This window comes from Cellulosimicrobium sp. NPDC057862, from assembly GCF_042797035.1.
In the GTDB taxonomy this organism is placed as follows: Bacteria; Actinomycetota; Actinomycetes; order Actinomycetales; family Cellulomonadaceae; genus Cellulosimicrobium.
The window spans coordinates 115,184-172,854 of sequence record NZ_JBHVMH010000004.1; the positions used below are offsets into that span (position 1 = coordinate 115,184).

The 57,671-nt window shown below is 74.8% G+C and carries 45 protein-coding genes and 2 tRNA genes (1 of these 47 cut by a window edge); 19 read left to right on the forward strand and 28 right to left on the reverse strand.

Features of this window, described 5'->3' with window-relative positions:
• Positions 1-294: the beginning of a LacI family DNA-binding transcriptional regulator gene (locus ACFVN3_RS07655; protein WP_378232174.1), read on the reverse strand. It extends 729 nt beyond the left edge of the window; the window shows 294 of its 1,023 coding nt (coding positions 1-294); the start codon lies at positions 292-294; its stop codon lies off the left edge, out of view.
• Between the two features lie 173 nt (positions 295-467).
• Here ACFVN3_RS07655 and ACFVN3_RS07660 point away from each other — a divergent pair, with 173 nt between their 5' ends.
• The 5 genes from ACFVN3_RS07660 to ACFVN3_RS07680 all read left to right on the forward strand — a co-directional run bounded on the left by ACFVN3_RS07660 (position 468) and on the right by ACFVN3_RS07680 (position 5,022).
• A complete protein-coding gene (locus tag ACFVN3_RS07660) occupies positions 468-1,211 on the forward strand; it encodes a glutamine amidotransferase (protein ID WP_378232175.1) in 744 nt (247 codons plus the stop codon).
• Entirely contained in the window at positions 1,211-2,131 is a 921-nt protein-coding gene (locus ACFVN3_RS07665; protein ID WP_378232176.1) for a ribokinase, read from the forward strand. Before ACFVN3_RS07660 ends, ACFVN3_RS07665 begins: the two co-directional genes overlap by 1 nt.
• Positions 2,132-2,167: 36 nt before the next feature.
• Positions 2,168-3,265: a DMT family transporter gene (locus ACFVN3_RS07670; RefSeq protein ID WP_378232178.1), complete on the forward strand. Its 1,098-nt coding sequence runs from the start codon at positions 2,168-2,170 to the stop codon at positions 3,263-3,265.
• Entirely contained in the window at positions 3,262-4,311 is a 1,050-nt protein-coding gene (locus ACFVN3_RS07675; protein ID WP_378232179.1) for a phosphotriesterase, read from the forward strand. The genes ACFVN3_RS07670 and ACFVN3_RS07675 overlap by 4 nt, the downstream gene beginning before the upstream one ends.
• Positions 4,312-4,443: 132 nt before the next feature.
• Positions 4,444-5,022, forward strand: coding sequence for a CueP family metal-binding protein (locus ACFVN3_RS07680; protein WP_378232180.1), 579 nt, complete (start codon positions 4,444-4,446; stop codon positions 5,020-5,022).
• A gap of 16 nt (positions 5,023-5,038) precedes the next feature.
• Here the strand turns inward: ACFVN3_RS07680 and ACFVN3_RS07685 are convergent, their stop codons facing one another.
• On the reverse strand, positions 5,039-6,307 hold the full coding sequence (locus ACFVN3_RS07685) for an enterochelin esterase domain-containing protein (RefSeq protein ID WP_378232181.1): 1,269 nt from the start codon (positions 6,305-6,307) through the stop codon (positions 5,039-5,041).
• Between the two features lie 112 nt (positions 6,308-6,419).
• On the reverse strand, positions 6,420-7,865 hold the full coding sequence (locus ACFVN3_RS07690) for a ThuA domain-containing protein (protein ID WP_378232182.1): 1,446 nt from the start codon (positions 7,863-7,865) through the stop codon (positions 6,420-6,422).
• Positions 7,866-8,150: 285 nt separating this feature from the next.
• Here ACFVN3_RS07690 and ACFVN3_RS07695 point away from each other — a divergent pair, with 285 nt between their 5' ends.
• Genes ACFVN3_RS07695 through ACFVN3_RS07705 form a run of 3 tightly spaced genes read left to right on the forward strand, consistent with a single transcriptional unit; the run spans position 8,151 to position 11,451 of the window.
• Positions 8,151-8,912: a response regulator transcription factor gene (locus ACFVN3_RS07695; RefSeq protein ID WP_053371312.1), complete on the forward strand. Its 762-nt coding sequence runs from the start codon at positions 8,151-8,153 to the stop codon at positions 8,910-8,912.
• Entirely contained in the window at positions 8,909-10,594 is a 1,686-nt protein-coding gene (locus tag ACFVN3_RS07700; RefSeq protein WP_378232183.1) for a sensor histidine kinase, read from the forward strand. Before ACFVN3_RS07695 ends, ACFVN3_RS07700 begins: the two co-directional genes overlap by 4 nt.
• A gap of 41 nt (positions 10,595-10,635) precedes the next feature.
• The gene (locus ACFVN3_RS07705) at positions 10,636-11,451 is read left to right on the forward strand and encodes a hypothetical protein (protein WP_378232184.1); all 816 of its coding nucleotides are present in this window, start codon (positions 10,636-10,638) and stop codon (positions 11,449-11,451) included.
• An 18-nt stretch (positions 11,452-11,469) separates the two neighbouring features.
• Here ACFVN3_RS07705 and ACFVN3_RS07710 read toward each other — a convergent pair.
• From ACFVN3_RS07710 to ACFVN3_RS07720, 3 genes are all read right to left on the reverse strand, one after another.
• A tRNA-Arg gene (locus ACFVN3_RS07710) sits at positions 11,470-11,545 on the reverse strand.
• Positions 11,546-11,589: 44 nt separating this feature from the next.
• A tRNA-Arg gene (locus ACFVN3_RS07715) sits at positions 11,590-11,661 on the reverse strand.
• A 153-nt stretch (positions 11,662-11,814) separates the two neighbouring features.
• Positions 11,815-11,946 (reverse strand): hypothetical protein, encoded by a 132-nt coding sequence (locus tag ACFVN3_RS07720; protein ID WP_255318583.1) that lies wholly within the window; start codon positions 11,944-11,946, stop codon positions 11,815-11,817.
• A 459-nt stretch (positions 11,947-12,405) separates the two neighbouring features.
• On the opposite strand from ACFVN3_RS07720, the gene ACFVN3_RS07725 reads away from it, so the two are divergent.
• The 4 genes from ACFVN3_RS07725 (at position 12,406) to ACFVN3_RS07740 (ending at position 15,896) form a co-directional block, all read left to right on the forward strand.
• Entirely contained in the window at positions 12,406-13,233 is an 828-nt protein-coding gene (locus ACFVN3_RS07725) for a metal-dependent hydrolase (RefSeq protein WP_378232185.1), read from the forward strand.
• Between the two features lie 409 nt (positions 13,234-13,642).
• Positions 13,643-14,446 (forward strand): serine protein kinase RIO, encoded by an 804-nt coding sequence (locus ACFVN3_RS07730; protein WP_378232356.1) that lies wholly within the window; start codon positions 13,643-13,645, stop codon positions 14,444-14,446.
• 48 nt (positions 14,447-14,494) lie between these two features.
• A complete protein-coding gene (locus tag ACFVN3_RS07735; RefSeq protein ID WP_378232186.1) occupies positions 14,495-15,436 on the forward strand; it encodes a Gfo/Idh/MocA family oxidoreductase in 942 nt (313 codons plus the stop codon).
• Between the two features lie 58 nt (positions 15,437-15,494).
• Positions 15,495-15,896, forward strand: coding sequence for a hypothetical protein (locus tag ACFVN3_RS07740; protein ID WP_378232187.1), 402 nt, complete (start codon positions 15,495-15,497; stop codon positions 15,894-15,896).
• 68 nt (positions 15,897-15,964) lie between these two features.
• Here ACFVN3_RS07740 and ACFVN3_RS07745 read toward each other — a convergent pair whose 3' ends face one another.
• The 4 genes from ACFVN3_RS07745 to ACFVN3_RS07760 all read right to left on the reverse strand — a co-directional run bounded on the left by ACFVN3_RS07745 (position 15,965) and on the right by ACFVN3_RS07760 (position 22,739).
• Positions 15,965-16,246 (reverse strand): hypothetical protein, encoded by a 282-nt coding sequence (locus ACFVN3_RS07745; protein ID WP_378232188.1) that lies wholly within the window; start codon positions 16,244-16,246, stop codon positions 15,965-15,967.
• A gap of 106 nt (positions 16,247-16,352) precedes the next feature.
• On the reverse strand, positions 16,353-20,015 hold the full coding sequence (locus tag ACFVN3_RS07750; RefSeq protein WP_378232189.1) for an error-prone DNA polymerase: 3,663 nt from the start codon (positions 20,013-20,015) through the stop codon (positions 16,353-16,355).
• Positions 20,008-21,735 (reverse strand): DNA polymerase Y family protein, encoded by a 1,728-nt coding sequence (locus tag ACFVN3_RS07755; protein ID WP_378232191.1) that lies wholly within the window; start codon positions 21,733-21,735, stop codon positions 20,008-20,010. The genes ACFVN3_RS07750 and ACFVN3_RS07755 overlap by 8 nt, the downstream gene beginning before the upstream one ends.
• Positions 21,732-22,739 (reverse strand): hypothetical protein, encoded by a 1,008-nt coding sequence (locus ACFVN3_RS07760; RefSeq protein WP_378232192.1) that lies wholly within the window; start codon positions 22,737-22,739, stop codon positions 21,732-21,734. The genes ACFVN3_RS07755 and ACFVN3_RS07760 overlap by 4 nt, the downstream gene beginning before the upstream one ends.
• 284 nt (positions 22,740-23,023) lie before the next feature.
• On the opposite strand from ACFVN3_RS07760, the gene ACFVN3_RS07765 reads away from it, so the two are divergent.
• Entirely contained in the window at positions 23,024-23,605 is a 582-nt protein-coding gene (locus tag ACFVN3_RS07765; RefSeq protein WP_378232193.1) for a YbaK/EbsC family protein, read from the forward strand.
• A 79-nt stretch (positions 23,606-23,684) separates the two neighbouring features.
• Here ACFVN3_RS07765 and helR read toward each other — a convergent pair whose 3' ends face one another.
• From helR to ACFVN3_RS07790, 5 genes are all read right to left on the reverse strand, one after another.
• Positions 23,685-25,952, reverse strand: a complete 2,268-nt coding sequence (gene helR, locus ACFVN3_RS07770; protein ID WP_378232194.1) for an RNA polymerase recycling motor ATPase HelR — start codon at positions 25,950-25,952, stop codon at positions 23,685-23,687.
• A 253-nt stretch (positions 25,953-26,205) separates the two neighbouring features.
• The gene (locus tag ACFVN3_RS07775; protein WP_378232195.1) at positions 26,206-27,198 is read right to left on the reverse strand and encodes a siderophore-interacting protein; all 993 of its coding nucleotides are present in this window, start codon (positions 27,196-27,198) and stop codon (positions 26,206-26,208) included.
• A gap of 80 nt (positions 27,199-27,278) precedes the next feature.
• Positions 27,279-29,483, reverse strand: a complete 2,205-nt coding sequence (locus ACFVN3_RS07780; protein WP_378232196.1) for an iron ABC transporter permease — start codon at positions 29,481-29,483, stop codon at positions 27,279-27,281.
• An 82-nt stretch (positions 29,484-29,565) separates the two neighbouring features.
• Entirely contained in the window at positions 29,566-30,567 is a 1,002-nt protein-coding gene (locus ACFVN3_RS07785) for an ABC transporter substrate-binding protein (protein ID WP_378232197.1), read from the reverse strand.
• A gap of 128 nt (positions 30,568-30,695) precedes the next feature.
• Positions 30,696-31,556, reverse strand: a complete 861-nt coding sequence (locus ACFVN3_RS07790; RefSeq protein ID WP_378232199.1) for an ABC transporter ATP-binding protein — start codon at positions 31,554-31,556, stop codon at positions 30,696-30,698.
• Between the two features lie 211 nt (positions 31,557-31,767).
• On the opposite strand from ACFVN3_RS07790, the gene ACFVN3_RS07795 reads away from it, so the two are divergent.
• Positions 31,768-32,472, forward strand: coding sequence for an alpha/beta fold hydrolase (locus tag ACFVN3_RS07795; RefSeq protein ID WP_378232200.1), 705 nt, complete (start codon positions 31,768-31,770; stop codon positions 32,470-32,472).
• Between the two features lie 9 nt (positions 32,473-32,481).
• Here the strand turns inward: ACFVN3_RS07795 and ACFVN3_RS07800 are convergent, their stop codons facing one another.
• From ACFVN3_RS07800 to ACFVN3_RS07810, 3 genes are all read right to left on the reverse strand, one after another.
• Positions 32,482-34,698, reverse strand: a complete 2,217-nt coding sequence (locus ACFVN3_RS07800) for a HelD family protein (RefSeq protein WP_378232201.1) — start codon at positions 34,696-34,698, stop codon at positions 32,482-32,484.
• Positions 34,699-34,800: 102 nt separating this feature from the next.
• Positions 34,801-35,679, reverse strand: coding sequence for a TrmH family RNA methyltransferase (locus ACFVN3_RS07805; protein WP_378232357.1), 879 nt, complete (start codon positions 35,677-35,679; stop codon positions 34,801-34,803).
• Positions 35,680-35,688: 9 nt separating this feature from the next.
• Positions 35,689-39,048 (reverse strand): hypothetical protein, encoded by a 3,360-nt coding sequence (locus ACFVN3_RS07810; protein WP_378232202.1) that lies wholly within the window; start codon positions 39,046-39,048, stop codon positions 35,689-35,691.
• 137 nt (positions 39,049-39,185) lie between these two features.
• On the opposite strand from ACFVN3_RS07810, the gene ACFVN3_RS07815 reads away from it, so the two are divergent.
• Positions 39,186-42,101 carry a cation-translocating P-type ATPase gene (locus ACFVN3_RS07815; RefSeq protein ID WP_378232203.1) on the forward strand — a complete coding sequence of 972 codons (2,916 nt, stop codon included), beginning with the start codon at positions 39,186-39,188 and terminating at the stop codon, positions 42,099-42,101.
• Here ACFVN3_RS07815 and ACFVN3_RS07820 read toward each other — a convergent pair.
• Together ACFVN3_RS07820 and ACFVN3_RS07825 are read right to left on the reverse strand one after the other, a co-directional pair.
• Positions 42,010-43,173: a glycosyltransferase gene (locus ACFVN3_RS07820; protein WP_378232204.1), complete on the reverse strand. Its 1,164-nt coding sequence runs from the start codon at positions 43,171-43,173 to the stop codon at positions 42,010-42,012. The genes ACFVN3_RS07815 and ACFVN3_RS07820 overlap by 92 nt on opposite strands.
• Positions 43,173-44,213 carry a phosphodiester glycosidase family protein gene (locus tag ACFVN3_RS07825; RefSeq protein ID WP_378232205.1) on the reverse strand — a complete coding sequence of 347 codons (1,041 nt, stop codon included), beginning with the start codon at positions 44,211-44,213 and terminating at the stop codon, positions 43,173-43,175. Before ACFVN3_RS07825 ends, ACFVN3_RS07820 begins: the two co-directional genes overlap by 1 nt.
• Before the next feature lie 148 nt (positions 44,214-44,361).
• Here ACFVN3_RS07825 and ACFVN3_RS07830 point away from each other — a divergent pair, with 148 nt between their 5' ends.
• The 3 genes from ACFVN3_RS07830 to ACFVN3_RS07840 all read left to right on the forward strand — a co-directional run bounded on the left by ACFVN3_RS07830 (position 44,362) and on the right by ACFVN3_RS07840 (position 47,079).
• Positions 44,362-46,128 carry an FAD-dependent oxidoreductase gene (locus tag ACFVN3_RS07830; protein WP_378232206.1) on the forward strand — a complete coding sequence of 589 codons (1,767 nt, stop codon included), beginning with the start codon at positions 44,362-44,364 and terminating at the stop codon, positions 46,126-46,128.
• Positions 46,125-46,484 carry a rhodanese-like domain-containing protein gene (locus ACFVN3_RS07835; protein ID WP_378232207.1) on the forward strand — a complete coding sequence of 120 codons (360 nt, stop codon included), beginning with the start codon at positions 46,125-46,127 and terminating at the stop codon, positions 46,482-46,484. Before ACFVN3_RS07830 ends, ACFVN3_RS07835 begins: the two co-directional genes overlap by 4 nt.
• Positions 46,485-46,806: 322 nt before the next feature.
• Positions 46,807-47,079: a metal-sensitive transcriptional regulator gene (locus ACFVN3_RS07840; RefSeq protein WP_047233132.1), complete on the forward strand. Its 273-nt coding sequence runs from the start codon at positions 46,807-46,809 to the stop codon at positions 47,077-47,079.
• 87 nt (positions 47,080-47,166) lie between these two features.
• Here the strand turns inward: ACFVN3_RS07840 and ACFVN3_RS07845 are convergent, their stop codons facing one another.
• From ACFVN3_RS07845 to ACFVN3_RS07870, 6 genes are all read right to left on the reverse strand, one after another.
• Positions 47,167-49,275 carry an ABC transporter ATP-binding protein gene (locus ACFVN3_RS07845; RefSeq protein ID WP_378232208.1) on the reverse strand — a complete coding sequence of 703 codons (2,109 nt, stop codon included), beginning with the start codon at positions 49,273-49,275 and terminating at the stop codon, positions 47,167-47,169.
• Positions 49,272-51,005, reverse strand: coding sequence for an ABC transporter ATP-binding protein (locus ACFVN3_RS07850; RefSeq protein ID WP_378232209.1), 1,734 nt, complete (start codon positions 51,003-51,005; stop codon positions 49,272-49,274). The genes ACFVN3_RS07845 and ACFVN3_RS07850 overlap by 4 nt, the downstream gene beginning before the upstream one ends.
• Before the next feature lie 126 nt (positions 51,006-51,131).
• On the reverse strand, positions 51,132-51,920 hold the full coding sequence (locus ACFVN3_RS07855) for a TetR/AcrR family transcriptional regulator (protein WP_378232211.1): 789 nt from the start codon (positions 51,918-51,920) through the stop codon (positions 51,132-51,134).
• 220 nt (positions 51,921-52,140) lie between these two features.
• A complete protein-coding gene (locus ACFVN3_RS07860; RefSeq protein WP_378232212.1) occupies positions 52,141-53,451 on the reverse strand; it encodes an SPFH domain-containing protein in 1,311 nt (436 codons plus the stop codon).
• Between the two features lie 65 nt (positions 53,452-53,516).
• A complete protein-coding gene (locus tag ACFVN3_RS07865) occupies positions 53,517-53,987 on the reverse strand; it encodes an NfeD family protein (protein ID WP_308202250.1) in 471 nt (156 codons plus the stop codon).
• Between the two features lie 79 nt (positions 53,988-54,066).
• Positions 54,067-54,855, reverse strand: coding sequence for an ABC transporter ATP-binding protein (locus tag ACFVN3_RS07870; protein ID WP_378232213.1), 789 nt, complete (start codon positions 54,853-54,855; stop codon positions 54,067-54,069).
• Positions 54,856-54,882: 27 nt separating this feature from the next.
• Between ACFVN3_RS07870 and ACFVN3_RS07875 the strand changes: the two genes are divergently transcribed.
• Entirely contained in the window at positions 54,883-55,719 is an 837-nt protein-coding gene (locus ACFVN3_RS07875; RefSeq protein ID WP_378232214.1) for a hypothetical protein, read from the forward strand.
• A gap of 297 nt (positions 55,720-56,016) precedes the next feature.
• Here ACFVN3_RS07875 and ACFVN3_RS07880 read toward each other — a convergent pair whose 3' ends face one another.
• Positions 56,017-56,904 carry a hypothetical protein gene (locus tag ACFVN3_RS07880; protein ID WP_378232215.1) on the reverse strand — a complete coding sequence of 296 codons (888 nt, stop codon included), beginning with the start codon at positions 56,902-56,904 and terminating at the stop codon, positions 56,017-56,019.
• Between the two features lie 47 nt (positions 56,905-56,951).
• Positions 56,952-57,560 (reverse strand): DUF6318 family protein, encoded by a 609-nt coding sequence (locus tag ACFVN3_RS07885; RefSeq protein WP_378232216.1) that lies wholly within the window; start codon positions 57,558-57,560, stop codon positions 56,952-56,954.
• Positions 57,561-57,671 lie beyond the last annotated feature (111 nt).

Here is a 57,671-nt window from a genome sequence, read left to right on the forward strand (position 1 = left end):
CGAGAGCGCCACGACGAGCGGGATGCGTCGGTCGCCCGCGAGGCGCGCGACCTCCTCCGCGAGCGCGGTGAAGAACGGGTTGACGAAGTCGGGCACGACGAGCGCGACGACGCCCGCGCGGCGCTCCTCCTCGCGCGGGGCCGGGGCGGGTGCGGGCACGACGTATCCCACCTCGCGCACGGCGGCATCGATGCGCGCTGCCGTCTCCGGCTGCACGTTGAGCTGCCCGCGCAGGTAGCGCGAGGCGGTCGAGGCCGACACGCCGGCTCGTTGCGCAACACGCGTGAGCGTCATGGCTCCCCTCCAGCGGCTCGCGTCCCAGAACCCTTGCACCCTACCGGCACCCCGCCGAGCAGACGGTGTTGACAGGCCGAGCACCTCCACCCTACGGTCTTGCGCAACGTCACACAACGTTGCGCAATGTCGTCACCGACGCCGCGGCGCGACCTGATCGCAAGGAGGCCGGGATGAGCCGGGTTCTGCTCGCCGGGGAGTCGTGGATCAACGCGACCACCGACTACAAGGGGTACGACGCGTTCCCCCACGCCCAGCTCGAGATCGGGTGCGCGCGCCTGCTCGAGGCGCTCGCCGCGCAGGGCCACGAGGTCACGCACCTGCCGTCGCACCTCGTGGCCGAGGACTTCCCCTCCACGCTCGACGAGCTCGACGCCTTCGACGTCGTGATCCTGTCCGACATCGGCGCCAACTCGCTCCTGCTGCCCCCGGTCGTGTTCTCCCAGGGGCGCCCGTTCCCGAACCGGCTCAAGCTCCTCGCCGAGTGGGTCCGCCGCGGCGGCGGCCTCATGATGGCCGGCGGCTACCTCAGCTTCCAGGGGTTCCAGGCCAAGGCGAACTACCACGGCACCGCCGTCGAGGCCGTCCTGCCCGTCGAGATCCTCCCCTACGACGACCGCGAGGAGACCCCCGAGGGCATCGGCGGGACCCGGACCGACGTCGAGCACCCCGTCACCGCCGGCCTCGACCGCGAGTGGCCGATCCTCCTCGGCTACCAGCGCCTCACCGCCAAGCCCGACGCGACCGTCCTCGCGACCATCGAGGGCCGCCCGCTCGTGGCCGTCCGCACCGAGGGCCAGGGGCGCACGCTCGCGTTCGCCTCCGACATCTCCCCCCACTGGGCCCCGCGCGAGTTCATGGAATGGGCGGGCTACGGCCCGCTGTTCGGCCAGGCCGTCACCTGGCTCGCGGGCTGATGACGCCCGACGTGGTGGTCGTCGGCAGCCTGAACATGGACCTCAGACTGACCGTCGACCGCCTGCCCCGCTCGGGCGAGACCGTCTCCGCGACGGGCCTCGTCCGCTCCCCCGGCGGCAAGGGCGCCAACCAGGCCGTCGCGGCCGCGCGGCTGGGGCGGCGCGTCGCGATGGTCGGCGCCGTCGGGGACGACGACGACGGCCGCGCGATCCGGCGCCGCCTCGCCGCCGAGGGCCTCGTCCTCGACGGCCTCGCGACCGCGGACCGGCCGACCGGCGTCGCCGTCGTGCTGTGGGAGCAGCCCGAGTCGACCATCGTCATCGAGCCCGGCGCGAACGCCGTCGTGGACGAGGCCTTCGTCGCCGACCGCGCCGACCTCGTCCGCGACGCGGCGGCCGTGCTGTGCCAGTGCGAGACGCCGCTCGGCGCCCTGCGCGCCGTCGCCGCCACGGCGACGGGCACCACGGTCCTCAACCCCGCGCCCGCCGTCCCGCTGCCCGCCGACGTGCGCGCCGCGTTCCGCGTGCTCGCGCCCAACCGGTTCGAGCTCGCGACCCTCGTCGGCGCGAGCGACGAGCCGGCCGGCGAGGACGAGGTGCTCGCCATGGTGCGCGCGCTCGACCACCCCGGGGACGTCGTCGTCACCCTCGGGGCCGACGGCGCGCTCGTCGTCCCCGCAGGACGCGCACCCGTCACCGTCCCGGCGGAGCGCGTCGACGCCGTCGACACGACCGCCGCCGGCGACTCGTTCTGCGCGGCGCTCGCCGACGGCCTCCTCCACGGCGGCGACCTCGTCGAGTCCGCCCGCTGGGCGGCGCGCGTCGCCGCCTCCACCACCACCCGCCACGGCGCCGTCGACTCCCTGCCGCGCGCCACCGACCTGGCCCCCGAGGGCACCAGGATTCCGCTCCACAGCTAAGTCCGACGTACCGTCGGAGGAAGGCACGGTCACGCAATGAAGCACACCACGCCGGCGACCACCGGTTCCCCGTCCGGCACTCAGGGAGGTGCTCTGAACTCGTCAGCCCGCCGCAGCAGGGTCAAGGACACCGCGACCGCCCTGCTCGTCGTCGCGACCGTCCTCGCGGGGGCCCTCGGTCCCATGCAAGCGGCCGTCAACGGCCAGCTCGGCAAGACGATCGGCGACGGGCACGCCGCCGCGCTCATCTCGTTCGGGACCGGCCTGGTCCTCATGTTCGTCGTCGTGTTCGCCCGCCCGGCCACCCGGCGCGAGGCGCTCGCGATCCCCGGCCTGATCCGCTCGCGCACGATCCCGTGGTGGAACTACCTCGCGGGACTGTGCGGGGCCGTCATCGTCCTCTCGGAGGGCGTGACCGTCGGCGTCCTCGGCGTCGCGACGTTCCAGATCTCGCTCATCTCCGGCCTCGTGATCTCGGGCGTCATCTGCGACCGCCTCGGCGTCACGGCGTCGGTCAAGCAGCCCCTCACCACGACGCGCCTCCTCGGCGCGGCGCTCGCCATCGCGGCGACCGTCGTCGTCATCTCGCCGAGCTTCTCCGTGCCGCACACGATCGTCCTCGCGATCATGCCGTTCGTCGGCGGCCTGCTCGCGGGCTGGCAGCCCGCCGGGAACGCGGCCGTCGCCGACGTCACCGGGTCGATGCTCGTCTCGATCGGCTGGAACTTCCTCGTGGGCTTCACCGCCCTGCTGATCGCGTACCTCGTGCGCGCGGCCGTGGGCGGCGTCGACTTCCAGCTCCCGAGCGAGTGGTGGATGTACCTCGGCGGTCCGCTGGGCCTGCTGTCCATCGCGCTCATGGCGCTCCTCGTGCGCGGCCTCGGGCTGCTCCTGCTCGGCCTCGCCTCGGTCGCGGGCCAGCTCGTCGGCTCGCTCGTCCTGGACGCCGCGATCCCGGCGCTGGGCCACACCGTGCACGTCGCGACCGTGATCGGCACCGTCATCGCGCTCGTGGCCGCCGGGATCGGCATGATCCCGTCGGGCAAGGCGGCCCACCCCGACGAGCCGGGCGACGGCGATCGCGAGGACGCCGTGGCCGCGGCGGTCGCGGGCGGCGAGGCGAGCGGTCGATGAGCGTCACGCCCGCCGGCCATGTGCAGACGGTCACCGGCCGCGCCGCGGCCGCCGACCTCGGCCTCACGCTCCCGCACGAGCACCTGTTCAACGACCTGTCGGGCGTGCTCGACCCGCCGAGCTACCGCTTCTCCGAGGCGGTCGTCGAGGCTCCGGTCTCCGCGTCGGTCGCGTGGGCGCTGCGCCAGGACCCGTACTGCTGCGCGGACAACATCGCCGACAAGCCGGTCGCCGCGGTCGCGGCGGAGCTCGAGAGCTTCGCCGCGCTGGGCGGGCGCACGATCGTCGACGCGACGTCGAGCGCGGCGATCGGGCGCAACCCCGAGCGCCTCGCGGAGGTGGCCCGCCGGACGGGCCTGCACGTCGTCGCGGGCTGCGGCGCGTACCTCGAGAAGTTCGAGGGCGACCGCATCGCCGCCGCGGCGGTCGACGCGCAGGCGGCCGCGATCGTCGCCGAGCTGGTCGACGGCATCGGCGAGACCGGCGTGCGGCCCGGGGTCATCGGCGAGATCGGCGTCTCGCCGTCGTTCACGGCGGGCGAGGCCGCGTCGCTGCGCGCGGCGGCCCTCGCGCAGCGCGAGCACCCGCACGTCGCGCTCCAGGTGCACCTGCCGGGGTGGCAGCGACGCGCGCACGAGGTGCTCGACCTCGTGCTCGACGAGGTGGGCGTGCGGCCCGAGAAGGTCGTGCTGTGCCACATGGACCCGTCCGCGGACGACCCGGACTACCAGCGGTCCGTGGCCGAGCGCGGCGTCTGGCTCGAGTTCGACATGGTCGGCATGGACATCACCTTCCCGAAAGAGGGCGTCTCCCCCGACCCGCACACGACCGCGGCCGCCGTGCAGCGCCTCGTGGAGGATGGGCACGCGGGCCAGGTGCTGCTCAGCCACGACGTGTTCCTCAAGCAGATGTGGGTGCAGCACGGCGGCAACGGGTTCGCGTACGTCCCGACCGTGTTCACCGAGATGCTCGCCGCCCGGGGCGTGCCGCGCGACGTGCTCGCCCGCCTCACGCACGACAACCCGGTGGCGATGCTCACCGCGTGACGGCGGATCCGCCGTCGGCTCGCACACCGCCGCACCCCAGGCCGGGTCCCGACGCTCACGTCGGGGCCCGGCCGTCGCGTCCCCGGGACCTCCGGCCCTGGTCACGGGCCTGCGCTCTGAGAGGATCGGCGCATGAGACGACGACGTGCCCTCCCGACCCTCGTGGCCGCCGTGGCCGCCACCGCGCTCGTGCTCGCCGGTTGCTCCGGCGGCTCCCCCGAACCCTCCGCGCTGGACGCCCTGCTCGGCCGTCACGACCTCGCAGGGCTCAGCGGCCAGGAGGTCGTGGACCGTCTCGAAGGGCTCGAGACGGCCGACCGGCCGACCGACCTCGTCGCCTCGGTCCACGCGGCGGAGCTCGTGCTCGCGGACGAGTCGTACGAGACCACGGTCCCGCTGCCCGAGGACACGTTCTACCTCTCTGTCGCACCCTTCGTGGACAAGACGCACGAGTGCTTCTACCACTCGCTGACGACGTGCCAGGGCGAGCTCGCGGACGAGCCTGTGTCCGTCACGGTCGTCGACGCGGCCACCGGCGAGGTCCTCGTCGAGGAGGACACGACGCTCGGCGCGAACGGGTTCGTCGGCCTCTGGCTCCCTCGCGACGTGGACGCCGAGCTGCGTGTGGAGCACGAGGGGCGGGTCGGCACGACGACCGTCTCGACGGGCGACGACGACCCCACCTGCCTCACGACGCTCCAGCTCGCCTGACACGGGGCGGAGCGGGTCACGCGCGGGGGTGCGCCCAGGCCAGCGCGTCCGCGATCCCGCCGCGCCAGCACGCGTCGTCGTGGCCGCCGTCGTACTCGCGGTACGCGACGTCGCACCCCGCCGCGCGCAGCCGCTCGACGGCGGCCGGGTGGTCCGGCTGCAAGACCCACTCCTGCCGCCCGACCTCGACCCAGGCCCGCGCCCCGGCGAGCGCACCGGGCGCGAGACCGGCGCTCGGGTCGCCCTGCCACAGCGACGCCGACTGGCTGATCGCCGCGCCCACCCGGTCGGGGTGCGCGGCGAGCACGCGCAGGGACGTGAGGGCGCCGAGCGACTGGCCCGCGACGCTCACGGCGCCGCGGCCGGGACGCACCGGGAAGCGCGCGCGGGTCCAGTCCAGGAGATCGTGCGCGAGGTAGGCGTCGACGTCGCCGCCCCCGTCGAGGTCGGCCCAGCGTCGCTCGCGCGACCCGGCGTCGAGCAGGACGGCGCGCAGCGGCCGCACGGCGCCGTCGTGGTGCAGGTTGTCGAGCGTCGTGGCGAGGTCCTGCGGCCCGGTCCACGCGTCGCCGTCGAGCACGAGCACGACGTCGGTCGCGGTGCCCTCCGGCACGGGCGGCTCGTACACCCAGGCGCGCCGGCCCCCGGGCGCCGTGTGCTCGACCACCCGGCCGCGCGCGACCCCGGGTCGCGGCTCGAGGTACGGCTGCGGGGGCGCGTCGGGGAGCTCGACGACGGACTGCACCCGACCCGCGCGGTTGCGGCACGTGCGGGGGTTGCGCGGGTCCGGGCGCCCGGCGACGTCCAGCGCGCGCCGCAGCGCCGCCTGGTCGGGCGCGTCCCACGGCGGCGGACCCTCGTCGTGGTGCGCGAGCACGGCGTACGAGGCGCGCCAGGTGCTCCCCATCCGGTAGGCGAGGTGCCACACGTCCGTCCCGGCCACGCGCGCCATGAGGCTCGCTGCGAGGTCCCGCTCGTCGGTGAGGCGGTTGACGAACAGCAGTACCGCGCGCGCGTCCGCGTCGCGCACGAGGAAGGTCGCCACCGCCTCGCCCGGGCCGGCGACCTCCACGACGGGCGTGGTCGGCGCCACCTGCGCCCAGAGCTGTTCGACGACGGCGTCGCGGTCCTCGGGCAGGGCCGCCGCGAGCGCCGCCTCGAGCCGCTCGACCACGGGCCCGACGACGCGCGGCGCCGGCGCCGGGCGCGGCACCTTGGGCGGGGTGCGGCGAGGCCTCCCGGCGGCCGGGTCGGGTGATGGCGCCGGGTCGGGGTGCGGTGGCACGCGGTCGCTCCTTCGGGCGGTTGCGGGACGCGGCGACTGTACCCGGGCGCACGACGGCGCCCGCCGCACGCGGGGTGCGACGGGCGCCGTCGGGGTGCGACGGGACGAGGCGTCAGGGCGTGCCCGCGTAGGAGAGCACGAGCTCCTCGGTGACGGTCTCGCCGTCGCGCTCGGTCGTCGCCGTGACGGTCACCTCCCCGGACGGGGCCTCGACGAGCCGGGTCGCGAACGCCTGGTAGGCGTTCTTCCCGGGCGCGACGTCGGCGTACTCCTTGCTCCCGTACGACGTCGCCAGCGTGATGTCGACGGGGGTGTCGTCCTCGTTGAGCACGCGCACGGCGACGTACTGCTTGCCGCCCATCGTCCGCAGCTCGGCCTCGGCCGCGAGGTCGATCGCCGGACCCTCGTCGACGAGCGCGCCCTGCCAGACGACGAGGTCGTCGATCTTCGACGCGAGGAGCGCGCGGTCACCCGCGGCCGCGGACAGGTGGTCGACGAGCGACCGCGCGCCGCCGAGGACCTGGACCGCGGTGGCCGGGTCGCCCGCCTCGGCCGCGGTGCGGGCGCTGCCGAGCAGGGACGAGATCGCACCCGCGATGACGCCGTCGCCCACGGCGGACGTGTTCAGACCGGCCACGACGCCGTCGACCTCGGGGAACGTCACGCAGTTGCCGCCGCCCTCGACGACGCCCGCGGTCCACTCGACGCCCGCGAGCACGTGCTCGCGGAACAGCGGGTCGGTCCACGACGCGTCGGTGTGCCCGGCGCCCTCGTACCAGGAGCGTCCGCCCTCGAAGTTCTGGCACCAGGAGATCGGGTGGTCCTCACCCATCGCGCCGTTGCCCGGGGAGTACGTCGACTCGTCGAGGGTGAGGAGCACGTGCACGTCCTCGCGCGGGTTGGTCGAGTAGTTGTACCACTCGTCGAACCGCTCCCAGGCGGCCGGCAGGTGCGCGGTCGAGGGGTGCGCCGGGCTCTCCACGCGCATGGTCGCGGTCTGCTGCTGCGGGTGGGCGACGAAGCGCGCGCCCCCGCCGGTCAGCTCGCTGTACCAGGGGACGGTGTGCATCGTGTCGGTCGCGGCATGCAGCCCGACGAACCCGCCGCCCGCGTGGATGTAGCCCTGGAGGGCCGCGAGCTCGGTGTCGTCGAGCAGGCGGGGTGTCGCGGGGTTCAGCGAGTTCGTGTTGTCCACGGGCGAGACGAAGACCAGGGTCGCGTACTGCGACAGGTCCTCGGCGCTCGTGAACGGCGTCGAGCCCATCGTGAGGTCGGGCTGCCCCGGCGACCCGCTCCCCCACCAGCCCGCGGAGTCGTTCGGCGGGTCCCACACGTCGACCGTGAAGCCGTTGTCCTCACCGAGCTCGATCAGCGCGCGCGTCGTGTCGTCGATGTGCGAGTGCCGGAACCCGAGCGTCTTGCCGACGACGAGGATCTTGTAGTCCTCCTCGTCCGCGGCCGCCGGGCCTGCCGCCACGAGCGTCGCGCCGCCCGCGAGGGGCAGCGCGACCGCCGCCGCCACCGCCCGTCTGATCGTCGTGCCGCTGAACAAATCCATGCGTGCTTCTCCCTCGTCGTCGAGAGCGCGAGCCGGGCGTTCGATCACCGGGCGACCTCCAGGCACTCCCCGGGCCCGGCGGCGCGCGCACTCCTGCGTGCGTGGACGTCGGCTGCTGCCGATGCAGCGAGTTTTGACGGCGACCGATCAAAAGTCAAGGATTCAACGACCTGGCCGAGGCGATCTCACCCGCCCTCCGCGACCACCCCGTGGCCGACGCCCCGCCACAGCGGACGCACAGGGTCACCACAGGCACGACCACGCGAGGAGCGGGACGCTGGGTCCATGACCGCAGCCACCGCCCCCGTCGGCCGCCCCGACCAGCCACGCCTCACGCGCCCGGACGGCTCCCCCGTCCGCGTGCTCGTGGTCGACGACGAGCCCAACCTCGCCGAGCTGCTCACCTCGGCGCTGCGCTACGAGGGCTGGGACGTCTCGACCGCGCTCGACGGGAACTCCGCGATCCGCACCGCCCGTGAGACCGGTCCGGACGTCGTCGTCCTCGACGTCATGCTCCCCGACATGGACGGCCTCACCGTGCTCCGCCGGCTGCGCGAGCGCGACACCGACGTCCCGGTCCTCTTCCTCACCGCGCGCGACGCCGTCGAGGACCGCGTCGCGGGGCTCACCGCCGGCGGCGACGACTACGTGACCAAGCCGTTCAGCCTCGAGGAGGTCGTCGCCCGGCTGCGCGGGCTGCTGCGCCGGGGCGGCGCGACCGCCCAGCGCGAGGACTCCGTGCTCGTCGTCGGCGACCTCGAGCTCGACGAGGACGCGCACGAGGTCCGCCGCGCGGGCGAGGAGGTGCGCCTCACGGCGACCGAGTTCGAGCTGCTGCGCTACCTCATGCGCAACCCGCGCCGCGTGCTGTCCAAGGCACAGATCCTCGACCGCGTCTGGAACTACGACTTCGGCGGTCAGGCCAACATCGTCGAGCTCTACATCTCCTACCTGCGCCGCAAGATCGACAAGGGTCGCGAGCCCATGATCCACACGCTGCGGGGCGTCGGGTACGTGCTCAAGCCCGCGAACGGCGCCGACGCGTGACCGACGCCCGGCGTGAGCGCGTCCCGGCACGTCCCCGGACCGGGGACGGCGCGCCCCGGCGGCGGCCGACGGCGTTGCGCCGTCGTCTCGTGCTCGTGCTCGCGGCGGTCGTGCTCGTCGTGACGCTCGGCATCGCCACCGCGTCGACGGCGCTGCTGCGCTCCCAGCTCGTCGCGCAGGTCGACCACGAGCTCGAGCAGGCGAGCGAACGGCTCGCGCAGGGCTTCGGCGAGAGGCCCGGAGGGCAGGGGCCCGGGCAGCCCTCGGACGGGTCCGGCGAGACGCCCGCCCCCGTGCCGACCGACCTGCCCGACGTCGACGACCCGTCGCGGTTCCCCGCCGGCACAGGACCGGGCAGCGCCGTCCTGCGGTACGACGACGGGGAGGTCGTGCTCGCCGAGTACGTGACGACGTCGCTCGAGCGCGTCACGCTCGACGCCGCCCAGATCGCGGCGCTCGAGGAGGTCCCCGCCGACGGGAGCGCGCACGACGTCGACCTGCCGGACCTCGGGTCGTTCCGTGCCGTGCACCGGACGACGGACGACGGCCAGCCCGTCGTCGTCGCGTCGAGCACGGCGACCGTCGACGCGACGGTCGAGGACTACGTGCTCGTCGAGGTCGCGCTGGGTGCAGCAGGCCTGCTCGCCGCCGTGCTCGTCGGCTGGTGGCTCGTGCGTCGCTCGCTCCGGCCGCTCGACGACGTCGCCGCCGCCGCGGGCCGCGTCTCGGAGCTCGAGCTCGCGCAGGGCGAGATCGACGCCATCCCCCGCGTCCCCGACGACCTCACCGACGAGCGCACCGAGGTCGGGCAGGTCGGCGCCGCGCTCAACCGCATGCTCGAGAACGTCGAGACCTCGCTCCAGGCCCGCCACGACTCCGAGACCCAGGTGCGACGGTTCGTCGCCGACGCGAGCCACGAGCTGCGCACCCCGCTCGCCTCGATCCGCGGCTACGCAGAGCTCGTGCGCCGCTCGCCCGACGACGTCCCGCCCGCCACCGCGCGCTCGCTCGACCGCATCGAGTCCGAGGCCGTGCGCATGACCGGCCTCGTCGAGGACCTGCTGCTCCTCGCCCGGCTCGACGCGGGCCGGCCGCTCGACCGTGCGCCCGTCGACCTCGCGGCGCTCGCCGTCGACGCGGTCATGGACGCCCACGCCGCCGGGCCCGACCACGACTGGGCCCTCGACCTGCCCGGCGAGGACCTCGACGTCGACCTCGCGACCGACCCGCCCGACGGGTTCGACGACGCGACGGACGACCTGGATCACGCCCGCGCGGCGCACGGCCCCCGTGGGCAGGACCCGGACGAGGACGTCGACCTCGAGATCACGGGCGACGAGGCGAGCGTGCGGCAGGTGCTCGCGAACCTCCTCGCGAACGCCCGCACGCACACCCCGCCCGGCACCCACGTCGAGGTGCGGCTCACGACCGACGGCGACGACGTCGTCCTCTCCGTCACCGACGACGGCCCCGGCATCCCCGCGACCCTGCGCCCCACGCTCTTCCGCCGCTTCACGCGCGGCGACGACGCGCGCAACCGCACCGGCGGCTCCACCGGCCTCGGCCTCGCCATCGCCGACGCGATCGTCACCGCCCACGGCGGGACCGTCGCCGTGTCGTCGTCCACCCCCGACGAACCCGGCCCCACGGGCACGACCTTCACGGTCCGCCTCCCCCGCTGATCGCGCCGGAAGTGTGGGTGGCTGCGTGAACGATGTGACGCATGTTCTGGGATGCACGACGACCCGACACCGCCTATATCGTGGGTCTGCTTCAGACCGACGGCAGCCATGACGGCGACCCGAACCACAGGGGACGGATCGCGCTGGAGCTCTCCGCGCGAGACCGTGACGTGCTCGACGCAATCTCGTCGTTGCTCCCGTGCTACTCGTCCGTCCGGCTCAGGCAACGCGCGACGAACTTCAGCGCGGACTACGCCACGGCGGTACTAGGGATCTTCGACCAGACTGCCCGACAGCAACTGGCCTCGCTCGGCGTCACACCAGGACGAAAGAGCTCCACCATCGGTCCACCACCTGCGCCCTTCTCAGCGCCGGACTACGTCCGTGGCGTGCTCGACGGTGACGGGTCTGTGGGGTTCACAGCAACCGGCGTTCCCTTCGTCAGCCTGGTCACCGCGAGTCCGTCGCTCGCTACGTACTTCTGCTCGGTGATTGCAGACGTCTGCGGTGTACGAAGGAGCGCAAAGCCGAACACACGTGACGGTGTCATGAACATCATGGTCGCGAACATCGCCGCCGCCACCCTCGCTCGATGGGCTTGGCACTCGCCAGGCGCTCTCGGCATCGGCCGCAAGCAACGGCTCGCGGAGGCCGTCGCGGCGTGGCGACCGGAACCGGGCCGCGAGAGTCGGTACGGGATCGTGCGCAAGCCCTGGACACCAGCCGAGGATGCGATCGTCCTCAAGCTTCCGCCGGACGAATCCGCCGACGCGCTCGGACGAACAGTACAGAGCATCTCGATGCGACGTTGGCGGCTGCACAAGGCAGAGGCCGCCATCGCTCCACGCCGTCCATGACGATGGATCGTCGCGGTCTGGTGCGCGCGGGAGGACTCGAACCCCCGACGCCCGGCTCCGGAAGCCGGCGCTCTGTCCGCTGAGCTACGCGCGCTGGTGCTCCTTAACGTCGAGCAGACGGGACGCGAGGCGTCCAGGTGCCCTCGGAGGGAGTCGAACCCCCGTCTCCGCTTCCGTAGAGCGGCGTCGTGTCCGTTGGACCACGAAGGCAGTGCTTTTCACCGCAGACGCACGACAAATGCGCGCCGACGGCGATCGAGCAGAATGGCAGCACGACAAATGCACCCTGCTCGGGCGCATTCATGCACAAGAAAAAGGCCGCCCCGGCGATGTCCCGGGACGGCCTGTCGAACGACGCTGTGGTCAGACGACAGGACCGCCGGAGTCGCCGGCGAGGAACGAGGACACGCTGAGATACGCCACGGGCAGCACGACGCGCGGCTGCTCGCAGGGCAGCACGGGACGTCGCCGGTCCTGCTGGACGGGTTCGCGCACGGCACTGCTCCTCTCGGTCATGTCGGGTGGCCCACGCACCGGAATGTCGTCGACCGAGGAAGACCGTACGCGCCTTTCCCGATCGACACAACCCCATTTCCGGAATTCGACAGGAATTCCTTGGCCGGGGCCTCGTGGGCCGGTCGGGGGCCCACCGGCCGCCGCCTTTTCCTGCCCGTCGCCGGGCTCGTGCGCTCCCCGTGCCCGGTGGCACCTCCAGCTCGCTCGTCGCCTCCCGGACGCGACGGCCGGGAGCGTCCCCTCGCCAGGGCTCTGCGGGGCAGGCGCGACCGGAGCAGCCTGCGCTTGGCACACTTTTTAATCGTGACGCGTGTGCCCGACGTTCCGGACGATCGACCGGGTCTGTCGGCGGCACCCGGTAGGGTTCCGGACGTTCCGGACACACCTCCCGACGCCGACGAACCGCGCGGCCGGGCCGACGACAGGAGACCCGCCGCCATGATGGGCGCCCACCACGCCGCGACCGGAGCCGCCGCCTGGGTGGCGGTGACGTCCACCGCCCCGTTCGCGCTCGGGTGGCATCCCGTGTCGTCCGTCGGGGTCATGACGGGCGCGGTCGTCTGCGCCGGGGCCGCGCTCCTCCCCGACGCCGACCACCACAACGGCACGTTCGCGCACTCCCTGCCGCCCGTCAGCGAGTGGGTGTCCGACGCCGTCGAGACGATCTCCGGCGGCCACCGCCAGGGCACGCACTCGTTCCTCGGCATCGCCGTGTTCACCGCGCTCGCGTGGCTCGTGGGTCTGGTCACGGTCGAGACGGAGAGCTTCGGCACGGTCTACGTGGGCGGTGGCGTCCTCGCGGTCCTGCTCGTCGCGCTCGCGCTCAAGGCGCTCAAGCTCACGCGGCGCGGCAAGCTCATGCCGTGGGTCACGTCTCTCACGATCGCCGCCCTCGTCGCGCTCTTCTCGCCCGAGGAGTGGAACTGGCTCCCGGTCGCCGTCGGGATCGGCGTGACCGTGCACATCCTGGGCGACGTGCTCACCACCAACGGCGCGCCGCTGCTCTGGCCGGTGAAGATCCGCTCCCCGCGCTGGGTGCGCCGGTCCCTCGTCGTCGACGACGTGTGGCGGCCCAGCGGCAGCTTCGCCGTCCCCCTGCTCGGCGACACCGGGTCGGTGCGCGAGTGGATCCTCGCGACGGCCGTCGGCCTCTACGCGACGGTCGGGTTCGTGTGGTCGGCGCTCGACCAGATGGGCTACGACACGTACGGGACGTACGAGCGCGTCGTGTCGGCGATCCAGGCGCTGGCGTCGGGCGTCGCCTGAGCCGCCACGGCTACGGTCACCGTGCGACCCCGGCCGAGTAATTCCCTTGCCCCGTCCCGCCCCGGGTGGGACGGTCGCAGGACGTCGCCCGCGCCGTCGGGCACCGGAGGAAGGAGGAACGCCATGAGCTGGACGACCCACGCTCGCGTGTCCACCACCCCCGGGAGCACCGACCGCCGCTAGGCCGGTCGACGACCGTCCGAGACGGTCCGCGCCCGCCGCCCGCGAGGGGCGGCAGCGCCGTGCGCTCCCCGCCCGAAGGAGCCCACCCGTGCCCGAGCACGACCTGCTGTACCCCGACCCGTACCTCCCGCCGACGTTCGCGGGAGACCCCCGCACTCCCCCGCCCCGCCGCCTGCGGCGCAGTAACCACGCTGCCGACCTCGACGACGCCGGTCCGGCCACGGGCGTGCTCGACGCCGCGCTCGGCGACGACCAGCGCTGGTCCACGTGGTCCGCCGTCGAGAAGGGCCAGCGCGGACCCGAGCCACGCCCCGACTGGGTCGTGACCGCCGACGCGGCCGTCGACACCGAGCTGGGCGTGCTCAAGACCGGCAAGGAGGCGGACGTGTTCCTCGTCGAGCGCGCCGTCCCCGGCGACGCCGCCCGGCGATCGCTGCTCGCCGCCAAGCGCTACCGGGACCTCGACCACCGCGCGTTCCGGCGCGACACCGTCTACACCGAGGACCGCCGCGTGCGCCGCACGCGCGACCGGCGCGCGCTCGACCGCAAGTCCCGCTACGGCCGCCAGGTCGCGGCCGGGCAGTGGGCCGCGGCCGAGTTCGCCGCCCTCGGCGAGCTGTGGTCGGCGGGCGCCCCCGTGCCCTACCCGGTGCAGATCGACGGCAACGAGATCCTCATGGAGTTCGTCGGCACGTCGGACGGCGACGGGCACGAGGCCGCGCCCCGGCTCGCGCGCACCCGCCCCGACCCGGACCTGCTCGCGTCGTGGTGGGACCAGCTCCGCGACGGCATGGCCGTGCTGGCCCGGCTCGGCTTCGCGCACGGCGACCTGTCCCCGTTCAACGTCCTCGCGGACGGCGACCGGCTCGTCATCATCGACCTGCCGCAGGTCGTCGACCTCGTGGCCAACCCGTTCGGCACGGAGCTCCTGCTGCGCGACTGTCGCACGATGTCCGCGTGGTTCGCCGCGCGCGGGCTGGACACCGACGCCGACGAGCTCTTCGCGCTGCTGCTCGCCGAGGCGTGGTGACGGCACGACGACCGGAGGACGCGGCGCACGGCGTGGGACGATCGCCGCGTGCTGCGCCTTGCCCTCGTCGGCCTCGACTCGTCCCACGCCGACCACTACGTCCGGCTCGTCGAGGTCGAGCGGCGCTGGCCGGGCCTGCGGGTCGTCGCTCTCGTCGACGGCGAGCCGGCCCGACGCGCGGAGCTCGCCGCGGCGGGCGGGCTGTCCGTCGGCGCGGGTGAGGTCACCGTGCCCGACGTCGTCGGGCGCGTCGACGCGGCGATCGTCGCCCACCGCGCGGGCCGGCTCCACGGCGCCGCGGCCCGCACGCTCCTGCGCGCGGGCGTCCCGGTGCTCGTCGACAAGCCGTTCGCGGCATCGGTCGCCGACGCGCGGGCCACGCTCGCCGTGGCCCGCGCCCACGGCACGGCCGTGACCACGGCGTCCGCGCTGCGGTTCGCGCCCGAGGTCGTGGCCGCGCGCGCCGTCCTCGCGGCCCGCACGGCCGACGCGGCGACGACATCACCCGGGGCGGTCGTGGAGGTGTCCGGGCCCGCCGACCCGGCCGACGAGCGGGACGGTTTGTTCTTCCTCGGCATCCACGTCGTGGAGGCGGCCCGCGCCGTGGTCGGCGGCCCGAGCGGCGCGGGGTGGGCGGCGCCCGTCGTGACGACCTCGGCGGACGGGGTCGTCGCGATCACACGGCTGGGCGGCGTCCCCGTCCGGTTGCGCTTCCTCGACCCGGGTACCCACCCGACCGCGGGGTTCACGGTCGCCGTGCGCACGCCGCGCGGCGTCGAGCGCTCCGAGGTCGTGCTCGACGCCGACTACCTCGCCCCGGTGGTCGAGCACGCCCTCGCGGCCCTCGCGCCGACGGCCGGCACGACCGTCGGCACGACGGTGCGCACGGCGGGCGCCGACGAGGACACCGCCCGGATCGAACCCGAGCACGCGACGATCCTCGCCGACCTCGCGCTCCTCGAGCAGGTCACCGCGGCCCTGCCCGCCTGACGCCGGGCCGGGGGCGCCCGGCCGCGCCGACGCCGGACGGACGGGGTAGAACGGGACCATGGATCCCTCCACCGAGTCCTTCGACGCCGACGACGTCCAGACGTTCCTCACGACCTACGGGGTCGCGCTCTCGACGGGAGACCTCGACACGATCGGCGAGAGCTACGCGTTCCCGGCGCTCGTGGTCGGGTCGACCGGGTCGGTGCTCCTCGCCGACCCGGAGGACGTGCGCGAGTCGACCACCGAGACCGCGCGCGGGTTCCGCGAGCGCGGCCTGGTCGGCGTCGTCGCGCACCTCGAGGACGTCGAGGAGGTCGGCGACACGCTCGTGTGGGCGCGCGTGCGCTGGAGCTACCGCGACGAGTACGCGAACGAGCAGGAGGCGCAGGAGGTCCGGTACCTGCTGCGCCGCGCACGCGACACGTTCGAGGTCTGCGTCGCCGCACCGATCGCCCGGTAGCCCGGCTCCCGAGGAGCTGTCAGCACGCCACGGGCGCCCGGACCGCTCGGACGCTCGCAGGGCGCGGTTCAGGACAGCCGGTTGTCGCGGTCCTCCCACGGCGTCGACGTCGCCGCCTTGTGCGGGGCGCCGTCGTCGGGCCGCAGCGCCCGGACGACGAACGACCCCGCGGCGAGCACGACGCCGCCGGTGAACGCGACCTGCAGCACGGTGAGCAGCAGGCCCACGAGCCACGTGCCGGTGAACGAGTAGGTGAGGTTCGCGAGACCGACGTTCTGGACGAGGGCGCTCCCCACGGTGAGGCCGACGCCGGTCCAGAACATCGTGCGGGCGCTGAGCCGAGGCGGCATCGCGGGTCCTCTCGTCGGTGAGCCGGTGCGGACGCCCGTCGTCGCACGCGCCGGGCCTCGTCCGCTCCGTTCCTACCACGCGTGCCACCGGACGGCGACGAACACGTCAGTGGAAGTCGCGCGACGTCGTCGCGACCTGGAGCGAGAGCGGGGCGAGGTGCTCCGCGACGAGGTTCGTGGCGCCGTCGGCCCGCTCGAGCCGCCCGCGCACGACGAGCGCCGCCGACCCGCGCGCGACCTTCCGGAACCGCTGCCACAGCCCGGGCGAGCACACGACGTTGAGGATGCCCGTCTCGTCCTCGAGCGACAGGAACGTCACGCCCCCGGCCGTCCCGGGGCGCTGGCGGTGCGTGACGACGCCGCCCACCGCGACGCGCGACGACGGGTGCGGGCGCGTCCCCGGCACCTCGCCCGCCGCGCGCTCCGCCTCGTCGACCTGCTCGATCTCGCGCGACACCTCGACCGCCCCGACGACGGTGAGCACGCCCGCCGCGGTCAGGCCGTCGCGCACGTACTGCGTCGGGTAGGAGTCGGCGGACACGCCCGTGGCCCACACGTCGGCGACGGCGGTCTCGACGTCGGTCATGCCGGGCAGCGCCGGGGCCTCGACCCCGACGCTCACGCCCGGCAGCGTCCCCGGACCCTCCTGCGCGAGCGCGCCCGCCGCCCACAGCGCCTCCCGCCGCGTCACGCCGAAGCAGTCCGTCGCCCCGGCGGTCGCGAGCCCCTCGAGCTGGGCCGTGGTGAGGTCGACGCGCCGCACGAGGTCGCGCAGGTCGCTGAACGGTCGCCCCTCCTCCGGCGCCCCGCGCGCCGCGACGACGCGCTCGGCCGCGTCCTTCCCGAGCCCGCGCACGCTCGCGAGCCCGAGCCGCACGGCGAGCGTGAGATCGGGCTCCGGCCCGAACCGGGTGTCGATCCGCACCTCCCCGCCGACCATGCGGTTGCTGCCCGTCCGGAGGCCAGGACGGTCGGTATCCGCAGGGTCGGCGGGCGCAGCCGCATGGTCGGCCGGCAGACGCTCGACCGTCGCCTCGACGTCGGACGCGTTGACGTCGGGGCGCAGCACGGTGACGCCGTGGCGGCGCGCGTCCGCCACGAGCGACTGGGGCGAGTAGAACCCCATGGGCTGCGCCGCGAGCAGGCCCGCGTAGAACGCGGCGGGGTGGTGCACCTTGAGCCACGAGCTCGCGTAGACGAGGAACGCGAACGAGTACGCGTGCGACTCGGGGAACCCGAAGTCGGCGAACGCCTTGAGCTTGTCGTAGATCTCCTCGCGCACGGCCGGGTCGGTGACCCCCTTCTCCCGCATCCCGTCCATGAGCCGCCCGCGCAGCTCCTCCATGCGCTCGACGGACCGCTTGGACCCCATCGCGCGCCGGAGCTGGTCGGACTCCTTGGGCGAGAAGCCCGCGACGTCGATCGCCATCTGCATGAGCTGCTCCTGGAACAGCGGCACGCCGAGCGTCTTGCCGAGCGACTTCTCCAGCAGCGGGTGCAGGAACGTCACCTTCTCCCGCTTGCGCGCCCGGTTGATGTACGGGTGCACGGACCCGCCCTGGATCGGCCCGGGGCGGATGAGCGCGACCTCGATGACGATGTCGTAGAACGTCCTCGGCCGCAGGCGCGGGAGCGTCGCCATCTGCGCGCGCGACTCGACCTGGAACACGCCCACGGTGTCGGCCGCGCACAGCAGGTCGTACACCGCCGGGTCGTCCTCGGGCAGCGTGTGCAGCGCGAGGCGCGGGCCGCCCTCGTGCCGCTCGACCAGGTCGAACCCGATGCGCAGCGCCGTGAGCATCCCGAGACCGAGGAGGTCGAACTTCACGAGCCCCGCGTCCGCGCAGTCCTCCTTGTCCCACTGCAGGACCGTGCGGCCCTCCATGCGCGCCCACTCGACGGGGCACACCTCGATGACGGGGCGGTCGCACATGACCATGCCGCCCGAGTGGATGCCCAGGTGCCGCGGGAGGCGCAGCATCCGGTCGGCGAGGTCGAGCACCGCGTCGGGGATCTCGCCCTCCTGCGCGGCCGACGGCGGCCGGTGCGCCGGCACGACGTCGTGCGTGTCGTCCGCGCGCAGGACCTCGCCCTCGTCCACGGCGAGCGGGTCGACGACGCGCCCGCCCCGGCCGCTCAGGTCGGGCGACCAGTCGCGGCTCCCCCACAGCCGCGCCGTCGCGGCGTCCTTCCGGGCGGTCCGCGTCGTGACCGGCGACGCGGCCGGGCTCGTGGACCCCGGGGTCTTCGCCGCGATCGCCCGCTCCTTCGCCGCCCGGTCCGCCGCGGGCGACGACGGGTCGGGGCCGCGCAGCGAGCCCCAGCGCTCGATGGACTTGCTCCACGCGTCGGCCTGCCCGACGTCGTACCCGAGCGCGCGGGCGGCGTCTCGTACCGCGGACTTGGGCCGGTAGGAGATGACGTTCGCGACCTGCGCGGCGTGCGTGCGCCCGAACTTCGCGTAGACGTGCTGGATGACCTCCTCGCGCCGCCCCGACTCGATGTCGACGTCGATGTCCGGCGGGCCGTCGCGCTCGGGCGCGAGGAAGCGCTCGAACAGCAGCCCGTGCTTCACCGCGTCGACCGCCGTGATGCCGAGCGCGTAGCAGACCGCGGAGTTCGCGGCCGACCCGCGGCCCTGCGCGAGGATCCCGTTCACCCGGCAGAACTCCACGAGGTCGTAGACGACGAGGAAGTACCCCGGGAAGTGCAGGTCCTCGATGACCCGCAGCTCGTGGTCGATCTGCGCCCACGCGCCCGTGATCTTCTCCTGGTCGCGCGGCCCGTACCGGTTCTCGCCGCCGCGGCGCACGAGCTCGCGCAGCCAGGTCGCCTCGGTGTGCCCGTCCGGCACGGGGTACGGCGGGAGGTCGGGCGCGACGAGGTGCAGGTCGAACGCGCACTCGTCCCCGAGCGCGGCTGCCGTCGCGACGGCCTGCGGGTGCCGGTGGTGGCGTGCGAGCATCTCCGCCGCCGAACGCAGGTGCGTCGTCGGGGCCCCGGGGAGCCACCCGTCGAGGTCGTCGAGCGACGAGCGGGCGCGCACCGCGGCGAGCGCCCCCGCGAGGTCGGCGTCGCGCGGGTTGGCGTAGTGCGCGGCGGTCGTCGCGACGAGCGGCAGGCGGGCCTCGGCGGCGAGGTCGGCGAGCGCCGCGTGCAGGTCGGCGTCGCGCGGGTCGTCGGTCGCGGTGATCTCGACCGCCACGTTGTCCGCGCCGAACACGGCGACGAGCCGGTCGAGCTCGCGGCGCGCCGCGGCGCGCCCGGCGGTGACGAGCGCCCGCCGGACGGAGCCCTTGCGGCAGCCGGTGAGCACGAGCCACTCGCCCGCGCCCTGCGCGCCGAGCGCGTCGAGGTCGTAGCGGGCGGCGCCCTTGGTCCCGGTCGCGAGGTGCGCGGTGGCGATCGCGCTCGACAGGTTGCGGTAGCCCTGCGTCCCCCGCGCGAGGACGAGCAGGTGGGTCGAGCGCGGGTCGGGCACGCCGGTGGGCGGGTCGAGCACGGGCGGTCCCGCGGGCGTCCGCCCGTCCTCGACGACGGGCAGGTGCAGCTCGGCGCCGAAGATCGTCGGCAGCCCGACCTTGCGCGCCGCCTCGGCGAAGCGCACGACGCCGTACAGGCCGTCGTGGTCGGTGACCGCGAGCGCCGACAGCCCGAGCCGCGCGCCCTCGGCGGCGAGCTCCTCGGGGTGCGACGCGCCGTCGAGGAAGCTGAACGCGGAGTGGGCGTGCAGCTCGGCGTACCGGGGAGCGGTCGTCCGGTCAGTCATAGAGGCCCTCCACGGTCCAGCGCCCGCGGGCGCTCGCGAGGAGGAGCCCGCGGCCGTCGTCGAGCAGGACCTGGACGTGCACCCGGCGCCGCGGCGCGGGGGTCCACCAGCGCTCGGCGAGCGGCCACGGCCCGGCCCAGTCCACGACGGCGCGCGCGGACCCCGGACCGGGCAACGCCGCCTCGCCCCGGGGTGCCGCCGGGCGGCGCGGACCCTCCTCCGCCGTGGCGGCGGGCCACCGCACGGTCGCGGGCTCGCCGCTCATCGCGAGGCGCGCGTCGACGACGACGGGCCGCTCCGCGGCGTCGAGCACGACGACGTCCTGCGGCTCGACGGGCACGACCGCCGGCGCGGGGCTCGGCAGCGCGCCGGGCCACGGCAGGGCCGGGTCGCGCGGGCGCGCGACGTCCTCCCCGAACGGCACGAGGTGCACGCGGTCGGTCGCGTCGCGCCCGCCCTGGACCTCGACGCGCAGGACGGCGTCGCCGCCGAGGAGCCCTTGCACGCGCCCGAGCGCGCGGTGGGCGCGCGCGTCCTCCCCGCTCGACGCGCCCCACAGGCGCGGCTGCTCCGCCCCCGCCGGGACGACCTCCTCGGCCGTGAGGGACAGGCGGGCCAGCGGCGCGACGTCGGGCACGACGTCGGCGCCGCCGGGCGAGCCGCCGCGCTCGCCACCACGCCTGCCCTGCCGTGCGGCCCGGGCCGCGCGCCCGGCCCGGGCGGACGTGGTGGTGAGCCAGCCCTCGAGCTGCCACCGGACCTTGTCCGTGAGGCGCGCCGGGCTCATCGCGCCCGGCCCGTCGAGCCGCCAGGTCCGCTCGAGGTCGTCGCCCTCGGTGGTCCGTGCGGTGATGCGCAGCCGCCCGGCGACGAGCGAGCGCGCGACGAGCTGGTCGTGCAGGTCCTCGGAGAGCCGGCGCGCGGCGAAGGTCGCGACGTCGACGCGCTCGGCAGGCGGGTCGAGCTCGGCGCTCACCGCGACGTCGGGCTCGACGCGGCGCCGCGCGGGCGGGCGCAGGTCCTCGCCGCGCGCGAGCCGGTGCGCCCACGCGCCGAGGTCGCCGAACCGTCCCTCGACCGTCGCGGGCGGCAGGGCCGCGAGCGCCCCGAGGGTACGGACGCCGAGCCGGCCCAGGAGGTCCACGAGCTCGTCGATCGCGACGGCGGCGTCGGGACGCGTGGCGACGTGCGCGAGGTCGCGCGCGGGCCGCGGCGCGAGGAACGCGGCCGAGCCGCCGGGGACCACGACGTCGGCGTCCCGCGCGGCGAGCACGGCCGCGAGGATGCCGTCGGCGACGCCCACCTGGCTCTCGTGCCCGGTGCGCTCGGCGACGCGCGCGACGAGCGCCTCCGCGAGCGCGGCGTCGGACCCGTGGTACCGGCTCGCCCCGGCGGCGGGCAGGAGCAGCAGGCCGGGCCGGGTGATCTCCAGGCCGGCGACGACGGTCTCGGCCGCGAGCGCGACCGGCTCGAACTCGCGGGCGTCGCGCGCGTCGTCGACGTCGAGCAGCTCGAGCTCGGGGCAGCACTCGCGGGCCCGGCGGCGGCGCATGCCCCGGCGCACGCCCTGGGCGCGCGCGGTCGCGGAGACGGCGACGACGCGGCGGCCGTCGTGCGTCGCGGCGGGGACGTGCGCGGGGACGTCGCGCACCGCCATCGCCGCGAGCACCGGCCAGTCCGGCACCCACAGGGCCGCCGTGCGGGTCGGGCTCGTGCTCATCCGACGAGCCGGAGCCGGGAGGGCCGGTCGGGGTCATCGACGTGGGCGGGGACGGGGCCGGCGTCGGCGGCACCGGTCTCGGCGGCGGGCCGAGTGCCCCGGGCGTCCTCGGCGAGGAACGCAGGCCAGTCCTCGTGGGCGAGCGGGAGCTCGACCTCGACCCGCGTGGGGCGTGCGGCACCCCCGCGGCCCGCGCGCTCGACGACGAGCGAGCGGCGGCGCAGCCAGCCCGCCCCGCGGTCCGCGCCGGACCAGCCGCCACCCGTCACGGTGAGCGCGACGTGCGCGCCCGGCCACGCCCCGGCGGCGACGAGCAGCGCCCCGCGCTCGCGTGCACGGCCGGTGAGGCGGCGCCGGTCGGTGTCGGTGAGGGCGGCGTCGGGCCCGACGACCACGACGTCCAGGCCGTCGACGAGCGCCGCGATCGCGAGCGCCGCGTCAGGGCCGGGCCGCGGGACGAGGACGACGCGGTCGAGGTCCGCGCCGGCGTCGGCGGCCGCGAGCAGCCCGACCGCGGGGAACCCGACGGCGGCGGTCCACGCCCCGGACCGCGACGGCCGCGCGACGAGCGCGAGCAGGAGGCTCGTCGACCCCCGCACCGCGACCACCGTGCCGCGCTGGAGCCCGCCGAGCGGCAGGAGGGGGACGAGCGCGTCGTGCACCGGCCACACCCGCTCGTCCGGGATCACGTCGCGGCTCGCGTCCCGCGTCGTGACGTGGCGGGCGCGCGCCGGGCGCTCGGCCGGCACGACAGGGGTCGGCCGGGCGACCGTCGGCGAGGAGACGTCGACGCGCGGGACGTCGGCGAGCAGGACCGTGTCGGCGCGCGGGGCGGCGGCCGGTGCTGCCGGGACCGCGGGCGCGACGACCGGGCGGTGTCGGCGGACGCCCGTACGCTCCTCCGCACGGCGCAGGACCGCGCGGGCGCGCTCGGCCTTGTCGGAGGCCGCGGCCGTCGGGCCTGGTGTCCCCGCCCGTTCGGCGGGGTCGGCGAGAAGGGTCATCTCGCCTCCCGGGATGCTGCTCGGACGGGACGCGCACCGCGCGTCGACTGCTGGGGGCGTCGTTCTGCACCCACCACTGTTCGAACATGCGTTCGAACACTTCCAGTGAACGACCGCCGCGACGGGGTGTCAACTCCGCAGGTGAGAGCCGTCGGCTTCGTCCGAGATGCCCGTCACAACCCTCGACTCCCGCTCGAGGGTTTGCCACCAACCCTCGACCTCAACCTGAACCTCCTCCCCCGGCTCTCGCCGCACGACGGCCCACCGGATGGCAGGCTGACGCCATGGACGCCCGCACGACCCTGCCCACGCTCGGCTCGCTCACCTGGGAGCCGGCCCTCGACCACCTCGACCTCGTCGCCCCTGCCACCGCCGACGCGCTGCGCCGCTGGGCCGAGGTCGACCCGGACGTCGCGGCGCTCGTCGCCGTGACGGAGATCGACCCCGACCTCGCGGACACCGCGACGCTCAACGCCGCGTTCGACCTGCCCGTCGAGGCGTCGGCGAACTGCGTCGTCGTGGGCGGCGCCCGGGCGGGCGACGAGCGGATCGCCGCCGCGGTCGTGCGCGCGCACACGCGCGCCGACGTCAACACGCGCGTCCGCAAGCTCCTCGACGTGCGCAAGGCGTCGTTCCTGCCGACCGAGCGCGCGACGGCCGAGTCCGGCATGGAGTACGGCGGCATCACGCCCGTCGGGCTGCCGGCGGGGTGGCGCGTGCTCGTCGACTCGCGCGTCGTGACGGACGGCGAGCTCGCGCTCATCGGCAGCGGCGTGCGCGCCTCGAAGCTCCTGCTGCCCGGCGACCTCCTCGGGCGTCTGCCGGGCGTCGAGGTCGTCGAGGACCTGGCGGTCCCGGTCGCCTGACCGCCCCCTCCGCCGAGCACGACATGAAGGTCGCCACAGGCTTCTTGACGACCTCCACATCGTGCTCGGCGGGAGATCGTCAGCGTTCGAGGACGACGAGCCGCTGCGTCGCGCGCGTCATCGCGACGTAGCGGTCCACGGCGCCCTCGACGCCGTCGCCGAACGCCTGCGGGTCCACGAGCACGACGAGGTCGAACTCGAGGCCCTTCGCCGTCTCGGGCGTGAGCACCCGCACGCGCGACGCCCCGTCCTCGTCGAGCCGCGCCGAGATCGACTCGGCCGACGCCGCGACGGTCCCCGCGCCGCCGATCACGCAGGCCGTGCCCTCGGCGTGCTCGGCGAGCCAGCCGTCGAGCACCCCGTCGAGGTCCGCGACCGAGCCGTAGGCGACCGGCACGCCCGTGCTGCGCACCGACGTCGGGACGTTGGCGTCCGGGAGCGCGGCCCGGATGACGGGCTCCGCCGCCGCCATGACCTCCTGCGGCGTGCGGTAGTTGACGCTCAGCGACGCCTCCGCGACCCGGTCGAACCCGACGCGCCCGAGCCGCTCGCTCCACCCCTCCGCGAACCCGTGACGGGCCTGCGCGCGGTCCCCGACGACCGTGACGCTGCGCGACGGGCAGCGGCTCAGGACCATCTGCCACTCCGCGTCGGTGAGCTCCTGCGCCTCGTCGACGACGACGTGCGCGAAAGGACCGGCGAGCCGGTCGGGCGTGGCCGTGACCATCGCCCCCTCGTCGACGAGCGCGTCGCGCAGGTCCTGCCCCTTGAGCATCGTCATGACCATGAGCTCGCTGTCGTCGGACGCGACGAGGTGGTCGACGACGTCGTCCATGCGGGCGCGCTCGGCCGCGGCCGCGGCCGCGTTGCGGCGACGGCGGCGCGACGCCTCCGGGTCGCCCAGGCGCTGCCGGGCAGCGTCGAGCAGCGGCAGGTCCGCCGTCGTCCACGTCTGCGCGTCCGCACGCTGGAGCGCGCGCACCTGCTCGGGCGTGAGCGACGGCGCGCACAGGCGCAGGTAGGCGGGCACGGACCACAGGTCGGCCACGAGGTCCGTCGCCTCGACGAGCGGCCACGCGCGGTCGAACGCGGCGCCGAGCGCACGGTGGCCGCGCAGGGCGCGGCGCACGTCGTCGGCCGACAGGTCCCCGGCGTCCTCCGAGGCTCCCTCGCCCACCGTCTTGTCCACGAGGATCTCGACCAGAGCGGCCCAGACGTCGTCGCGCGCCTCGTTGTGCGGGGTGCCGGGGTCCACGGACTCGAACGCCTCGGCCCAGTCGGCCGTCGAGAGCCAGACGTCTGCCCACGGCGTCTCGACCTCCATCCCCTCCGCGGGCGGGCGCTCCGAGAAGCGCACGGCCGGCTCGATCGCGGCGACCAGCTCGGCGGACGCCTTGAGGCGCGCCACCTCGGGGTCGGTCTCGGGGCGCGCCGCCGCGCCCTCGGGCACGAGGTCCCGCAGCGTGCACGTCTGCACGCCCTCCTCGCCGAGGCCTGGCAGCACGTCCGCCACGTACGCGAGGTAGGGGCGGCTCGGCCCGACGACGAGGACGCCTCCGTGCCCGCCGCCCACCTGGGGATCGGCGTAGAGCAGGTAGGCGGCGCGGTGCAGCGCCACGACGGTCTTGCCCGTGCCCGGGCCGCCGTCGACGACGAGCGCGCCCCGCGAGCCCGCGCGCACGATCGCGTCCTGGTCGGCCTGGATCGTGCCGAGCACGTCCCGCATGCGCGGCGACCGGCTCGCGCCGAGGCTCGCGACGAACGCGGACTGGTCGTCGAGCGCCGCGCCCGACCCCGCGCCGTCGGGCACGAGCTCCTCGTCCCAGTAGTCCGTGACGCGACCGCGCGTCCACCGGTAGCGGCGCCGCGCCGCGAGGCCGAGCGGGTGCGCGGGCGTCGCGGCGAAGTACGGCTCGGCCGCGGGCGAGCGCCAGTCCACGAGCAGCCGCTCCCCCGCCGGGTCCGTGAGGCCCACGCGCCCGACGTAGACCGGGGCGGAGCCGTCGGCGAACGTCATGCGGCCCAGGCACAGGTCGACGCCGTAGCGCTGGAGCAGCCGCAGGCGACCGCTGAGGCGGTGGATCTCCTGGTCGCGCTCGAGCGCCTCGGTCCCGCTCCCGCCGGGTGCGAGGCGCGCCGCATCAAGGCGCTGCGAGAGGTCCGCGACGGAGTGCTCGAGACTCGCCGCGATCGCGGCGAAGTGCCGCTCGTCGGCTGCGACGAGGGCGGGATCGGCCTTCGCGGCGAGCCGCTCGGGAAGATCGAAAGTGTGGGCGGCGCCCGGGGTCGGACGTGCGGTCGGGTCGGTCGTGCGGTCAGCGGTCACAGGGGCGTCGGGCAACGTCATCAGCTCCGGTCCGAGGTCGATCAGGATGGCGCGGACCGACGACGGCCCACGCACGAACGGAGATTCTGCGCCCCCCGGGGGGCCTTGCCGCAAGGCCCCCCGTGCGCTATATCTTGGAAAGGGAGGCCGGTCGGCCTCCCTTTCCCGTTCCCGTCCAGACCAGGGTCGGACCGGCGACCGCGCGCCGAGATGCGAGAAGTGGCCCCTCACCGCGCTCGGTGAGGGGCCACTTCTCTGATCTCGTGAGGGCGTGTCAGCTCTCGGCGCGGCCCTCGCGCCAGTAGCCCATGAACGCGACGGCGCGGCGGTCGACGCCGAGGTCGGCGACGAGGTGGCGGCGCAGCGTCTTGATCACGCTCGCCTCGCCCGCGAGCCACGCGTAGAGGACGGTGTCCTCCTCGAGCAGCCCCGGGACCTCCCAGAGGATCGAGGCGTCGACGTCGACGTCCTCGAGGTCCTCGGCGGTGCGGCACTGGGCCGGCGGGTCCGTCCCGAGGACACCCGCGCCGAGGATGCGCTCGGCCGCCTCCTTGACGGCGGGCACCAGGCGCGCGCCGTGGGCGTCGTGCACCCCGCCGGGGACGTCGTCGCGGGCCAGGAACGTCACGCGGACGCCGGGGGGCGTGACGAGGTCGCGCGCGTCGCCGACGTGCGGCACCTCGACGTAGACCTCGCCCCACGCGTCCGCGGGCAGGTCCTCGCAGATCGCGGCGATCGCGGGCAGCGCGGTCTCGTCGCCCGCGAGCAGGAGCGCGTGCGGGCGCGTCGGCGGCCGGAACTCGATGCCACCGACCGGGCCGTCGAACGTCGCGTCCGGGCCGAGCAGGACGAGCGGCGTGCCGACCTCGGCGGACAGCGCCCAGCGCGAGGCGGGGCCGGCGTCGCCGTGCAGGACGACGTCGACGTCGACCTCGCGCGCCTCGGGACGCACCGCGACGGTCGTGTACGTGCGCAGCGGGTTGCGCCGCTCCTCGGGCTGGTCGCGCCACGCGGCGTACCAGGACTCGGCGTCCCGCACGAGGTGCTCGTAGCCGCCGTCGGGCGCGGGCAGGACGAACTTGATCCGCACGTCGAGGCCGGGGTCGCCGAAGAGGTCGAGCTCCGGGCCGGTGAACGTGAACCGGCGGAAGCTGGGCGAGAGCTGCTCGACCCGCGCGACCTGGACGTCGAAGAAGCGCCACGGCGCGGTCGCCCGGGCGACGGGACGACGAGCGCGGGTGCGGGGTGCGGCGACGGTCTGGCTCACACAGGTGAGGCTAACCTACGCCCCCTCGGCGGGGTCAACCCGTCCGGGACGCGGACCCGGCCCAGGCACCGTGAGACGCGTCACGCCCCCCGGCCGCGGCTGCGCCACAGCAGGTAGACGAAGTACGGCGCGCCGAGGAGGGCCGTGCCGAGACCCGCGGGGATCTGCTCGGGGGCGATGACGACGCGGCCGAGCGTGTCGGCGACGGACACCAGGAGCGCCCCGAGCAGCATCGCGACCGGGACGACGCGACCGTGCCGCGCGCCGACCAGCGCCCGCGCGGCGTGCGGCGCGACGAGGCCCACGAACGCGAGCGCCCCGATGGCGCACACGGCGGCGGCCGTGAGCAGCGCGGCGGCCGCGAGCAGGAGCAGGCGCGTGCGGTCGAGCGCGACGCCGAGGACGCGCGGGGTGTCGTCGTCGAGCGCCAGCACGTCGAGGTCGCGACGGTAGACGGCGGTGAGGGGCGTGAGCACGAGCAGCGCGAGCGCGACCGGGATCAGCTGCTCGAGCGTGCGCCCGTAGGTCGAGCCGGAGAGCCACGTGAGCGCGAGGTTCACGTCCCACGGCGCGACGACGACCACGAGCAGCGTGATGAGCGCCATCACCCCGGCCTGGGCGCCGATGCCGATGAGCACCAGCCGGTCCGAGCTGAGCCCGCCGCGGTAGGAGAGCCCGTAGACGAGCCCGAACACCGCGAACGCCCCGATCGCCGCAGCGGCGGACATGGGCCAGATCCCGACGCCCGGGACGAGCAGGATCATCGTCACGGCACCGAGACCGGCACCCGACGTCACGCCGAGCAGGCTCGGCTCGGCGAGCGGGTTGCGGCACACGGCCTGCACGATCGTGCCCGCGAGCGCGAGCGCGGCGCCGGCGAGGAGGGCGGCGAGCACACGCGGGAAGCGCTGGTCGAGGACGAACGTCACGTGGCGCCCGGCGAGGCCGTTCCACCAGTTCGCCACGTCCCCGAGCAGCACGACCCGGTCGCCGAGCAGCAGGCCCGCGACGGTGGCCGCGGCGACCGCGAGCGACAGGACGACGACGACCACGAGCACGGCCCGCCGCGAGCGCGGGCGGCTGAGCGCGCCGTGCGCGCCGCGCGACGACGCCGGCCCGGAGTCGCGCAGGCGCCGCGCGAGCCAGATGAGCAGGATCGCGCCGAGGACGGTCGTGACGATGCCGGTCGGTACGGCGATGGACAGCATGCCCGGCAGCAGGAGGCGGAGCAGGACGTCGGCACCCAGGACCACGATCACGCCGACGATCGCCGCGAACGGCAGGAGCAGCACGTGCCGGCCGAGCCCCGGCACCCGGCGCGCGACGAGCCGCGCCACGACCGGTGCGGCGAGGCCGACGAACCCGACCGGCCCCGCGACGGTCACCGCGATCGACGCGAGGAGCACCGCGACGAGGACGGACAGGACGCGCGTGCGGCGCACGTCGACGCCGAGGACGGTCGCGGCGTCGTCCCCGAGACCGAGGAGGTCGAGTCGGCGCGAGAGGAGGAGCGCGGCGAGGACGCCGACCACGACGACGGGCGTCGCCATCGAGACCGTGCGCGTGCCGGACTGGACGATGGACCCGCTCCCCCACGCGAAGAGGCCCATCGTCTCCTGCTCGAACAGCACGAGGAGGACCATGGTCAGCGAGTGCAGCGCGAGCATGATCGCCGACCCGGCGAGCACGAGCCGGGTCGGGCCGTCGGCGCCGCCGCGCGCGAGGACGAGCACGAGGCCGGCCGCGGCCAGCCCGCCGAGGAAGGCCAGCCCGCCCTGGAGGTAGAACGGGATCGAGATCCCGAACGCCGCCACCACCACGACCGTGAGGTAGGCGCCCGCGTTCACCGCGAGCGTGTCGGGCGACGCGAGCGGGTTGCGCGCGACCGACTGGAGCACCGCGCCGGCGACGCCGAGCGCGACGCCCAGCAGCAGTCCCGCGAGGAGCCGCGGCACGCGCGAGGCGACGAGGACGGCGACCGTCTGGTCGACGCCGTCGCCGCCCGTGGCCAGGCGCAGGAGGTCGAGAGGCCCGACGTCGGCCGTGCCCTGCGTGAGGTGCACGGCGGCGAGCACCGCGGCGACCACGACCGCGACGACGAACACCCCCGCGATCCCGAGGGGCGACGTCCGCACGCGCGGCGCGGCCGCCGTCGGGTCGGTGGGCGCGCCGTCCCCCGCACCCCCGTCACCGGTCGCGCCCGGCGCCGGGACGACGGCCGGAGCCGGGTCCTCCAGGAGGAGGGTGTCCGGCTCCGCCGTCGTGCGCTGCTCGCGCCGCGTCACGGTGTCCTCGTCAGCACAGTGGTTCTCGTCAGCCTTCTCGTCGCCCGGGCGCGACCGCGCCCGGTGGTGGTGCGGACCGGTCTCAGGCAGCCGTCAGCGCGTCGACGACCGCGTCGGCGTAGGCCGCCGCGGACAGCGGGCCGCCGAACATCCAGATGCCGTCGGGCAGACGGTGCACGTTCCCGGCCGTGACGAACGGGAGCTGCTCCCACACGGCGTTGCCGGCGAGGCCGTCCGTGAACGGGTTCGCCTCCGACTCGCTCGCGACGTAGAGGAACTGCACGTCGCCGAGCTGGGTCAGGCCCTCGACGTCGGTCTGCGCGAGCCCGTAGTCGGGGTCGCCGCCCTCGGTCCAGGCGTTGACGAGGCCGATCTCCTCGCCGATCGCGCCGAAGAACGAGCCCGGCGTGTACATGCGGATCGAGACGGCGCCGTTGGTGACCCAGCCGTCCGCCATCGTGAAGTCGGCACCGGCGAGCCCGGCCTCGTCGAGCGCCGCGGTGGCCTCGGCGATCTTCGCGTCGTAGGTCTCGAGCGCGGCGGCGGCCTCGTCCTCGCGGCCGGTCACGGTGCCGAGCGTCTCGACCGTGGAGCGCATGTAGCCGATCGGGTCCTCGCCGTCGGAGCCGCGCAGCGCGAGCACGGGCGCGACCTCCTCGATCTGCGCGATGACGTTCTCCGGCAGGTCCGTCGTCGTGACGACGAGGTCGGGCTCGAGCGCGGAGATCGCGTCGAGGCTGGGCTCGCCGCGCGTGCCGACGTCGGGCGTGCTCGCGTCGATCGGCGCCACCGTGTCCCACGTGTTGTAGCCCTCGACGTCGGCCTGGCCGACGGGCTCGACGCCGAGCGCGACGAGGTTCTCCGTGAGGCCCCACTCGAGCGAGACGATGTCGGTGGCCGGGGCGTCGAGCGTGACCTCGCCGCGCTCGTCGGTGACGGTGACGGGGCCGGACGCGGCGTCCGTCGTCGCGTCGGCGTCGTTGTCGGCGGCCGCGGGGTCCTCGGTCGTGCCGCACGCGGTGAGCGCGAGCGCCGTGGCGAGCGCGAGGGCGCCCGCGGCGAGGGAACGGGTGGTCGAGCGCATGGGTGTCCTTCGGGTTCGGTCGGTGCCCGGCCGTGCTCCGTCGGGCGGGCCGGTGGGGCGCGCGTCGGGGCCGGGCGGTGGGTCTGTGCGGGTACGTCGTGGGGTGGTACGTCGGGGGTGGTACGAGGTCAGACGAGGACGGCGGCGTCGAGCCGCGCGGCGTGCCGCCCGAGCGGCTCGCAGCACGTGCGCCCCGTGAGGGGGTGCGTGTAGACGTCGACGTGGATGCCGTAGACCTCGGTGAGGAGCTCCGACGTCAGCACGGCGTCGGCCGGGCCCGTGGCGCGCACGACGCCCGAGTGGAGCAGGACGACCTGGTCGGCGACGGCGGCCGCCTGGTTGAGGTCGTGCAGCACGACGCCGACGGCCACGCCGTGCTCCGTCGCGAGGTCGCGCACGAGGTCGAGCAGCTCGACCTGATAGCGCAGGTCGAGGTACGTCGTCGGCTCGTCGAGCAGGAGCACCTGCGTGTCCTGCGCGAGGCACGTCGCGAGCCACACGCGCTGGAGCTCGCCGCCGGAGAGCTCGTCGACGCCGCGGTCGGCCATCGTCGTGATGCCCGTGACGTCCATGGCGTGCGCGATCGCGCGCGGGCCGTCGGGGTCGTTGGCGCGGAACCGGCCGCGGTAGGGGTGGCGCCCGTAGGCGACGACGTCGCGCACGCTCACGCCCGACGGCGTGGGTCGGCTCTGCGACAGGAGCGTCACCCGCCGCGCGAAGTCCTTGGGGTGCAGCGCGAGCGCGTCGGGCGCGTCGTCGAGCGCGACGGTCCCGGCGTCGGGACGGTGCAGGCGAGCGAGCGAGCGCAGGAGCGTCGACTTGCCCGAGCCGTTGGGGCCGATCAGGGCCGTGACCGCCCCCGGTGCGAGCTCGAGCGCGGCGCCGTGCACCACGGTGCGCGCGTCGTAGGACAGCCGCAGGTCGTGCCCGGCGAGCGCCGGGGTACCGGACGCCCCGATCGCGCTCGGGACAACTGAGGTTCCACTCACATAGGTGAGGCTAATCTATGCCGCCCGGTCGGAACCAGCCCCCGGCCGTCATGTGACGGGGTTCACCGGGCGCCGACGACCCACAGCTCGGGGACGACGGTTCGGCGGGCGCCCTCGCACCGTCCCGCCTGGCGCGCCATGCTGGGGCGATGGCCCCGCCCCTCGGTCGAGCCCCGCGCCCGGACTCCCGCCCCGCGACGAGAGGCCGGTCATGACCGACCGGAAGCCCGTCGGCAGGCTCCGCCTGCGCGAGCGCGCGGTGGACTACGCGTACGTCGCCGCGCGTCAGGTCGTGGCGGCCCGGCACCCACGCCGCCCCGTCCCGACCGGGACGGGCGTGCGCGGGACCGCCGTCCTGCTCCCCGGGGTGCTCGAGACGTGGCACCTGCTCGCACCCGTCGCCGAGGCTCTCGCGGCGGCCGGGTACCGCGTCCTCGCGGTGCCCGGCCTCGGGTACAACCGGCGCCCCTTCGTCGAGGGCGCGCGGCTCGCCGCGCGCTTCCTCGAGGAGGCGGACCTGCGCGACGTCGTCCTCGTCGCCCACAGCAAGGGCGGTCTCGTCGGCAAGAGCGTCATGCTCTCCCCCGCCGGCCCGCGGGTCGCCGGGATGGTCGCGGTCGCGACCCCCTTCAGCGGGTCGCGGTACGCCCGCTACCTCGTCGGCCGCACGCTGCGCGCGTTCTCGCCCCGGGACGCGGCGCTGCTCGCGCTCGCCGCGGAGCGCGGCGTGGACGCGCGCATCACGGCCGTGTACCCGCGCTTCGACCCGCACATCCCCGAGACGGGCCGGATCGAGGGCGGACGGAACGTCGAGCTGCCTCTCGCGGGGCACTTCCTGCCCCTCGGCGACCCGACGCTCGTCGAGGTCGTCGCGCGGGAGGTCGACCGGTTCGCCCGGTCGCCCTCCCGCGGCTGAGCGAGAGCGTCAGCCGAGCCCGGACGGCGCGCCGACGACGATCCGCGCGAGCTCCTGCGTGCAGCGCGTCATCGCGACGTACAGCCCGTTCCAGCCGCGCGGCTCCGCCGCGATGCCGTCGGGGTCGACGACGACGACCGCGTCCCACTCGAGCCCCTTCGCCTCGGACGTGCTGAGGACGGGGACGCCGCCCACGGCGGCCCCCAGGTGCACGATCCGTCCGCGCGGCGCCACGACCCCGACGGAACCACCGTCGTACCGGTCCGCGAGGCGTGCGACCTCGACCGCGACCGCCGCGCCCAGGGTCGCGTCCGAGGCACCGTCGGGCACGACGACGTCGCGCGGCGCGACCCCCGCGTCGCGCACCGCACGGGGCGGGGCGTTGCGGCTGCCCGCCGCGCGCAGCACCGGCCCGACGAGCTCCATGACCTCGCGCGGCGTGCGGTAGCAGATCGATAGGTCGGCGCGGTGCCAGCGCTCCCCGAAGACCGGGCCGACGACGTCCGCCCAGTCCGTGTGCCGGTGCGGCGCCTCGGTCTGGTCGACGTCCCCGACGGCGGTCACCGAACGCGTCGGGCAACGGCGCAGCACCATGTGCCACTGCATGGGCGAGAGCTCCTGCGCCTCGTCGACCACGACGTGCCCGTAGACCCAGTCGCGGCCGGTCGCCGCGCGCTGCGCGAGGAACTCGCCCTGCTCGCCGGGGGCGCCCGGGGTGCCTAGCGCGTCGGCGAGCGCGTCGAGGAGCGGGACGTCGCTCGGCGCGAGGCCCGCGGGCTCGCCCGTGACCCGGCGGACCTCCGCGGACGTGAGCTGCGGCGCGTGCCGCGCGAGCAGCGCGGCGTCGCCCAGCAGGTCCGCGAGCGCCGTGCGGGCGTCGACGACGGGCCACCACGCGTCGAGGACCGCCGTGAACCCGACGTCGCGTGCGAGGTCGCCGCGGAGCCGGTCGAGGTCGTCGTCCGTGAGCTCGCCGTCGACGTCACCGCCGCGCGCACCGGTCGTCGGGGCGCGGTCGTCGCGCGCGACGAGCCCGGCGTCGAGCTTCCCGAGCACGTCCTCGAACCCCTCCTCGACGCGTTCGAGCAGCTCCGCGTGCCGCGCCGCCGCCTCGTCGACGAGCGCGTCGAGCAGCAGGTCCACGGCCCGGCGGCGCGCGGCCAGCACGCTGCGGCCGCCCGCGCGGGCGGCCCGGAGGACCTGGGCGACGCGGGCCGCGTCGAGCGTCAGCGGCTCGCCGTCGAGGCGCACGGTCAGCGCCTGTGCGTCCGGGACCCGGGAGTCGGCGTACCGGGCGACGACGTCCTGCCACAGCGCGCGGCCCTTGAGCTCGGCCGCTTCCCGGTCCTCGCCACGCTCGGGCGCGACGCCCGGGACGAGCGTGTCGCACGTGGCCGACACGACCGCCGTCTCGCCGAGCGCGGGCAGCACCTGGGCGACGTACTCGAGGAACCGCGACGACGGGCCGAGCAGGAGCACGCCCCGCTCTGCGAGGTGCGGATGCGTGAACAGCAGGTACGCGACGCGGTGCAGCGCGACGACCGTCTTGCCCGTCCCCGGGCCGCCCTGCACGACGAGCGTCTGCTCGGCGGGGGCACGCACGATCGCGTCCTGCTCGACCTGGAGCGTCGCGACCGCGGTGCCCATGCGGCCCGTGCGCCGCTCGGACAGGGCGGCCAGCAGCGCGCCCTCGCCGACGAGGCCGCCCTCGCCGTCCGCCACGTTCGCCGAGCCGCCGAGCGGCTCGTCGTCCACGCCGGTGACGCGGTCTCCCGCGGTCCGCACGTGCCGGCGCCGCGCGAGGCCCTGGGGCTCCCGCGCGGTCGCGGTGTAGAAGGTGCGGGCGCCCGGGGCACGCCAGTCGAGCACGAGCGGGTCGGCGTCGTCCTCGGACGCGGCGATGCCGACGCGCCCGACGTGGCGCATGACCCCGTCGACGGTGTCGACGCGGCCGAAGACGAGCCCGCTCTCCGCCCGCTCCAGCTCGGTGCGCCGACGGCGCAGCCCCGCGCGCCGCGAGCGCTCGACGACGTCCTCCGCGCCGGGCAGGTCAAGGTCAGCAGGGACGGCGAGCCGGGCGTCCAGCTCGGCGAGGAGCTGGGTGCGACGCCCGAGAGCGGCGTCGAGATGCTGCTGCTCCTCGGCGACCGCGAGCGTCGCGGCGTGGGACGGAGCGGCGTGGGACGGAGCGGTGTCAGACAGGGACGGGGACGGCTGGACCGGCACGGAACCTCTTCTCGTACGACGTACGGACACGGGCCCAACGCACCGTCTCGCCCGATTGTTCCCGGAGGCCGGACGTCGTCTCCGGGACAGTGCGCGCCGCGGTCAGGGCACGCGCGTCGCCCAGAACGCCACCGCCGACGCCGCGGCGACGTTGAGCGAGTCCACTCCCCCGGCCATGGGGATCGTCACGACTCGGTCCGCCGCCTCGATCGCGCCGCGCGAGAGTCCGTCGCCCTCGGTGCCGAGCACGAGCGCGAGCCGCTCGGGCGGGTCGGCCACGACGTCGTCGAGGCTCACCGCGTCGTCGGCGAGCGCGAGCGCGGCGACGACGAAGCCCTCGTCGCGCAGCACGTCCAGCCCTCCCGGCCAGGTCTCGAACCGCGTCCACGGCACCTGGAACACCGTGCCCATGCTCACCCGCACCGAGCGCCGGTAGAGCGGGTCGGCGCAGCGTGGCGAGACGAGCACGGCGTCCACCCCGAGCGCGGCAGCCGAACGGAAGATCGCGCCCACGTTGGTGTGGTCCACGATGTCCTCCAGCACGGCGACGCGCCGCGCCCCGATGCCGCCGCGGGCGCCACCGAGCAGGTCATGCACGCTCGCGAGGGGCGGGCGGTGCATCGCCCCGAGCGCCCCGCGGTGGAGGTGGAACCCGGTGATCGCCTCGAGCACGTCGGGCGCGCCGACGTACACCGGGACGGGCCCGCCCGTGCCGCCGGGGGCGTCGTCGACCGGCAGGGCGGCGATGTCCTCCGCGAGGTCGTCGAGCCAGCGCTCCGCCATGAGGAAGGACCGCGGCCGGTGCCCGGCGGCGAGCGCGCGCCGGATGACCGTCGAGCTCTCCGCGATGTAGAGACCCTTCTCCGGCTCGTGCTTGGACCGCAGCGCGACGTCGGTCAGGCGGTTGTAGTCCGCGAGGCGGTCGTCGGCGGGGTCGGTGACGTGCACGACGTGCAGGCTCTCGGGACTCACGGCCCCTATTGTCCCCGATCACCCGACCGCGACGGGCTCCCGCGGCGCGCTGGTCCAGTGCCACCCGCCGCGTCTGTGGCCCGGGACCGGTGCGCCGAGCCGGTCCAGCACCGTGTCGAGCGCCTCGTGGTAGGCCCAGGCACGGAAGTACGTGCTGTGCGTCGCGACCGTGAACAGGTAGGCACCGCGGTCGACCTCGTCCGCGCCGCGGTCGACCGCGTTCGCGGTGTACGACACCACGGGGAAGCCGAGGTAGTCCGTGCGACGCCAGAGGTTGACCCAGGCTGGAGCGTCGTCCGTGCCGCGCAGGAGGCGGACGAGCGTGGGTGTGGCGGGGTCGAGGCGAGCGCTGCCCGGGCCGCGCGAGGCGTCGGACCAGGCGGCGTCGGCCGCGCGCCGGAGGTCCGTCAGCGACGCGTCCGTGGGGCGCGTCCCTCGCACGCCCTGGTACGCCGCCTCGGCCGCGCGGGCGGCAGCCTGCCGGCGCTCGCCCTCTGCGGGGTCGCCGATCGCGCTCTCGAACCGGTCGAGGGTCCGGCGCTCGTCGTCCAGCGTCTCCTGCGCGGCGGCGACCTCGTCGCGCCGCACCGCGAGCAGCGCGTCGTCCCCGTGCACGCCGTCGGCCACCGTCATGGCGGCCCGCCACGCGGCACGAGCCTCCCGGACCCGCGTCCGCTGCGCCTCGTGCGCGGCGACCTCGCGCGCCGCGGCCGACCCCCGCCGCTCCCGGCGCGCGTGCTCGAGCACCGCGGCCCGCAGCAGCGAGCGCGCGTTCGTGGTCTGCCGGACCCACGGGTCGCCCCGCCACCGGGGCGCACCGCAGGGCGGTGTGCCGAGCACGTGCGGTCCCAGCAGCGAGGGGAAGAACCGTCCGAAGTACGCGCGCAGCTGGACGCCGTAGGTGACGACGCCGAGGCGCTGGTCGCCGTCGGTCCGGGGCAGGGGCGCGCCGTCGCCGGCGGCCCGCACGGGGTTGCCCGCGCGGCCGAGCACGACCGCGGTCGCGATGACGGCACCCAGCGAGTGCGCGGAGAGCACGACGCGACGGTCCCCTATTGCTGCCGGCCGCTCGGCCGCCGGGAGGTCCGCGGCGGCGAGCCACGACTCGACCCGGGCGGCGACCTCGGGGACGGTCCGCTCGGCGTAGCAGGGCGGACCGAACGGGTGCGCGCTGCGCGGGAGGAAGCACATGAGGTCCCAGAGCAGCCCCCAGGGTCGGGCGAACCCGTCGGACCCTGCGGCGACGAAGCTCGCGACGAGCGCGGCCGCGAGCGCCCCGACGAGCGGGACGGAGAGGTCGGTGAGCCACGTCCCGCCGAGCACCCACACGCCCGCGACCGACTCGCCGGGGCGCCCGAGCAGGACGGTCACGACGAGCGTCGTCCACGAGGAGAGCGCGAGCACCCCGACGGCGATCTCGGCGCGGTGCGTGACGGCGGCGACCTGGCGGGTCCGCACGGCACGGCGCGCCGCGAGCGGCATGTCCGCCACGCTCTGCTCGGTCCCGGCGGTCCTCGTCCGCTCCTCGCCCGCGAGGATCGCGGCGGCCCAGCCGGTCGGGCCCTGGGCGTCGGACGTCGTGCCGACGGCCCGCGGCAGCCAGCGCGTCGAGGACCGGACCAGGTCGTGCAGCGCGGGCACGGCGAGGACGAGGAGCCCGACGACCGCGGTCGCGCCGAGCACGACCGCACCGATGCCGAACTCGGTGTACGCGGAGGGGACCGGCAGCTCCTCGTACCCGGGTACGGTCCGGACGATGTCGACGAGCAGCGCACCCTCGGGGTCGGGCCGCGCGGCGCGTCCACCGGTGAGGTAGACTTGGACGCCGAGGACGAGCAGGCTCGTCAGGACCGCCGCGGTCGCGGTCGCCACGAGCAGGAGGACCCCGGGACCCGTCCCGTGCCACCCCACCCAGCGGTCCGCGCCCTGCGACCGCACCGGCCTCGCCGCCCGGCCGAGCGCGCCGACGAGCGGGATCGCGAGCACCCCCACGGCCACGAGCACGAGCGCCCGGGTCGTCGCCTCGCCGTACGTGGCGACGGCGCCCTCCGGGGTGGCTCGTCGCGCGACGGCCACGGTGCCGAGGCAGCCCGTGACGACGACGGGCACCGCGGACCACAAGGCGACGCGCCACCGCACCCGGCGCGCGACCTCCGGGACGCGCGGACGCCACAGGAGCGCAGACGCGGCGATCCCGGTGAGGACGGCGCCCAGGACCGTCGGGGCGACGTCGACACCGACGTACGCCGCGGGCTCGGTGCCGGTGCGCCGCGTGCTCGCCCACGCCGCGAGCCCCCACGCGACGACGGCGAGGACGAGGGTCGCGACCGCGAGCGCTCCCTTCCACCGCGGCGGGGTCACCTGGATGCCGTCGTCGTCGTTGCGCGCGCCCACGACGACGACGGCCAGCCCGAGCACGAGCGAGCCGGCCGCCACCGCGGCAGTGCCCGCGGCGGTGCGGTCGCTCGTCCAGGCGAGGAGGACGGCGACGAGCGCGACCGCGCCGGCCAGGTGCGCGAGGAGTGCGGCCGGCCCGGCGACCCGACGGCTCCAGAACCCCGCCCGGTACAGCAGCGGCCCCGTGACCGAGCCTCCGTCCCGCTGGCCCGCGCGCGCGATCGACACGCGCTCGTCGAACCGGACCTGCCCGGCCCGCGCGAGGAGGACCAGGCCGACGACGACGGCGACCGGGACGAGCGAGAGCACGGCGGCTCGGTGGCCCGGCGCCATGCGTGCCAGGCCGTCCAGCACCGACGGCACCCGCGCGCAGACCTGGACGGTGTCCGTCCCCTCCGCGCCGGGACGCATGCACCGCGCTCCGACCATGACGACCGCGACGGTCGTCACGGCGGCGGTGAGCAGGAGCGTGAGCGCGAGGCCGAAGACGCGGACCGCGGCGGCGGTCGGCTCGGGCCGGGCGTGCGGGACGGTCTCGTCCGACGACCGGGCGGGCGGGTCGTGCACCGCGCCGTCCTCGGCGCCCGGGACGCGCCGTGCCCAGTACGCGACGTTCGCGAGACCGAACGGGACGTTCAGCGCCCAGAGCGCGCGGGTCAGGCCGCGCGCGACGGCACCGACGACCCCGGCGAGGGGGAACGTGCCGAACCGTGCCATCGCGCCCCAGGAGTAGGCCTCGCGACGCACGTCCGCGCGGATCGCGTGGAGGTCGCCCGGGTCGACCGGGGCCGCGGGCGTGCCCGGGGCGCGGTCGCGGGCGTCCGCCGCCGCAGTCGGCACCCAGAAGCTACCGAGGCCGTCGCCGTCGCACTGCTCGACCTCGCCCGGCGGGAGGTCGAGCATGCCGTGCGGCGGCGTGTTCGCCACGCCGTGGATCCGCAGCTCGAGGACGGTCTGGTCCGCCGCGCCCGCGTGAGTCATCGCTCCACCTCCGACGTCGGCGTCGCGCGGCTCGCCGCGCGGCGCTGCCACCTGGAAGAGAGGGCCGGGGCGGTCCGCCCGGACGTGCCGGACGTTCGTCTCTCGCGCGATCCGGGCATCGGGGGTCGAATAGGGGCATGGGATCCGCGCCAGACGCTGCACCGACCCCCGCCACGGCGGTCTCGCCGTCCACCGCAGGCACCGCCGAGCGGTCGCTCGACGCGCCGTGGTCGCGCCCGCCCGACGACGTCCTGGCCGAGCTGGGCACGGACGCGGGCGGGCTCTCGAACGCGGACGCCGCGGCGCGGCTCGCGGAGGTAGGACCCAACAGGCTGCCCCCGCCGCAGCGGGACCCGCTGTGGAAGCGGATCCTCGTCCACTTCGACGACGTCCTCATCTACATCCTGCTCGTCTCCGCGGTGCTCAAGGCGATCCTCGGCGACTGGGTCGACTTCACGGTCATCCTCGCGGTCGCGGTCATCAACGCGGCCATCGGCTTCATCCAGGAGGGTCGTGCGGAGAGCGCGCTGGAGGGCATCCGCAACATGCTCTCGGTCAACGCGGAGGTCCGGCGCGACGGCGCGTGGGCACGCGTGGACGCGGACGACGTCGTGCCGGGCGACGTCGTGCGCGTGCGCTCGGGCGACCGCGTGCCCGCGGACGTGCGGCTGATCCAGGCGACGAACCTCCGGGTCGAGGAGTCGGCGCTCACGGGCGAGTCCGTCGCGGCGGCCAAGAAGGTCGAGGCCGTCGGGGCGGACGCGGGCGTGGGCGACCGGTCGAGCATGCTCTTCTCGAGCACGCTCGTGGCCGCGGGCCAGGGCGTCGGGGTCGTCACCGCGACGGGCACGGCGACCGAGATCGGCCGGATCCAGACCATGATCTCCGAGGTCCGCAGCCTCGCGACGCCGCTCACGCGCCAGCTCGACCGGTTCGGCAAGCTGCTCGCGGTGCTCATCCTCGCGATGGCCGTCGTCATGGTGATCATCGGCCGGGTCTTCCACGACTTCACCGTCCCGGAGCTGATCTCGGCGTCGATCGGCTTCGCGGTCGCCGCGGTGCCGGAGGGCCTGCCCGCGCTCGTGACGATCACGCTGGCGCTCGGCGTGCAGCAGATGGCCCGCCGCCGCGCGATCACGCGCAAGCTGCCCGCGGTCGAGACCCTCGGGTCCGTCACCACGATCTGCTCGGACAAGACGGGCACGCTCACCAAGAACGAGATGACGGCGCGCACCGTCCGCACGAGCGGGCGCACGTTCGCGGTCGCGGGCGCGGGATACGCGCCCGTGGGGGACGTGACCGTGCCCGACGACGCGTCTCGCCCCGGGTCGACCGGCGCGCCTGGTGCGGCGGGAGACCCGGGCGACGGACCGGCGTCGGGCACGCGGCACGCCGACCTCACCGACGACCGGGACCTCGCGGCCCTGGCGACCGTCATGATGCTCTGCAACGACGCACGGATCGTGCCCGACGAGTCGGACGCCGACGGCTGGCGCCTCGTGGGCGAGCCGACCGAGGGTGCGCTGCGCACGCTCGGTATGAAGGCCGGCGTCGACCCCACGGGGTGGCGCCGCGTCGCCGTCGTGCCGTTCGAGTCCGAGAACAAGTTCATGGCGACGCTCGACGCCGACCGCGACGGCGGCCTGCACGTGCACGTCAAGGGCGCGCCGGACCGCGTGCTCGACCGCTGCGCGACCCAGGTGGGCGAGGACGGCGGCACCGAGCCGCTCGACCGCGCGTTCTGGGACGCGCAGATCGACGCGCTCGGCGGGCGCGGCCTGCGCGTGCTCGCCGCGGCCCGGCGGACCGCGGCCGCGGGCACGGACGACCTCGACGACGACGACGTCGCGGACGGGCTCGAGCTGTGCGGGCTCGTCGGGATCGTCGACCCGCCTCGGCCCGAGGCGATCGAGGCCATCGCCGAGTGCCGCGACGCGGGCATCCGCGTGAAGATGATCACGGGCGACCACGCGGGCACGGCCCTCGCGATCGGCCGCGAGATGGGCATCGTGGACCCCCACGACGGGACCGGCGAGAACCTCGCGCCCGCCGTGCTCACCGGTCCCGAGCTCGAGGAGATGAGCACGGAGAAGCTGCGCCAGGTGGTGCGCGACGTCGACGTGTACGCGCGCACGAGCCCCGAGCACAAGATCCGGATCGTCTCGGCGCTCCAGTCGCACGGCGAGGTCGTCGCCATGACGGGCGACGGCGTGAACGACGCCCCGGCGCTCACCCAGGCGGACGTCGGCGTCGCGATGGGCATCAAGGGCACGGAGGCGACCAAGGAGGCCGCGGAGGTCGTGCTCGCGGACGACAACTTCGCGACCATCGAGCGCGCGGTGAAGGAGGGGCGGCGGATCTACGACAACATCCGCAAGTCCGTGCTCTTCCTCCTCCCGACCAACGGCGCGCAGTCGCTCGTCATCCTCGTCGCGGTCCTGTTCGGCCTCACGCTGCCGCTCCAGCCGGTCCAGGTGCTGTGGATCAACATGATCACCGCCGTCACGCTGTCCCTCGCGCTCGCGTACGAGAAGGCGGAGCCCGACGTCATGCGCCGTGCCCCCCGCGACCCGAAGGCGTCGATCCTCGACGGCGCGTACGTGCGCCGCATCCTGCTCGTCTCGCTGCTCATCGGCGGCGCGACCATCCTGCTCTTCTACGTCGAGCGCGCCCAGGGCGTCCCGCTCGCCGAGGCGCAGACGACCGCCGTGACGATGCTCGCGCTCGGCCAGCTCGCGTACCTCTTCAACTGCCGGTTCCTCGACCGGTCGAGCCTCACGCTCGACGTGCTCCGCGGCAACCGCGTGATCTGGATCTCGGCCGTGACGCTCCTCGCCCTCCAGGCCGTGTTCGTCTACGCGCCGTTCATGCACTCCTGGTTCGACTCGGCCCCCATCGACGTCGTCGAGTGGGGCAAGACGCTCGGGCTCGCGCTCGTCGTGTTCCTGCTCGTCGAGGTGATCAAGTGGGTCGGCCGGCGCTGGACCGCGCGCGACCACGTGCCCGCCCTCGTCGAGCGCCACGACGCCGGTCAGCGCGCCGTCCAGGGGTGAGACGCGCGAACACGACCCGCCGCTGCACCTCGTAGCTCGTCGCGAAGAGCGCCGCGTCCGTCCCGACCTTCGCCACGAGGAGGGGGACGCCGAGACCGGTGAGCAGCGCAAGCAGCCCGTAGCTCGCCGCCAGCAGCACGGCCGCGAGCGCCGCGTACCGGGCGGCCGCGACGCGCAGCGGGACGTCGCGCCCGCCCGCGAACACGAGGCGGCGGTTGGCGGCGAAGTTCGCCCCGGCGCTGAGCAGCCGCGCGCCGACGACCGCCGCCAGGAGCGACCCGGTGAGCGCGTGCAGCGCGAGCAGCGCGACGACGTCGACCGCGGCCGAGCCGAGCGACGAGGCGGCGAACCGCAGCAGCGGCGCCCACACGCGCAGGGAGTCCGCGACGGGCCGGAAGTGCGAGGACGCGTTGCCGTCGAGGTAGACCGTCGCGACGTCCACCTCGACGATCCGGCGGCCCGCGCGGGTCGCGTCGAGGAGCGCGCGCAGCTCGTACTCGTACCGGTCGCCGCGCACGGCGAGGAGGTCGTCGAGCAGGCCCGGCCCATAGGCGCGCAGCCCGGTCTGCGTGTCGCGCACGCGCGTGCCCGTCGCGGCAGTGAACGCCCAGCGCGTCGCGGCGTTGCCCACGCGGCTGCGCAGCGGGACGTCGCCCGCGAGGCGTCGCGCGCCGAGCACGACGGCGTCGGGCTCGCTCTGCGACCGCGCCGCCACGCGCAGCACGTCGAGCACCGTGTGCTGCCCGTCCGCGTCGGCGCACACGACGCCGTGGCCGGGCAACCGGTCGCGCACCCACCGGACCCCGGTGCGCAGCGCGTGGCCCTTCCCGCGGTTGACGGGCACCGCGAGCACGACGGCGCCCAGCGCGCGCACCGCGCGGAACACGCCCCCGCACCGCCGGTCGCTGCCGTCGTCGACCACCACGACCGGCAGCCCGGGGACCGCGGTCCGCAGCGCGTCGACGAGGGCGACGAGGCGTGCGTCGGGCTGGTACGCGGGGACCACGACGGCGGTCCGGGCGGCGTCCGCGCCGGGCACGGCCGCAGGTGCGTCCGTGGTCGCGGCGGCCATCACGCACCGTCCGCGACGTAGAGGACGTCGGACGTGCCGCGCTCACGCCCCTGCGCCGGGCTGTTGACGACCTCGCCGTCGAAGTACAGCGTCGACGACCCGCCGCCGTCGAGGTTGTAGGCGGTCGTCGCGCCGAGGTCCTGCATGATCCCGGCGAGCTCAGGCAGGGTCACGCCGCGGGAGTAGCTTTCCTGGCGGCCGTCCACGACGACGAGGACGAGGTGGTTCTCGTCGACCACCCCGACCGCCGTGCGAGGCTGCTCCCCCTGGATCGAGTGGTTCCCGACGTTCGTGTCGACCTCGACGTCGTCGATCCCGTCGACGACCTCCCCGTCCTCCAGGAGCGCGGGCCCGAACGACAGCGTGTTCCACACGCCCGCGTCGACGAGCGTCTGCGCGTCGGTCGTCGTCTCGTCGTAGACCTCGACGTGGCCGTCGCGGTAGAGCGCCAGGCCCTCGCGCGCGCCCTCGTCCCGGTAGACGACGCCGTTGCGGATCACGATGCCCGTGTCGCGGAACCCGTAGTAGTCGCCGTTGATCGCGAGGACCGCGTCGTGGTCGGCCGCGATGTCGGACGTCGTCTCCGTGATGTTCGTGCCGAACGCGTCCTGCGCGAACGCGGAGCGCAGGTCCGTCATGTCCGAGAGCACGACGTCGGCCACGTAGTACGTCACGGTGTCGTCGCCCGAGCCGGCGGTCACCCGGGAGACCGTGATGCTCGTGCCGTCGGACGTGTAGGTGTCGCCGTCGACGGTCGCAGCGGCCGTGGAGGTGCCGGCCGAGGTGCCCGCGCTGTCGTCCGCCGTCGTGCCCTGCTCCGACGTCCCGTCCGCGTCGGCGCCCTGGGACGCCTCGTACGCCGTCACGTCGGCGATCTCGACGTGCTCGACGACGAAGCGGTCCAGCGCCCACGCCGTCGCGCCTCCTAGCGGGAGCAGCACGGCGAGGGTCGCGACGAGCGCGACGCGCCGTCGTCGTCGGGGCAGGCGCCGGACGGCGGGCGGGTCGTGCGGGGGTGGGTTCGAGGTCGAGGTGCTCATGGTCCGTGTCTACGGAGCAGGCGTGTGCCGCCCGGATGGCGTGGCTGTTCGTCGGCTGTGAGGGGCCCACCGCCCGGAGACGTCCCGTGACGGACCTCTCAGCCCGACGGCTTGCGTCGATCGATACCCCCGGGGGTATCGTCGAGCCATGATCCCCTCGACCTCCGGCTCGACGACCCACCCGTCCGACACCGACGGCCCACGCCGCATCGTCGTCGTCGGCGGCGTCGCGGGCGGCATGAGCGCCGCCGCGCGCGCCCGCCGCCTCGACGAGCACGCGTCGATCGTGGTGCTCGAGCAGTCCGAACACGTCTCGTTCGCGGGCTGCGGCCTGCCCTACCAGGTGTCGGGCGAGATCGCGGACCGCGACGCCCTCCTGCTGCACTCCCCCGCGTCGCTGCGCGCGAGCCTCGACCTGGACGTCCGGACCCGGCACCGCGTCACGGCGATCGACCGGACCGCGCGGACGGTCACCGTCACGGCCGAGGACGGGTCCTACGAGCTCGCCTACGACGCGCTCCTCCTGGCACCGGGCGCGACGACCGTGCTCCCGCCGGTCGAGGGCCTCGACCACCCGGCGGTGCACACGCTGAGGACGATCGCGGACCTCGACGCGCTCGTCGAGCGGCTCGCTGGCCTCGAGGCCGAGGTCGCGGCAGGGCGCACCGCCCCGGTGCGGGCCGTCGTCGTGGGCGCGGGGTTCATCGGCCTGGAGGCGGTGGAGGCCCTCGTCGCGCGCGGGCTCGTGGTCGACGTCGTCGAGCGTGCCCACCAGGTCCTCCCGCCACTCGAGCCCGACCTCGCGCCGCTGCTCGCGGACGAGCTGCGCGACCACGGGGTCGGGCTCCACCTCGGGACGTCCGCGACCGCCGTCGTGCCCCGGCCCGCCGGCGCGGACCACGCCGTCGCGCTCGTTCTCGCCGACGGCACGGTGGTCGACGCCGACGTCGTGCTCGTGAGCGTCGGGGTGCGGCCCGCGAGCGACCTCGCCGCGGCCGCGGGTCTCGCGCTCGGCGAGCGCGGCGCGATCCGCGTCGACGCCGATCAGCGCACGTCCGACCCGCACGTGTGGGCCGTCGGCGACGCCGTCGAGGTCGTGCACGCCGTGACGGGGGCGACCGGCCCGGTTCCGCTCGCCGGCCCGGCCAACCGCCAAGGCCGGCGTACCGCCGACGCGATGCTGGGCCGTCGGACGACGCCGCAGGCGCCCGTGCTCGGCACGGCGATCGTGCGCGTGTTCGGTCTGACCGCCGCCGTGACCGGGCCGAGCCACACGACGCTCGCCGCTGCCGGGATCGCGCACGAGCAGGTCCGCGTGCACGCGGCGCACCACGCGGGCTGGTTCCCCGGGGCGGAGCCCGTGCACGTGACGGCGAGCTTCGCGCCCGACGGCCGCCTGCTCGGCGCGCAGGCCGTGGGTCGCGCCGGGGTGGACAAGCGCATCGACGTCCTGGCGACCGCGCTGCGCGCCGGGCTCACCGCGGACGACCTCGCCGAGCTCGAGCTCGCGTACGCGCCGCCCTACGGCGCGGCGAAGGACGTCGTCAACATGCTGGGATTCGTCGCGCAGAACGCGCTCGACGGCACGATGCCGCAGTGGCACGCGACCGACCTCGACGAGGTCGCCACGACGTCGCTCGTGCTCGACGTCCGCTCGCGCGCCGAGCACGCGGCCGGGCACCTGGACGGCGCCCTCAACGTCCCGCACACCGAGCTGCGCGCGCGGCTCGACGAGGTGCGCGCGGCCGCCGCGGGCCGGCCCGTCGCCGTCCACTGCGCGAGCGGCGTGCGCTCCTACCTGGCCACCCGTGTCCTGCTCGCCGCCGGGCTCGACGCGCGCAACCTCTCCGGCGGCTGGCTCACCCTGACCGCCACGCCGCGCACCACGCGCACCCTCGAAGGAGTCCCCGCATGATCGACCACCTCCGCCGCCTGTTCTCCCGCTCCACCGACGACGGCGGCGTGCGCCCGACCGTCGACGCCGCCACGGCCGTGCGACTCGTCCGCGACGGCGCGACGCTCCTCGACGTGCGCGAGCGCGACGAGTGGCGCGCCGGGCACGCGCCCCAGGCCGTGCACGTGCCGCTCGCAGACGTGCCGTCGGCCGCGCCCCGGCGCCTCCAGGACGGCGCGACCGTCGTCGTCGTGTGCGCGTCCGGGATGCGCTCGCGCACCGCGGCCCGCCAGCTCCGGTCGCTCGGCTACGCCGCCACGAGCCTGTCCGGCGGGCTCGGCGCGTGGCAGGCCGCGGGCGGAGCCGTGCGACGCTGATCCTGCACGACCCGCGCCCCGGGTCCTCCCCGACCGCGCACCGAGCCCCGCCCCGCCCGCCCCGAGACCGAACCCACCCCCACCCGAGGAGACACACCGTGTGCAGTCCCGCCCTGTGCCGCACGTGCGGCAAGACCACCTGGACCGGCTGCGGCATGCACGCCGACGAGGTCATGGCCGAGGTGCCGCCCGAGCAGCGCTGCACCTGCGCCTGACACCGGCCCCCACCGACCCCGACCCTGACGCCGCTCCTCCGGCGGACGCAGACCCTCCGGCAGCATGCTCGCTGCCGCCCCTCCGAGACGAACGCAGGAGAACACCCGTGGAGCTCGACCGCACCGACATGGACAAGGTCGTCAACCGGCTCAAGCGCGCCCAGGGCCAGCTCGCGGCCGTCGTGCGCATGATCGACGAGGGGCGGGACTGCGAGGACGTCGTCACGCAGCTCTCGGCCGTGTCGCGCGCGCTCGACCGCGCGGGCTTCGCGATCATCGCGTCCGGCATGCGCCAGTGCCTCACCGAGCCGGCCGAGGACGGCGAGGACCCGACGCTCGACGTGGCGAAGCTCGAGAAGCTGTTCCTCTCGCTCGCCTGAGCGCAGGTCCCCATCGTCTCGCAGGTCGGCCCCCGTGGGTCCACCCTCAGGTGGACCCACGGGGGCCGAGGCGTTGCCGGCCGCTCGTCAGCCGCCCGCCGGCCGCCCCGCGGACGCCGCGGCGGCGTCCACCGCGTCCTGCGCCTCGGCGCCGACGGGCGCCGCGAACTGGCTCTCGTACAGCCGCGCGTACGCGCCGCCCGCCGCGAGCAGCTCGTCGTGCGAGCCCTGCTCGACGATCGAGCCGTGCTCCATGACGAGGATCGTGTCGGCGTCGCGGATCGTCGACAGGCGGTGCGCGATGACGAACGACGTGCGGCCCTCGCGCAGCGCGTTCATCGCCTGCTGCACGAGCACCTCCGTGCGCGTGTCGACCGAGCTCGTCGCCTCGTCGAGGACGAGGATCGCCGGGTCGGCGAGGAACGCTCGCGCGATCGTGAGGAGCTGCTTCTCCCCCGCGCTCACGCTCGAGCCCTCGTCGTCGATCACCGTCGCGTACCCGTCGGGCAGCGTGCGCACGAACGGGTCGACGTGCGTCGCGCGCGTCGCCGCGAGGAACTCCTCCTCGCCCACGTCGCGCCCGTCGCGGACGCCGTAGCGCAGGTTCTCCTCGATCGTGCCCTGGAAGAGCCACGTGTCCTGGAGGACCATCCCGATGTCCGAGCGCAGGTCGTCGCGCGTCATGTCCCGCGTGTCCACGCCGTCGAGCGTGATCCGGCCCGAGTCCACGTCGTAGAACCGCATGAGCAGGTTGACGAGCGTGGTCTTGCCCGCACCCGTCGGACCGACGATCGCGATCGTCTGGCCGGGCTCCACGACGAGGTCGAGGTGCTCGATGAGCGGCGTGTCGGGGCTGTAGGAGAACGACACGTCGTCGAACGCGACGCGGCCGCGCACCGGGTCGACCGTCTCTGCGGGCGACGGGTCCGGCGTCTGCTCCTCGGCGTCGAGCAGGTCGTAGACGCGCTCGGCCGACGCGACGCCCGACTGGAGCAGGTTCATCATCGACGCGATCTGCGTGATGGGCTGCGTGAACTGGCGGGAGTACTGGATGAACGCCTGCACGTCGCCGAGGGTCATCGTGCCCGACGCGACCCGCAGGCCGCCGACCACGGCGACGATCACGTAGTTGAGGTTCGCGACGAAGCCCATCGCCGGCTGGATCGTGCCGGAGATGAACTGCGCCTTGAAGCTCGCGTCGTACAGGGCGCCGTTCTCGCGCTCGAAGTCGTCGATCGCGGCCTGCTGGTGGCCGTAGACCTTGACCAGCGTGTGCCCCGTGTACATCTCCTCGATGTGGGCGTTGAGGCGTCCCGTGGCGGCCCACTGTTGGATGAACTGCGGCTGCGATCGCTTGGCGATCTGCGCCGTGATGATCACGGACAGCGGCACCGTCACGAGCGCGACCACCGCGAGCAGGGGTGAGATCCAGAACATCACGCCGAGCACGCCGAACACGGTGAGGACCGACGTCACGAGCTGCGAGAGCGTCTGCGTGAGCGTCTGGGAGATGTTGTCGATGTCGTTCGTCACGCGCGAGAGGATCTCGCCGCGCGCGTTGCGGTCGAAGTACGACAGCGGGAGGCGCCCGAGCTTGGCCTGCACCTCGCCGCGGAGCCGGTAGACGGTGCGCTGCACGACGATCGCCGTGATGCGGCCCTGCAACCAGCCGAACAGGAACGAGCCGACGTAGACCGCGAGCACCCACGCCAGCACGGTCGCGAGCGCCGTGAAGTCGATGCCCTCGCCCGGGACCAGCCCGGGGACGCCCGAGACGAGGTCCGCGATCTGGTCCTGCCCCTGGGCGCGCAGCGCGTCGACGGCCTGGGCCTGCGTCACGCCCGCGGGGAGCTGAGAGCCGACGACGCCCGCGAAGATGATGTTCGTCGCGTTGCCGAGGAGCTTGGGGCCGGCGACGGCGAGCGCCACCGACACGACGCCGAGGATCACGACGGCGACGATCGGCACGCGCTCGGGTCGCAGCGACGCCGCGAACCGGCGCAGGGAGCCCTTGAAGTCGAGCGCCTTCTCCCCGGGCACCCCCATGCCGCCCATGGGGCCGGGACCGCCGCCACGGGGCCGTCCGGCCATGCGCGTGGACGCGACGTCGCGGCTCTTCGCGTCGGGCGTGTCCGTCCCGGGCGCACCGGGGCCCGACGGCGCGGGCGTGCGCGAGGCGTCCTGCTCGCCGCTCATGCTGCCTCCTCGATCGAGAGCTGGGAGTAGACGATCTCCTGGTACGTCTCGTTGGACTCGAGGAGCTCGGCGTGCGTGCCGCGGCCGACGATGCGGCCGTGGTCGAGCACGAGGATCTGGTCGGCGCCGCGGATCGTCGCGACGCGCTGCGCGACGACGATCACCGTGGAGTGCCGCGTGCGGGGCGCGAGGGCAGCGCGCAGGCGCGCGTCGGTCGCGTAGTCGAGCGCGGAGAACGAGTCGTCGAACAGGTAGACCGCGGGCTCGCGCACGATCGCACGGGCGATGGCGAGTCGCTGGCGCTGGCCGCCGGAGAAGTTCGTCCCACCCTGCGCGACGGGTGCGTCGAGACCTCCGTCCAGCGCCTCGACGAAGTCGCGTGCCTGGGCGACGTCGAGCGCCTCCCACATCTGCTCCTCGGTCGCGTCGGGGCGGCCGTACCGGAGGTTGTCGGCGACCGTGCCGGAGAACAGGTACGCCTTCTGCGGCACGAGGCCGAGGAGCGACCCGAGGTCCGCGCCCGTGAGGTCACGCACGTCGGTCCCGTCGATCCGCACGGAGCCGCCCGTGACGTCGAACAGCCGCGGCACGAGGTTGAGCAGCGTCGTCTTGCCGGAACCGGTCGAGCCGATGATCGCCGTGGTCTGCCCGGGCTCGGCGACGAACGACACGTCGTGCAGCACCGGGTCCTCGGCGCCCGGGTAGCGGAACTCGACGCCGTCGAGCTCGACGCGCCCGGTGCGCGAGGTGAGGGCCACGGGCCGCTCCGGCTCGACGACCGTGGCGGTCGTGCGCAGGACGTCCGTGATGCGCTCGGCGGAGACCGCCGCGCGCGGCACCATCATGAACATCATCGTCGACATCATCACGGCCATGAGGATGTACATGAGGTAGGACAGGAACGCGGTGAGCGCACCGACCTCCATGTCGCCCGCGTCGATCTGGCGCCCGCCGAACCACAGCACCGCGATGCTCGACGCGTTCATGACGAGCATGACGGTCGGGAACATGAGCGCCATGAGCTTGCCCGCCTTGAGCGAGACGTCGAACAGGGCGTCGTTCGCGACGTCGAACCGCTCGGCCTCGCGCCGCTCGCGCACGAACGCCCGGATGACGCGGATGCCCGTGATCTGCTCGCGCAGGACGGCGTTGATGCCGTCGATCTTCTTCTGCATCTGCCGGAAGTACGGGACCATCCGCCAGATGATGAGCCCGACGCTCACGCCGAGCACGGGCACGATGACGAGCAGCAGCCCGGAGAGCTCGACGTTCTCCTGGAGGGCCATCACCACGCCGCCGACCAGCATGATCGGCGCCATGACCATGATCGTCAGGGACAGCAGCACGAGCATCTGCACCTGCTGCACGTCGTTCGTCGTGCGCGTGATGAGGGAGGGCGCGCCGAACTGGCCCATCTCCTGGGCGGAGAAGCGCTGCACGTTGGTGAACAGCCCGGCGCGCACGTCGCGGCCGAACGACATCGCGACGCGCGCACCGAAGTAGACGGCCGCGACCGCGCACACGACCTGGCCCAGGCTCACGAGGAGCATGAGCCCGCCGGTGCGCATGATGTAGGCGGTGTCGCCCTGCGTGACGCCCTGGTCGATGATGTCGGCGTTGAGGCTCGGCAGGTACAACGACGCGAGCGTCGCGACGAGCTGGAGGCCGAGGAGGATGAGGATCGGTGTCAGGTAGGGACGCAACCGCGTCCGCAAGAGGCTGACGAGCATGGGGTTCCTGTCCGGGTGGGGGCTACGGGGACGGGCGGTCGGGGCCGCGGGGGCCAGGGGCGCCGCGGGCTCGATCCGCGAACGGGCCGGGCGAGGGCTGTCGCAGACGTGGTGACAGGACGCCCGTCAGGGCGAGGGGTCGGTGGTGACGTCCGCTCCGATGCCGCCCAGGATCAGGTCGGCGAGCTGCACGGCGTCGAGCCTGTCACCGCCCGAGAGGTGCGGCAAGGCGTTTCCGAAGACGAGGGAGAAGACGGCGCGCGCCGCGAGCCCGGGCTCCACGCGCAGCTCCGCGCGGTGGGCGGCGAGCTTGCGCTCGATCGCTCCGACGATCTCCCGCGCGGAGCGCTCCCGCGCGTCGAAGCCCGCCCGGCGGGCGTCGGGGCCCGCCCCGGCCCGCATCCGGCGCACTGCGTCGGCGCGGTCCGCGGTCGTGCGGTCGGGCACCGCGTCCCCGTGCGGGCCGGCTCCTCGACCGGCTGAGTGGCGGTGCGGGTCGAGCACCTGGTGCGCGGCGGCGAAGATCCGCATGCCGACCCGCTGCGCCTCGAGCAGGAACTCGACGATGCTCACCACGAGCGGGCGCAGACCGTCGTCGTCCGGGAGCAGGCCGATCGCCGCGACCGCGGGCGCCGGGTCGAGCGAGCGCACGACGGCGGCGTGCAGGATCTCGTCCTTGTCCGCGAACGCGCGGAACAGCGTGCCTTCCGCGACGCCCGCGGCGTCGGCGATCTGGCGCGTCGTCACGGCGGCGCCGTGCTCGACGAGCAGCGGGATCGTCGCGGCGGCGATCGCGTCGCGACGTTCCTCGCGCGACAGCGGACGGGCGCGCGTGCGCTCGGGGGCAGGCGCCTCGGGCGGGGCGTCGGGCGGGGCGTCGGGCGGGGCGTCGGGCGGGACGGAGACCGGTGTCACGTCGTCGAGGCTAACTGAGTGAGCACTCACTCTCAATACGATCCGCTGACGGCGGAACGACGGGCCCGCACCGACGTCCCACGACGCGCGAGAGCCCCGCACCCAGGACGGGGCGGGGCTCTGCGGTGCGGACCGGCGTCCGCCGGGCGTCACCCCGGCCGTGGCGGCGACACGACGGGGTGTCGCGGTGCCGCCGGCCGCGCGACGTCGACCACGGAGGTCAGCGGTGCGGCGGGAACGACGGCGGCTGCTCGTCGGCGGGCGGCTCGTCCGCCTCGGGCGCGTCCTCGACGGGCGGCGGCGGAGGCGGCGCGTACTGCGAGGGGCCGCCCAGCGGGCGCGGCGTCGCGGCACCCGGCTCCGGCGGGCCCGCGCGGTGCTCGCCGGAGCCGCCCGGGTGCTGGCCGCGCTCCGTCTGCGGGTCGAACGGAAGACCGGACCGCGTCCCCGCGCTCGTCGCGTCCGCGGTGGCCGCCTCGGCCTGACGGCGCGCCTCGGCCAGCGCCTCCGACGGGTCGGTGAGCGACGGCACGCCGAACTTCACGCGGTCGCGCTCGCGCTCGCGGCGCGCCTCGGCGCTCGCCTCGGCCGCCTCCGCGTCCTGGGCGGGCGTCCCGCTCGGCGTCCCGCCGTCGATCCCCGGCACGCCACCGAAGCCCTTGGCGATGGACCCGAGCGCGGCGGTGAACTCCGTCGGCACGACCCACAGCTTGCTGGCGCTGCCGTTCGCGATCTGCGGGAGCATCTGGAGGTACTGGTACGCGAGCAGCTTCGGGTCGGCGTCGCCCTCGTGGATGGCGTCGAACACCTGGAGGATCGCGCGCGCCTCGCCCTCTGCCGTGAGGATCTTCGACTGCGCGTCACCCTCGGCCCGGAGGATCGCCGCCTGCTTCTCGCCCTCGGCCGTGAGGATCTGCGACTGCTTGACGCCCTCGGCGGTGAGGATGGCCGCGCGGCGGTCACGCTCGGCGCGCATCTGCTGCTCCATGGAGCCCTGCACGCTGGGCGGCGGGTCGATCGACTTGAGCTCGACGCGGTTGACACGGATGCCCCAGCGGCCGGTCGCCTCGTCGAGGACGCCGCGGAGCTGGCCGTTGATCTGGTCACGGCTCGTGAGCGTCTGCTCGAGGTCCATCGAGCCGATGACGTTGCGCAGCGTCGTGACGGTGAGCTGCTCGATCGCCGTGATGTAGTTCGCGATCTCGTAGACCGCCGACTTGGGCTCCGTGACCTGGAAGTAGATCACCGTGTCGATGCTGACCACGAGGTTGTCCGACGTGATCACGGGCTGCGGCGGGAACGAGACGACCTGCTCGCGCAGGTCGACCGAGGCGCGCACGCGGTCGATGAACGGCACCAGCAGGTGCAGGCCCGGTTCGAGCGTGCGCGAGTACCGGCCCAGGCGCTCGACGATGATCGCGACCGCCTGCGGCACGATGCGCACCGCCTTGACGAGCGCGACGATCACGAAGATCAGGATCAGCGCGAGGACGACGTACGCGAGGATCGTTCCGGGACTGGGGTCGTTCATCGACTACCTCCTGGTCGACGGCGCGACCGGTCGCCCGGCGGCGCGGTGCGGGTCGTGCCGGTCGGTCACGACCCGGTCGGGTGCTGCGCGGGCAGCGGCGCGACGACGGCCGTCGCGCCGTCGATCCGCACGACGCGCACCTCCGTCCCCACGGGGATCTGGGGAGCGTCGGGCTCGGTCCGCGCGGTCCAGACCTCGCCGACGAGCTTCACGCGGCCGCCGAACTCGCTCACGCGGTCGACGGCGAGCGCCGTGCGGCCGACGTGGGCGGCGACGTTCGTCTCCGTGAGCGGGACCCGCGACCGCAGGTGGCGCAGGAGCCACGGCCGGAGGGTGAGCAGCAGGACGGCGCTCACGACCGCGAACGCCACGATCTGGAGCCACAGCGGCCCACCGGCAGCGTTGACGCCAGCCGCGGCGAGCGAGCCGCCGGCCAGCATGATGAGCACGAGGTCGAGCGAGATGATCTCCACGAGAGCAAGGAGAAGCGCCGCTCCGACCCACCACAGCCAGTCCATCTCGACCCCCGTTCCCACGTGCGCGCTTTACGTGTACTTTACCGAATTTCCGCCCGCAGTGCACGCATCTCGACGCACCTGGTCGAGGACGGGCGCGTCACACCCGCGCGGCGCGCGCCATCCAGCGCCCGCCACCGTGCGCGACGAGGAGCGGCATGCCGAACGCGTCGCTGAGGTTCTCGGCCGTGAGGACCTCCTCGACCGGGCCGGCCGTGTGCACGACGCCGTCCTTGAGCAGGAGCAGGTGCGTGAACCCCGGCGGGATCTCCTCGACGTGGTGCGTGACGAGGACGAGCACCGGGGACGCCGGGTCGCCCGCGAGCTCGGACAGCGCGCCGACGAGCTCCTCGCGTCCGCCGAGGTCGAGGCCGGCGGCCGGCTCGTCGAGGAGCAGGAGCTCGGGGTCGGTCATGAGCGACCGCGCGATCTGGGTGCGCTTGCGCTCTCCCTCGGAGAGGGTGCCGAACAGGCGGTCCGCCAGGTGGTCGACGCCGAACGCGGCGAGCAGGTCGCTCGCACGCTCCGCGTCGAACTCCTCGTACTCCTCGCGCCACCGGCCCGTGACGCCGTACGCGGCCGTGAGCACGACGTCGCGCACCGTCTCGTCTCCGGGGATCTGCTCCGCGAGGGCCGCGGACGCGAGCCCGATGCGCGGCCGGAGCTCAAAGACGTCGACGCGGCCCATCCGCTCGCCCAGGATGTCGGCGGTGCCCGCCGTGGGGTGCATCCGCGCGGACGCGACCTGGAGGAGCGTCGTCTTGCCGGCGCCGTTACGGCCCAGCACGACCCACCGCTCGCCCTCGTTCACCTGCCAGTCCACCGCGTCGAGGATGGTCTTGGGGTGACGTCGGACGGTGACGCCCTTCAGGTCGAGAACCGCGCTCATGGTCACCGACCCTATAGGTTGGCCGTCGTGGTCTCACACTCGTCCGAGGGTCCGCACGACGCCTCCGGTCCCGGTCCCGGACCCGGCTCTGCCTCGAGCGCCGGCGCCCTCCCTCGCAGCGCGCTCCTGGCGCTCTGGCTGCGCGCCGCGCGCCTCGGCGACGACGACGGTCTGGCCCGCCTGCTCCGCGCGGTGCAGCGCGACGACGAGCCGCACGTCGTGTCCGGAGCGCTCGGCGACCTCCGCCTGGCGGACCTGGCCGGCGCCTGGGCCGGCGACGCACGCGAGGTCGTGGCGCTCGCCCCGGTCCCCGGCGACGTCACCGGCGTCCCGCCGGAGGCCGCGGCGCGCGCGACCGACGCCGGCGAGTGCGTCGTCGTCACCACGTCCTCCGGGTCGTGGGCGCTCGTGCCCGAGGTCACGGAGTTCGGCAGCGACCTCGAGCCCGGCCACCTCGTCACCTGGCACGTGACCTCGGTCGGCCCGTGGAGCACGCGCGTCCTCGGCGCCCTCGGCACGCTCGCCGAGGCCGAGCGCGACCTGCGCACCGCCCTGCTCCTCGCCACGCGCGCCCTCGACGAGCTCGATGTCGCGCGCTGGCGCGACGACGCGGCGGGCGCCATCGCCGACCTGCGTGCGGGCGCGGCCCCGGCGTGGCAGCTCCCCGCGACCGTGCCACCGCGCGCCGTCCAGGTGCTCACCCAGGCGGTGCGTCTGCGCGCCATCGTCGACCTCGCGACCGCCGACGACGGTGGATCCGTCAACCTCTGGCAGGCGGACCAGCGCTCCACCGCCCTCCGCGAGGTCGACCGCGCCTCCCGCCACGCCGTCGGCGCCGCCACCCTCTGGATCGCCGCATCCTGACCCGGCCAGTGGGTGCCCCGCGACAACATCGCCAACCACCCTCTGTGACGCGCGAGATCGACCCGTGCGTCGCGAGGTCGACCTCCCGAGGGTCGATCTCGAACGCTCGGGTCGATCTCGCACGCGGGGATTGATCTCGCACACGGGGGTTGGTCTCGAACAGGTGGCGGCGCCCTGTGCTCGACGACGTCCCCTGGGTCCCCCGCTGTCCCCTCCGACACAGGGCTGCGGGGTGGGTGGTGGCGCCGGTCGGAGACGGCGGCCGCAGCCGTGGAGCGTGACCACGGCCGGGGCGCATCAGTCGGAGAGGTTGTCGGTGACGAGGCGGGACCGGGCCTCGTAGACGCGCAGGGGGTCGGCGGTGCTCGTGGTGGAGGCGGTGCCGGTGACGTCGGTCCAGGTGGGGGTGCCGGTGATGCGGAACTGCCCGGACCAGATCGTGGTGAGCGTGATCTGGACCTGGTCGGCGGGCTGGTCGTAGGTGTGCGCGATGGTGTGGTGAGGGTAGGCCGCTCCTGGATCGGTCGTGGTGAGCGGGGTGGCACCATCGCCGAAGTCCCACGCATAGGACCGCGGGGTGGCGCGGATCTGCACGGGGATGCCGAGCAGGGTCGTGTCCCGGGTCTGGGTCCCGGGCTGGGTGTAGGTGATGGTGGGGACATTGACCAGGGTCCACCCGTCGGGGGGCTGCACGACGATCGATGACGGCGCGATAGCGAGCGTCGCGAACGCGCGCTCGGCCTCTCCGGCGAGGTCGGCTGGCGTGACGCACGACTGGTCCGCGACGGGCTCGCCGGATGCAGACCACGCACCCGGTGTTCCGTCCGCGCCGATCTCGCGGGTTTGGCGGTACAGCGCGCCCAGGTAGTACGAGTCCGCCTCGCACTCGAGTTGTTCTCCCTCCAAGAGTCTCTCGGAGTCTGCACACCCCTGCGACAGGTCCGACGTCGGGTCGTCCAGCCCGTCGAACAATTCGCAAAGCCTCTGTGTCGAACGGAAGTACCGCTCCGTCGCCGGGCCGCTGGTCCCGCCTCCTGTCTCGTACGTACCGCCGCCCCGTGTCGCACGTTCCGCTTCGATATTGATTGAGTCACCCGTGGACTGCCCGACGATGTCGCCGTAGCCAGGATCGGAGACGTACCGCATCGCGTGAACGGCCGGAGCGGGGACGGTTGCGAGTCCCATTGCGAACGCAACGGTAAGCACGGCCCATCTGCAAGCTCGATGGCGAATCACTGGTCGAGCTCAGCGATCGCGACGACGACCCACGCTTCGTCGTTCCTACCCATCTCGATGCGTCGCACAACACTCTGGTCCTCCGCAGCGTGGATTTCATCGCCTTCAGGGCTCAAGATCGCGAGTGCCGCCTGATGCAGGGTGACGTCGAGCGGGAAGATCCCAGTAGCTTCGTCCCGAACGTAGAGCTCCGGACTCTCGACGGTGGCCTCAACGCCCCCGCCTGTGAACTTGTCTCCGCGTTGTTTGACCGTCCTGGCCTGAGCGACAAAATCTGCGCACGACTGGCAAGTGGGATGAGACATCGATTCCCACTCGGCGGTGTCGCCGGTCGCCATGACATATGGATACAGCTCGAGGAAGTACTCCGCCGCGGCGGCGGCTCCCTCCGCGTCGTCACGCTCCATCGCCGCGGGACGTTCCGGCTTCACCGGCCCGGTCTCGGTCGGCGTGGGCTCGGGCGTCTCCGACGGCGACGGCGCGACCGGTTCCTCGACCGACGGCGACGGACCGGGGTCGCCGCCGCCGGTGCACCCAGCGACCACCCACCCCACGGCAAGAACGGCACCCACGGCGAACGACCGCCGTCGGGCACGGGACAGCACACGAGAACGACGCACGAGACCCCCTGCAGATCGATGCGAACCACCGCACGCCACGTCCATGAGGCGTGCGGGCTGCCCAGCAACCTAGCGAAACCACGCGACGGGCGGAAC

Bases quoted from the DNA above. Each gene is read 5' to 3' on its own strand.
- ACFVN3_RS07765 (WP_378232193.1), top strand. From the start codon at position 23,024: ATGGACGCCCGCACGACCCTGCCCACGCTCGGCTCGCTCACCTGGGAG.
- ACFVN3_RS07670 (WP_378232178.1), top strand. From the start codon at position 2,168: ATGAAGCACACCACGCCGGCGACCACCGGTTCCCCGTCCGGCACTCAG.
- ACFVN3_RS07760 (WP_378232192.1), bottom strand. From the start codon at position 22,739: ATGACCCTTCTCGCCGACCCCGCCGAACGGGCGGGGACACCAGGCCCG.
- ACFVN3_RS07820 (WP_378232204.1), bottom strand. From the start codon at position 43,173: ATGGCCGCCGCGACCACGGACGCACCTGCGGCCGTGCCCGGCGCGGAC.
- ACFVN3_RS07680 (WP_378232180.1), top strand. From the start codon at position 4,444: ATGAGACGACGACGTGCCCTCCCGACCCTCGTGGCCGCCGTGGCCGCC.
- ACFVN3_RS07705 (WP_378232184.1), top strand. From the start codon at position 10,636: ATGTTCTGGGATGCACGACGACCCGACACCGCCTATATCGTGGGTCTG.
- helR (WP_378232194.1), bottom strand. From the start codon at position 25,952: ATGACGTTGCCCGACGCCCCTGTGACCGCTGACCGCACGACCGACCCG.
- ACFVN3_RS07860 (WP_378232212.1), bottom strand. From the start codon at position 53,451: ATGAACGACCCCAGTCCCGGAACGATCCTCGCGTACGTCGTCCTCGCG.
- ACFVN3_RS07845 (WP_378232208.1), bottom strand. From the start codon at position 49,275: ATGAGCGGCGAGCAGGACGCCTCGCGCACGCCCGCGCCGTCGGGCCCC.
- ACFVN3_RS07825 (WP_378232205.1), bottom strand. From the start codon at position 44,213: ATGAGCACCTCGACCTCGAACCCACCCCCGCACGACCCGCCCGCCGTC.
- ACFVN3_RS07835 (WP_378232207.1), top strand. From the start codon at position 46,125: ATGATCGACCACCTCCGCCGCCTGTTCTCCCGCTCCACCGACGACGGC.
- ACFVN3_RS07815 (WP_378232203.1), top strand. From the start codon at position 39,186: ATGGGATCCGCGCCAGACGCTGCACCGACCCCCGCCACGGCGGTCTCG.
- ACFVN3_RS07750 (WP_378232189.1), bottom strand. From the start codon at position 20,015: ATGACTGACCGGACGACCGCTCCCCGGTACGCCGAGCTGCACGCCCAC.
- ACFVN3_RS07795 (WP_378232200.1), top strand. From the start codon at position 31,768: ATGACCGACCGGAAGCCCGTCGGCAGGCTCCGCCTGCGCGAGCGCGCG.
- ACFVN3_RS07880 (WP_378232215.1), bottom strand. From the start codon at position 56,904: ATGGGACTCGCAACCGTCCCCGCTCCGGCCGTTCACGCGATGCGGTAC.
- ACFVN3_RS07755 (WP_378232191.1), bottom strand. From the start codon at position 21,735: ATGAGCACGAGCCCGACCCGCACGGCGGCCCTGTGGGTGCCGGACTGG.
- ACFVN3_RS07740 (WP_378232187.1), top strand. From the start codon at position 15,495: ATGGATCCCTCCACCGAGTCCTTCGACGCCGACGACGTCCAGACGTTC.
- ACFVN3_RS07695 (WP_053371312.1), top strand. From the start codon at position 8,151: ATGACCGCAGCCACCGCCCCCGTCGGCCGCCCCGACCAGCCACGCCTC.
- ACFVN3_RS07810 (WP_378232202.1), bottom strand. From the start codon at position 39,048: ATGACTCACGCGGGCGCGGCGGACCAGACCGTCCTCGAGCTGCGGATC.
- ACFVN3_RS07690 (WP_378232182.1), bottom strand. From the start codon at position 7,865: ATGGATTTGTTCAGCGGCACGACGATCAGACGGGCGGTGGCGGCGGCG.
- ACFVN3_RS07725 (WP_378232185.1), top strand. From the start codon at position 12,406: ATGATGGGCGCCCACCACGCCGCGACCGGAGCCGCCGCCTGGGTGGCG.
- ACFVN3_RS07665 (WP_378232176.1), top strand. From the start codon at position 1,211: ATGACGCCCGACGTGGTGGTCGTCGGCAGCCTGAACATGGACCTCAGA.
- ACFVN3_RS07850 (WP_378232209.1), bottom strand. From the start codon at position 51,005: ATGCTCGTCAGCCTCTTGCGGACGCGGTTGCGTCCCTACCTGACACCG.
- ACFVN3_RS07870 (WP_378232213.1), bottom strand. From the start codon at position 54,855: ATGAGCGCGGTTCTCGACCTGAAGGGCGTCACCGTCCGACGTCACCCC.
- ACFVN3_RS07745 (WP_378232188.1), bottom strand. From the start codon at position 16,246: ATGCCGCCTCGGCTCAGCGCCCGCACGATGTTCTGGACCGGCGTCGGC.
- ACFVN3_RS07830 (WP_378232206.1), top strand. From the start codon at position 44,362: ATGATCCCCTCGACCTCCGGCTCGACGACCCACCCGTCCGACACCGAC.
- ACFVN3_RS07660 (WP_378232175.1), top strand. From the start codon at position 468: ATGAGCCGGGTTCTGCTCGCCGGGGAGTCGTGGATCAACGCGACCACC.
- ACFVN3_RS07675 (WP_378232179.1), top strand. From the start codon at position 3,262: ATGAGCGTCACGCCCGCCGGCCATGTGCAGACGGTCACCGGCCGCGCC.
- ACFVN3_RS07785 (WP_378232197.1), bottom strand. From the start codon at position 30,567: ATGCGCTCGACCACCCGTTCCCTCGCCGCGGGCGCCCTCGCGCTCGCC.